General features: G+C 45.5%; 43 protein-coding genes, 4 pseudogenes and 1 riboswitch. Of the genes and pseudogenes, 14 read left to right on the top strand and 33 right to left on the bottom strand.

The genetic code is table 11. The annotated features are described in order from the left end of the window. The 3 genes and pseudogenes from QTN94_RS11045 to QTN94_RS11055 all read left to right on the top strand — a co-directional run. A pseudogene (locus tag QTN94_RS11045) lies at positions 1–140 on the top strand (IS630 family transposase); the annotation flags it as partial. A gap of 103 nt (positions 141–243) precedes the next feature. Continuing rightward, positions 244–360 (top strand): annotated as a pseudogene (locus QTN94_RS11050) (IS5/IS1182 family transposase); the annotation flags it as partial. A gap of 204 nt (positions 361–564) precedes the next feature. Further along, on the top strand, positions 565–1,584 hold the full coding sequence (locus QTN94_RS11055) for an acyltransferase (protein WP_331427670.1): 1,020 nt from the start codon (positions 565–567) through the stop codon (positions 1,582–1,584). Positions 1,585–1,732: 148 nt separating this feature from the next. Here QTN94_RS11055 and QTN94_RS11060 read toward each other — a convergent pair whose 3' ends face one another. The 9 genes from QTN94_RS11060 to thiD all read right to left on the bottom strand — a co-directional run bounded on the left by QTN94_RS11060 (position 1,733) and on the right by thiD (position 12,096). Next, on the bottom strand, positions 1,733–2,059 hold the full coding sequence (locus tag QTN94_RS11060; protein WP_331418504.1) for an ArsR/SmtB family transcription factor: 327 nt from the start codon (positions 2,057–2,059) through the stop codon (positions 1,733–1,735). Between the two features lie 247 nt (positions 2,060–2,306). After that, complete coding sequence (gene copI, locus QTN94_RS11065) at positions 2,307–2,822, bottom strand: copper-resistant cuproprotein CopI (protein WP_138973072.1); 516 nt, start codon at positions 2,820–2,822, stop codon at positions 2,307–2,309. A 66-nt stretch (positions 2,823–2,888) separates the two neighbouring features. Beyond that, positions 2,889–6,026 (bottom strand): efflux RND transporter permease subunit, encoded by a 3,138-nt coding sequence (locus QTN94_RS11070; protein WP_331427671.1) that lies wholly within the window; start codon positions 6,024–6,026, stop codon positions 2,889–2,891. Next, positions 6,023–7,735, bottom strand: coding sequence for an efflux RND transporter periplasmic adaptor subunit (locus QTN94_RS11075; RefSeq protein ID WP_331427672.1), 1,713 nt, complete (start codon positions 7,733–7,735; stop codon positions 6,023–6,025). Before QTN94_RS11075 ends, QTN94_RS11070 begins: the two co-directional genes overlap by 4 nt. Positions 7,736–7,746: 11 nt before the next feature. Beyond that, complete coding sequence (locus QTN94_RS11080) at positions 7,747–9,114, bottom strand: TolC family protein (RefSeq protein ID WP_443088790.1); 1,368 nt, start codon at positions 9,112–9,114, stop codon at positions 7,747–7,749. A 92-nt stretch (positions 9,115–9,206) separates the two neighbouring features. Then, positions 9,207–9,647 (bottom strand): hypothetical protein, encoded by a 441-nt coding sequence (locus tag QTN94_RS11085; protein WP_331418073.1) that lies wholly within the window; start codon positions 9,645–9,647, stop codon positions 9,207–9,209. A gap of 117 nt (positions 9,648–9,764) precedes the next feature. Beyond that, positions 9,765–10,250, bottom strand: a complete 486-nt coding sequence (locus QTN94_RS11090) for a VOC family protein (protein ID WP_331427673.1) — start codon at positions 10,248–10,250, stop codon at positions 9,765–9,767. A 130-nt stretch (positions 10,251–10,380) separates the two neighbouring features. Continuing rightward, on the bottom strand, positions 10,381–11,124 hold the full coding sequence (locus QTN94_RS11095) for a phosphatase PAP2 family protein (RefSeq protein WP_331427674.1): 744 nt from the start codon (positions 11,122–11,124) through the stop codon (positions 10,381–10,383). A gap of 141 nt (positions 11,125–11,265) precedes the next feature. Continuing rightward, positions 11,266–12,096 carry a bifunctional hydroxymethylpyrimidine kinase/phosphomethylpyrimidine kinase gene (gene thiD / locus QTN94_RS11100; RefSeq protein WP_331427675.1) on the bottom strand — a complete coding sequence of 277 codons (831 nt, stop codon included), beginning with the start codon at positions 12,094–12,096 and terminating at the stop codon, positions 11,266–11,268. A gap of 99 nt (positions 12,097–12,195) precedes the next feature. After that, a riboswitch (TPP riboswitch) is annotated at positions 12,196–12,305 on the bottom strand. A 112-nt stretch (positions 12,306–12,417) separates the two neighbouring features. On the opposite strand from thiD, the gene QTN94_RS11105 reads away from it, so the two are divergent. Then, positions 12,418–13,248: an HDOD domain-containing protein gene (locus QTN94_RS11105; RefSeq protein WP_331427676.1), complete on the top strand. Its 831-nt coding sequence runs from the start codon at positions 12,418–12,420 to the stop codon at positions 13,246–13,248. Between the two features lie 92 nt (positions 13,249–13,340). Beyond that, positions 13,341–14,228 (top strand): LysR family transcriptional regulator, encoded by an 888-nt coding sequence (locus QTN94_RS11110; protein WP_331418068.1) that lies wholly within the window; start codon positions 13,341–13,343, stop codon positions 14,226–14,228. 67 nt (positions 14,229–14,295) lie between these two features. On the opposite strand, the gene QTN94_RS11115 is transcribed toward QTN94_RS11110, so the two are convergent. From QTN94_RS11115 to QTN94_RS11135, 5 genes are all read right to left on the bottom strand, one after another. Further along, entirely contained in the window at positions 14,296–14,448 is a 153-nt protein-coding gene (locus QTN94_RS11115; RefSeq protein ID WP_171052237.1) for a hypothetical protein, read from the bottom strand. Between the two features lie 388 nt (positions 14,449–14,836). After that, positions 14,837–16,714: a PhoX family protein gene (locus QTN94_RS11120; protein WP_331418067.1), complete on the bottom strand. Its 1,878-nt coding sequence runs from the start codon at positions 16,712–16,714 to the stop codon at positions 14,837–14,839. Positions 16,715–17,176: 462 nt separating this feature from the next. Beyond that, complete coding sequence (locus tag QTN94_RS11125; protein ID WP_138973042.1) at positions 17,177–18,010, bottom strand: arginase; 834 nt, start codon at positions 18,008–18,010, stop codon at positions 17,177–17,179. Between the two features lie 5 nt (positions 18,011–18,015). Then, on the bottom strand, positions 18,016–18,741 hold the full coding sequence (locus tag QTN94_RS11130) for an IclR family transcriptional regulator (RefSeq protein ID WP_419723629.1): 726 nt from the start codon (positions 18,739–18,741) through the stop codon (positions 18,016–18,018). A gap of 216 nt (positions 18,742–18,957) precedes the next feature. After that, a complete protein-coding gene (locus tag QTN94_RS11135; protein WP_331427677.1) occupies positions 18,958–20,352 on the bottom strand; it encodes a glycoside hydrolase family 1 protein in 1,395 nt (464 codons plus the stop codon). 203 nt (positions 20,353–20,555) lie between these two features. On the opposite strand from QTN94_RS11135, the gene QTN94_RS11140 reads away from it, so the two are divergent. The 3 genes from QTN94_RS11140 (at position 20,556) to QTN94_RS11150 (ending at position 23,877) form a co-directional block, all read left to right on the top strand. Beyond that, positions 20,556–20,975: a universal stress protein gene (locus tag QTN94_RS11140; protein WP_138973043.1), complete on the top strand. Its 420-nt coding sequence runs from the start codon at positions 20,556–20,558 to the stop codon at positions 20,973–20,975. A 225-nt stretch (positions 20,976–21,200) separates the two neighbouring features. Beyond that, on the top strand, positions 21,201–21,860 hold the full coding sequence (locus QTN94_RS11145; protein ID WP_331427678.1) for a nitroreductase family protein: 660 nt from the start codon (positions 21,201–21,203) through the stop codon (positions 21,858–21,860). A 304-nt stretch (positions 21,861–22,164) separates the two neighbouring features. Further along, on the top strand, positions 22,165–23,877 hold the full coding sequence (locus tag QTN94_RS11150) for a methyl-accepting chemotaxis protein (protein WP_331427679.1): 1,713 nt from the start codon (positions 22,165–22,167) through the stop codon (positions 23,875–23,877). A gap of 25 nt (positions 23,878–23,902) precedes the next feature. Here the strand turns inward: QTN94_RS11150 and QTN94_RS11155 are convergent. The 17 genes and pseudogenes from QTN94_RS11155 to QTN94_RS11235 all read right to left on the bottom strand — a co-directional run bounded on the left by QTN94_RS11155 (position 23,903) and on the right by QTN94_RS11235 (position 43,060). Continuing rightward, positions 23,903–24,482 (bottom strand): annotated as a pseudogene (locus tag QTN94_RS11155) (EamA family transporter). Positions 24,483–24,576: 94 nt separating this feature from the next. Continuing rightward, positions 24,577–26,256, bottom strand: coding sequence for a DUF342 domain-containing protein (locus tag QTN94_RS11160; RefSeq protein ID WP_331427680.1), 1,680 nt, complete (start codon positions 26,254–26,256; stop codon positions 24,577–24,579). A 121-nt stretch (positions 26,257–26,377) separates the two neighbouring features. After that, complete coding sequence (locus tag QTN94_RS11165; protein WP_331427681.1) at positions 26,378–28,081, bottom strand: ATP-binding SpoIIE family protein phosphatase; 1,704 nt, start codon at positions 28,079–28,081, stop codon at positions 26,378–26,380. A gap of 17 nt (positions 28,082–28,098) precedes the next feature. After that, the gene (locus QTN94_RS11170) at positions 28,099–28,398 is read right to left on the bottom strand and encodes an STAS domain-containing protein (RefSeq protein WP_138973049.1); all 300 of its coding nucleotides are present in this window, start codon (positions 28,396–28,398) and stop codon (positions 28,099–28,101) included. 38 nt (positions 28,399–28,436) lie between these two features. Next, the gene (locus QTN94_RS11175) at positions 28,437–29,597 is read right to left on the bottom strand and encodes a methyl-accepting chemotaxis protein (protein ID WP_331427682.1); all 1,161 of its coding nucleotides are present in this window, start codon (positions 29,595–29,597) and stop codon (positions 28,437–28,439) included. A 28-nt stretch (positions 29,598–29,625) separates the two neighbouring features. Further along, the gene (locus QTN94_RS11180) at positions 29,626–30,666 is read right to left on the bottom strand and encodes a protein-glutamate methylesterase/protein-glutamine glutaminase (RefSeq protein WP_331418062.1); all 1,041 of its coding nucleotides are present in this window, start codon (positions 30,664–30,666) and stop codon (positions 29,626–29,628) included. Continuing rightward, the gene (locus QTN94_RS11185; protein ID WP_331427683.1) at positions 30,666–31,313 is read right to left on the bottom strand and encodes a chemotaxis protein CheD; all 648 of its coding nucleotides are present in this window, start codon (positions 31,311–31,313) and stop codon (positions 30,666–30,668) included. Before QTN94_RS11185 ends, QTN94_RS11180 begins: the two co-directional genes overlap by 1 nt. Positions 31,314–31,322: 9 nt before the next feature. Continuing rightward, complete coding sequence (locus tag QTN94_RS11190) at positions 31,323–32,180, bottom strand: CheR family methyltransferase (RefSeq protein WP_331427684.1); 858 nt, start codon at positions 32,178–32,180, stop codon at positions 31,323–31,325. Then, complete coding sequence (aer2, locus tag QTN94_RS11195; protein WP_331427685.1) at positions 32,165–34,561, bottom strand: aerotaxis transducer Aer2; 2,397 nt, start codon at positions 34,559–34,561, stop codon at positions 32,165–32,167. The genes QTN94_RS11190 and aer2 overlap by 16 nt, the downstream gene beginning before the upstream one ends. Positions 34,562–34,631: 70 nt before the next feature. Continuing rightward, positions 34,632–35,102 (bottom strand): chemotaxis protein CheW, encoded by a 471-nt coding sequence (locus QTN94_RS11200; RefSeq protein ID WP_138973055.1) that lies wholly within the window; start codon positions 35,100–35,102, stop codon positions 34,632–34,634. Further along, the gene (locus tag QTN94_RS11205; RefSeq protein WP_419723633.1) at positions 35,099–35,566 is read right to left on the bottom strand and encodes a chemotaxis protein CheW; all 468 of its coding nucleotides are present in this window, start codon (positions 35,564–35,566) and stop codon (positions 35,099–35,101) included. The genes QTN94_RS11200 and QTN94_RS11205 overlap by 4 nt, the downstream gene beginning before the upstream one ends. A 105-nt stretch (positions 35,567–35,671) precedes the next feature. After that, positions 35,672–37,735, bottom strand: coding sequence for a chemotaxis protein CheA (locus QTN94_RS11210; RefSeq protein WP_331427686.1), 2,064 nt, complete (start codon positions 37,733–37,735; stop codon positions 35,672–35,674). 43 nt (positions 37,736–37,778) lie between these two features. Continuing rightward, a complete protein-coding gene (locus QTN94_RS11215) occupies positions 37,779–38,138 on the bottom strand; it encodes a response regulator (protein WP_138973058.1) in 360 nt (119 codons plus the stop codon). Then, positions 38,131–38,427, bottom strand: coding sequence for an STAS domain-containing protein (locus QTN94_RS11220; protein WP_331427687.1), 297 nt, complete (start codon positions 38,425–38,427; stop codon positions 38,131–38,133). The genes QTN94_RS11215 and QTN94_RS11220 overlap by 8 nt, the downstream gene beginning before the upstream one ends. Positions 38,428–38,782: 355 nt before the next feature. Then, entirely contained in the window at positions 38,783–40,771 is a 1,989-nt protein-coding gene (locus tag QTN94_RS11225) for a tRNA(Met) cytidine acetyltransferase TmcA (protein ID WP_331427688.1), read from the bottom strand. A 92-nt stretch (positions 40,772–40,863) separates the two neighbouring features. After that, a complete protein-coding gene (locus QTN94_RS11230) occupies positions 40,864–41,835 on the bottom strand; it encodes a ParB/RepB/Spo0J family partition protein (protein WP_331427689.1) in 972 nt (323 codons plus the stop codon). A gap of 7 nt (positions 41,836–41,842) precedes the next feature. Next, on the bottom strand, positions 41,843–43,060 hold the full coding sequence (locus QTN94_RS11235; protein WP_331418604.1) for a ParA family protein: 1,218 nt from the start codon (positions 43,058–43,060) through the stop codon (positions 41,843–41,845). 1,240 nt (positions 43,061–44,300) lie between these two features. Here QTN94_RS11235 and QTN94_RS11240 point away from each other — a divergent pair. After that, positions 44,301–46,277: a replication initiator protein RctB domain-containing protein gene (locus QTN94_RS11240; RefSeq protein ID WP_331427690.1), complete on the top strand. Its 1,977-nt coding sequence runs from the start codon at positions 44,301–44,303 to the stop codon at positions 46,275–46,277. 294 nt (positions 46,278–46,571) lie between these two features. Here QTN94_RS11240 and QTN94_RS11245 read toward each other — a convergent pair whose 3' ends face one another. Beyond that, positions 46,572–47,045 carry a transcriptional regulator gene (locus tag QTN94_RS11245; protein WP_331427691.1) on the bottom strand — a complete coding sequence of 158 codons (474 nt, stop codon included), beginning with the start codon at positions 47,043–47,045 and terminating at the stop codon, positions 46,572–46,574. A gap of 391 nt (positions 47,046–47,436) precedes the next feature. On the opposite strand from QTN94_RS11245, the gene QTN94_RS11250 reads away from it, so the two are divergent. The 3 genes from QTN94_RS11250 to QTN94_RS11260 all read left to right on the top strand — a co-directional run bounded on the left by QTN94_RS11250 (position 47,437) and on the right by QTN94_RS11260 (position 48,819). Beyond that, complete coding sequence (locus tag QTN94_RS11250) at positions 47,437–47,634, top strand: PA3496 family putative envelope integrity protein (RefSeq protein ID WP_331418608.1); 198 nt, start codon at positions 47,437–47,439, stop codon at positions 47,632–47,634. 165 nt (positions 47,635–47,799) lie between these two features. Then, entirely contained in the window at positions 47,800–48,009 is a 210-nt protein-coding gene (locus QTN94_RS11255) for a DUF3283 family protein (RefSeq protein WP_138973066.1), read from the top strand. Positions 48,010–48,102: 93 nt separating this feature from the next. Then, positions 48,103–48,819: a YebC/PmpR family DNA-binding transcriptional regulator gene (locus QTN94_RS11260; RefSeq protein WP_138973067.1), complete on the top strand. Its 717-nt coding sequence runs from the start codon at positions 48,103–48,105 to the stop codon at positions 48,817–48,819. Positions 48,820–48,860: 41 nt separating this feature from the next. Here QTN94_RS11260 and QTN94_RS11265 read toward each other — a convergent pair whose 3' ends face one another. After that, positions 48,861–49,097, bottom strand: coding sequence for a DUF2798 domain-containing protein (locus QTN94_RS11265; protein ID WP_331418609.1), 237 nt, complete (start codon positions 49,095–49,097; stop codon positions 48,861–48,863). Between the two features lie 83 nt (positions 49,098–49,180). Between QTN94_RS11265 and QTN94_RS11270 the strand changes: the two genes are divergently transcribed. Continuing rightward, the gene (locus tag QTN94_RS11270; protein WP_331427692.1) at positions 49,181–50,086 is read left to right on the top strand and encodes a LysR family transcriptional regulator; all 906 of its coding nucleotides are present in this window, start codon (positions 49,181–49,183) and stop codon (positions 50,084–50,086) included. A 118-nt stretch (positions 50,087–50,204) separates the two neighbouring features. Continuing rightward, positions 50,205–50,362, top strand: a pseudogene (locus QTN94_RS11275) (SDR family oxidoreductase); the annotation flags it as partial. Positions 50,363–50,497 lie beyond the last annotated feature (135 nt).

Genomic DNA, 50,497 nt, shown 5'->3' on the forward strand with positions numbered 1-50,497 from the left:
ACGTTTACTTCAAAAATAAACGAGACTTCAAGGAAGCCATCGATCAATTTTTTACTGTGACTCTTCCAGAGATCGCAGGTTCACTGACGTCTCGAATCAATGATAATTTTCAGGTACTCAAGCCTGCATTTTCAAGTTGATTGGGTATATATAATTACTTATCGGCTAGTTTCTCTTCTAAGGTAAGTGTTCAAAAGCCCTATTGACATAAAAAATAGAAAGTTAACTCAAACACTTAGACCAATGGCCAAGCCTCGCTACACGACAACCAATTGGAAACACTATAACCAAGACTTAATCAACCGTAGTTCTCTGACCTTTTGGATTGATGAGGAAGCGATAACCGAGTGGAAACAAAACCCATCCACAGCTTCCGTACACATTACTTACCTTTCCATACGCCCTGCGCGTTACTTTGATTGAAAATCGGTGTTGCACTTATTGAGCCGCCTCGCAAATCACCGCTGAATATTGCCGTTACAGTACAACAACTTGATTTAGGTTGCGTCATTAACCCTGGTTTGCTGGTATACGTTCGCTACTTTCAGTTAATTTTTTGTCGTTATGGTAAGTAAGAAAATTCAAAGTATTGAGCTCGGTCGAGTGATCGCTATTTTGGCGATTGCCGCCATGCATTGTCAGATGTTTTTAACCTATTGGCAGTTCGATGAAAACCCTTGGATAGGATACGTGTTTAATCAGTCTACTCGTTTTGCTGTGCCACTGTTTTTCCTTATATCTGGTTACTTGATCCAACCTAAGCTAGTGGCAGCTCCGCTAGAAACATTACAACGTTATGTCTCCCCGCTTCTGCGTGTATTCATTGTCTGGAGTGTTATCACTTTAGTGATGCCTTTCAATCTAGGTACAGTGGCAGAATCTGGGTATCTGGCCGAGCGTCAAGGGTACTGGGGCTACCTGGCACAATCGCCTCTTAACTCCCTGCTTGAAGGCGGTCTCGTTCACCTGTGGTTTATTCCAGCATTAATCTGTGCTGCGGCCATTGCGGCTTTACTGGCTAAGTTCAACAAGCTGGCACTGTTTATCCCTATCGGTGCCGCTTTATACTTTTACGGTGTGCTAGCGGGCAGTTATCAAGCATTAACTGAACTACCTGCTCCCTTTTTCACTCGTAATGGGCCGTTTTTTAGTACCTTGTTGTTTGCGATCGGCTTTGAGATACGTCAGCGCGGTCTGTCGATGACAGCCAAGCAGGCTTTACTGCTCGCATTTACCGGTATGGCGTTACATTTTTTCGAGGCTTGGCAGCTCACTCGTTTCGAGCAACCCTTTAACGCGAATGACTACCTGTTCGGCACCTTCGTTTGGGGAACAGGCTGCTTTATGTGGCTATTAGCAAAACCAAACTTTGGGACGGGACGCTGGTTAACTGCTCAGTCAAACTCCGTGTTGCCACTCTATGTTGCGCACCTGCCGATGATCATTGTGATGATGAATATCGCGGGCATGCTGGCATTAACGGGGTTTGCAAAAGATATGCTGCTATTTGGCGCAACAGTCCTGACATTCTTGTTGGTGAAAGGGTTGGAGAGAACACCTCTCTACCGTTTTTTATTCAGATAACCCCCCAACAAAAAAGCGATGGTGATGACCATCGCTTTTCGTTTGCTACACCGGCGACTAAATCACTACCACATTTTGTCGAAAGGTAAGTGAATGATATTGAGCACAATCATCAGTGATGCGAGAATCGCTGCGTACAACGCTGTAATCATAAGTTCTCTCCTTGAGCTTGAAATTGAGTTGTGTATTGCTCGTCTGCACAGCATTCATCTTGGAGAAATCCAATGACATCTTCGAGACATTTGTAGTCGGTCACACAGTAAAGTGTTCGTCCTTCACGGCGTTGACTAATTAATCCTACTGACGCCAAACTTGAAATATGGTGAGACAGAGTCGACCCTGGTATCGCTAATTTCTCTTGCAATGCACCCACGGCAATGCCTTGGTAACCAGCTTTTACAACACTTTTATAGATGGATAGACGCACCGGATGACCGAGTTCTTTAAGCGCCTTCGCAGCCATTTCAAGATCCATGGAAGACTCCAATAAAAAAACAGATATTTCCAAAATAATCGAACTATTGATCAATAGCAATCATTGATCCTTCATTGCCCCTCAATTGTATAACCAAGGTCGCGATTGGTTCATTAATCTATGGATTCATCCCAACTGAGCTGAGCGCACACTACGCTGGCGCAGCTTCTTGTATAGCTTCATCTTTGGCTAGCCATCACTCCCAAAAAAGGCAGCCTTGGCTGCCTTTTTGGAATAAAGATGGAGACTAAAGCGCCATCTTCTTAACCATGCCCGCTTCAGCGTGACCGGCAATATTACAGGCTAGCTCTACATTGCTATCGCCATGGAAATGCCATAGCAGTTGCTTGGCTTTACCAGGTTCAACGGTAACTGAGTTTCCTGAGTCGTGCATATGACCTGCACTCATGGTTTTCATCATTTCACGGTGCTTCAGTTGCTCCTGTTCCGAGCCAATAGTGAACTCATGATTCATTTTACCGGTGTTTAACACAACAAACTGAACCACGTCATTTGGCTCAATTTTCACGTCTTGTTTAAAGCGAATTTTCATATCATCACTTAAAAGCACGTGAACCACTTTGTCAGGTTTTGCGCCTTTTGCTGGCATGCCGACATCCGACATCCCTTCCATATTCATCATCATAGAGTGGTCCATTTTCGAAGCGCCCATCTCACCATGATTCATATTAGCGTGATCAACATTGGCCTGTGCGCCCATCGCAGTAACGCTTAACATGATTGATAGTAGTGTCTTTTTCATTGTTCTTTCCTTAATTTCTAGTTTAGTTCGGCCTCAGAACATCCGGAGGCTGATCAAGTCGTAGGGTTATTGTTTATTTGGTTGAGCAGCCACTTCTCGCTGCTTCCACAATTTGAAAATCGCTGGTAACACCAACAGAGTAAGCAGTAGTGCTGATGCCATACCACCAATCATCGGTGCGGCAATACGTTGCATCACTTCAGACCCCGTTCCTTGGCCGTACATAATCGGTATCAAGCCAATAATGACGGTCAGTACGGTCATCATTACAGGACGGACGCGGAGTCCCGCACCTTGGCGAATTGCGTCGGTGAGATCTTCCAGTTGCAGTGGCTGCTGATTATCCGAGGCTGCTAGTTTGGTGTAATGCCATGCCTGATTGAGGTAAACCAACATGATGACCCCAATCTCGACCGCGACACCGGCCAAGGCAATAAATCCAACCCCTACTGCTATCGAGAAGTTGTAACCAAGGTAGTGCATCAGCCATAAGCCACCGACCATCGCAAGTGGCAAAGTCATCATGATGATCAGCACTTCGCCAATACGACGGAAGCTGAAGTAGAGCAGCAGCATGATGATGGCGATGGTGATGGGAACCACAACGCCCAAGCGTTCTTTAGCGCGTTCCATGTATTCGTACTGTCCCGACCAAACCAACGAGTAACCCGCAGGGAGCACAAGCTGCTCAGCCACCGCCTGTTGTGCGTCGGCAACATAAGAACCCAGATCTCGACCATCAATATCAACAAATACCCAACCATTTGGACGTGCGTTTTCGGTCTTGATCATCGGAGGGCCGTCTTCATAACGAATATCAGCAACATCCGCCAGTGCAATACGAGCGCCGTTGGGCGTCACCAGAGGCAGGTTCTGCAATTTGACCACTGAATCACGGTAGTCTTGAGGATAACGAACGTTGATTGGATAGCGCTCTAACCCTTCAATGGTTTCCCCGACATTCATGCCGCCGACTGCTGTGGAAACCACCTGCTGTACATCTTTGATACTTAGGCCATAACGGGCAGCCGCTCTGCGCTTGATATCAATCGTGACATAGCGACCACCAGCAACACGCTCAGCATAGACAGAGGCCGTCCCCGTCACCTGATTTAAGATAGGCTCTAACTGAGCACCAATTTTCTCAATTTCACTCAATTGTGGACCTGAGATCTTGATGCCAATCGGGGTCTTAATCCCGGTCGCCAGCATGTCGATACGTGTTTTGATCGGCATAACCCATGCGTTAGTCAAACCAGGGAATTGCACCAGTTGATCAAACTCCCGACGTAGCGATTCCGTTGTAACCCCTTCACGCCATTGATCGCGCGGTTTCAACTGAATCACGGTTTCAATCATGGTGAGAGGTGCTGGGTCAGTCGCCGTGTCCGCTCGACCAATCTTGCCCCATGCAGTTTCCACTTCAGGGACGGTCATGATCAGCTTGTTGGTTTGTTGCAGTAGCTCACGTGCTTTACCTATCGAGATCCCTGGGTAAGTGGTCGGCATGTACATCAAATCTCCCTCATCCAAAGGAGGAATAAACTCACTGCCTAGCTTAGCTGTCGGATAGTAGGCCGATGCCATCAATGCCATTGCCAGCAGCAAAACACTTTTAGGGTACTTTAGGCTGAAGTTAAGCATAGGTTTGTAGAGCGCGATGAGTCCCCTATTGATTGGGTTTTTATCTTCAGGCAGAACTTTGCCTCGAATGAAATAGCCCATCAATACTGGCACTAAGGTGATCGCAAGACCTGCTGCCGCTGCCATGGCGTAAGTTTTGGTAAAGGCGAGTGGCGAAAACATCTTGCCTTCCTGGCCTTCCAGTGCAAATACAGGCACAAAGCTCAAGGTAATAATTAACAATGAGAAAAACAATGGCGCACCCACTTCCTGAGCGGCATCACCAATCACCTGCCAACGGTTCTTATCCGTTAGTGGTGTGCGTTCTATATGCTTGTGCACGTTCTCGATCATGACGATCGCCCCATCAACCATGGCGCCGATGGCAATCGCAATCCCCCCCAGTGACATGATGTTGGCGTTGATGCCTTGCCAATGCATGATGATAAACGCAGATAAGATACCAACCGGTAAGCTCAAGGCGATAACAAGCGAAGAACGAATATGGAATAAGAACAGAGCGCAAACTATCGCCACGACGATGAACTCTTCCGCCAGTTTCTTCCACAAGTTTTCGACCGCCGAATCGATCAGTGTTGAACGGTCATAAGTCGCAACAATCTCAACCCCTTCCGGTAAGCTTCGCTGTAGCTCATTGAGCTTGTCTTTGACGTTCGCAATCACCTGACTGGCGTTCTCACCAAAGCGCATCACGATCACGCCACCAACCGCTTCCCCTTCACCGTTCAGTTCCGATATACCACGACGCATTTGCGGCCCGATGTTGATGTCGGCAATATCACCAAGCAGCAACGGGGTACCTTTTTGGGTCACTTTTAGTGGCAGTGCCTGGATATCTTCTATGCTCGAGAGATAACCTGTGGTGCGAACCATATGCTCAGCTTCGGCCACTTCAACCACTGATGCGCCAGTCTCTTGGTTACCATTTTGAATCGCCATATTGACTTGTTGCAGGGTGAGGTCGTAGGCACGCAGCTTGGCAGGGTCAATTTGCACCTGATACTGTTTGACCATACCACCAACGGTAGCGACTTCAGATACACCCTCTACGGTTTGCAGCTCATATTTGAGGAACCAGTCCTGCAAACTACGAAGTTGCGCTAAATCGTGCTGGCCTGTTTTATCCTGTAAAACGTAGCTGTATACCCAGCCAACCCCTGTCGCATCTGGACCTAACGTCGGCTTGGCGCTTGCGGGCAAGTTAGGAGCAACTTGACTCAAGTACTCTAAAACTCGCGAGCGTGCCCAGTACATGTCGGTATCATCGTTAAAGATGATGTAAACATACGAGTCACCAAAAAATGAGTAACCCCGTACCGTTTCAGCGCCCGGCACAGCCAGCATGGCTGTCGTTAAGGGATAGGTAACTTGGTCTTCGACCACTTGTGGAGCCTGTCCCGGATAGCTGGTCTTAATGATCACCTGCACATCAGAGAGATCTGGAATCGCATCCACTGGCGTATTTTTTACACTGTAAAGACCCGCCAAGATCAGTGCGGCAGTCGCCAGCAATACCAGTAAACGATTACTGATTGACCAACGGATAATGGCACCAATCATAATGCCTCCTTAGCGCGAACCAGTTGCTTCAATTGATAATCGGTGCCTTCTTTAGCCACTAGAAATCGAACTTTCTCACCTTCCTCAAAACCAGAAAGATCCACTTCATCTCCAACAGAAAAGTTCATTTCACCCGCTTGCCAGCTCCACTCGGCGACAGGCAGATGCTTTAAAGTGATCATATTGAAATCGGCCATCAGCATCGATATATCACCACTCATCCATACTTCAGCCGCAACAAGGCCATCGCCAACCTTGTAGTCGACGATCTGATATTTGCCTTCTGGCGTCTTCTGCATTGCAAACTCCAACGCCAGCCCTTGAGCCAGCGCATCAATGTCAACACCTTCCGCGAGATCAAAGTTCATCACCATGCCTGGCCAATTCCATTCAGGAACTGGCTGATGGCTGATCGTTAACATTCGGTGCTGTGCCATAACATCCGTTATTTCACCTTGCGCCCAAACCGTTTCAGCGGGTGCTTCTACACCGTTGATTCTTGACAGATCTGCACTTTGACTTGATTCAGAATCAAGCAGGAAGTGAGCCGAGGTGACGATCGCTTGCCCTTGTTCAAGCCCTTTAAGCACTTCGACTTTATCGCCAGCTTCACGACCGACTTCGATACGTGCAGAGCGATAATTTCCTTCACCTTCAGCCAGTACCACACGAGCCATGCCTCCAGAACGGATTACCGATGAGCGAGGAATGGTCAGCACTTTTTCGCTACTTACAGGTTTAAGAGCAACATTGGCAAACATATTCGGTTTCAGTTCCCCGTGAGGATTTGGGAACTTCAGACGCACGCGTAACGTTCGCGTATTAGGGTCAAGGATCGGATAGACATAGTCGACCTCACCCTGCCACTCACCACCTGGGATGGCATCAAGTGTCATCGACGCACTGCTGCCCTGTTTTATCCAATGAGCCTGTCGCTCAAACACTTCAGCATCGACCCAAACCTCTTTCAGCGGTCCAGCACTAATGACTGCTTGAGCCGGAGATAGGTAGCCACCTTCACGAATATTCAGGCTAGCAATGACACCATCCGCTGGCGCTTTAATTTCGATGGTCTGCTGAGCCTGACCACGGCGCACGATGTCACTGATTTGCGCCCTATCGACACCAAGGGTGACTAATCGCTCAGTCGCCCCTTTAATCATGCCCTTACGTTGGGTCTGATGGGCACTGAGTAACTCTTCTTGTGCTTTGATCAGTTCAGGAGAGTAAAGAGAAAACAGCACACTGCCTTTTTCAACTTTTTCACCGACCGCGTTGATATAGAGTTTTTCAACCCAACCAGACACGCGTACGTTGGTCTGCCATAGGTTACTTTCATCAAAGGCGATATAACCAACCGTTTCAATACGAGGCGCAAGTTCTGCAAGCTCTACCTGTGCGGTTTTCACGCCTAGATTGTTCTCCACCGAGGGATCGATAGTAACGGTACCAGGCTGGCTGGCTCCGTTATTTTGGTCTTCTGCATAAACGGGGATAAGATCCATCCCCATCGGTGACTTACCCGGTTTATCACGCTTGTAGTTTGGATCCATCGGCGCAACCCAGTACAGAGGCTCACTGTTAGAGACAGATTCTGAAGCTTGCGCCATACTCATATCATGGTTTGCACTCGGCAAATACATGCTGGCCGCAAAGCCCAATACGCCACCCACTACTAAAGCCACGCTGGCTACTTTAAATGTCGTCATCTTCTGTTCCTTTAATTTTTCATGCGCTGAGCCGGAGGCGTAATCTGATATTCAAACCCTCCCAATAAGGCGGCCAACTGGCTGCTCACCCTATTCCAATCTGTCATTAGCCGTTCTAGTTCAAGCTGCAATGCCAACTCATCGGTCGTCGCAGAGATAACATCACTGAACTGTGCGGTATTATTTTGATAGCCACGTTCAACCGCCTCGGTACGAGAAGAAGCTTGAGGAATTAAGCTGGATTGGTATCGTTCGATCCGTTCGTTTAAGTTAGAACGGTCATTGAGCAAGGCATTCGCTTGTGCATTCATTTGCGCTAACAGGGTATCTTTCTGGGATAACGCCGCCCCAACCTGATACTGAGCCGCGGCGAGGTTGTTGTCCTGACGGTTGCCAGTAAACAGAGGAATATCCATCGTCAGGTAAGCACTGACAAGATCCGAAGCTGGCTGTCCATTCATACCGTTGGCCTGTCGATAGGCGTACATCACTTCAACGCCAAACTGTGGCGTATAAGCCTGCTCTGCCATCTCTACCTGAGTCTGATTAACTGACACATTCAGTTCAGCCATCTTGATCATCGGGTGCTGATTGAGCAGCGGATACAGATGGTTTGACTGACCAGCCTGAGCGAGTTTGCTATCTAACACCGCCCAGTTGAGTTGATTACTTGCCTTGAGGGTAGAAGCACTATCGAGCCATTGAGACCCGAGCCACTCCGAAAGCTGAGCCACAATTCGACGTTGTTGCTGGCGGTTGGCCTGTAGTTTTTCATCGAGCTTATTGACTTGAAGTTGTGCATTGAGCAAGTCTTGAGCTTCGCTTTTGCCAATTGAATAATTGGTCTGAAGATATTGCTCCATCTCGACCATCAGACGACGATTTTCATCCAATAATCGCTGTGCGTGTTGCAAATAGCCCAATTCTAGCCATAGCTGAGTCATCTGATTGGCGACTTCACGTTCTCTGACTTCTATTTGCGCCGTCAGACCATCCGCTTGCTGGTTAGCTTGCTTTTGCTTGAGCTCTAGCGTTGACCCGCGCTCAAACTGCTGCATCAAACCAACAGAGATATTGGTCATAGGATCTTTATCGAACTGAAAGCTATCTACGGGTAAGCCACCCACGCCGACTTTCAGCTTGGGATCCATCAAAGTGGCACTGGCTATGCCATTTGCACGCATTGCTTGTGCCTTGGCGGAAAACTCGGTTCGGTTGCCATCGTGGGATAACGCCGCCTCAATCAGAGACGTCAGTTGTTTAGTTGCGACCTCTCTTTGACCCGCTTCATTTCCTTTTTGATGAGCGAAAGCAAACGCAGGCAAAGTCGCCAAACTCGCACTGACTACCAGTGCGACGAATCTTGGTTCTAAATTCACAATAATTACTCATTGTTTGAAGACACAATTGAAACTCCTGAACAGGCTGAAAATACAGTCAGTACCAAGAGAAAAGAGTTGTAATTTAAGAACTAAGCGGAAGGTGGACGCAGGAAGCTTTGTGGACGCATGATCTTGTTACCAATGGTAAGCGGATAATGCAAAGCAAGCGAATAGGTAATATCACTCAGAGACTGAGTATGTTGGATAGGGTAGAAGGTCGTCGAACAAGCTGAAACACAACAGCGATGCGGGCCATCATCTGAACTAGAACAACTCACCGTATTTGTTGATGGTTGCTTATCCATTGAGTGTGAACTTCGAAGTTCTTCAACGAAAGAGTGGCAATCCGTTTTGGTTGTCTGTAAAGATTCAGGCTGGTCAGAGGCATGTTGCTGATGCGACATCTGCACACTGGAGTCCATAGCGAACATCATCGAAACCATCGACGGAGAACTGGCGGCATAACTCGACATCAACATTGCAACAATGCTGAAAATCACAATCATTAATGATTTAAGTGGATGAGTCATGGCGTACCTTTATCTATGAACTATGGATGTTAATCCTTACCCCTAGGTAAAGGTCAAGAGTATATGACAAGAAAAAAGGATTGGTGCAGCACCAATCCTCTCTAAAATCGTCGATAATTACTCGTAATCTGAAGCGTATGTCTCTTCGTAAGTATGTGAGTAAAGCTCGAACAAGTTACCAAACGGGTCTTCTAGGTAGACCATTTTTGCTGGCTTGCTGTCGTCTTCTGGATGGTAGCGCATCACATCCATACGTACCTTACCGCCAAACTTCTCAACTTTTTCCATCACAGCTTCGAAGTCATCTGTTTGTAGACAGAAGTGGAAGATACCCAAGCGCGAGAAATCAACCTCATGACGTTCCTGACGCTCTTTCATTTCAAATAATTCCACGCCGATGCCATCAGTTGTCACTAAGTGGGCGATGTTGAAACCTTTAAATCCTTCACCGAATACTGCGATACACATGCGACCAATCGCCGTCTCGCGTTCTTCAACAACTTTAGTATTGTTCATCACAATGCTAAGACCTAGAGCTTGAGTGTAGAACTCAACCGCTTGATCCATATCGCCAACCATGATGCCCACGTGATTCATTTTCATAATCTGCTCCAAATACATTTCATTTGTTTGTTTCGATGAGCAGAGTATATGGCGTGCAGAGAATTACTTGAAATTATCATTAATTATAAAAATAATAACAAAACTTTATAATCAATTCTCCACTACTTGGCTAGTGAGTCGTACTCATCCGCCTAGAAAGCAGCTTATTGACTGCCCAGTCAAATCGGGGAACAGCAGCATAAACCGCCGCAACGAATGCAATAGAGCCGACTAAATCGATAGGCCTATGCATACCTAACCACAATCGACTATAGGCAACAGCCACAGCCCAACAACCGAGTAAAGCCGCAAGTGTGTAGCGTTTATTGCTAACAAAGATACCACCAAAAAACGCTAAACAAATCGCCGCAAAAATCGTGTGTCCTGATGGAAATGAGTAGTCTTTTTCGCCCTGCCAGTGACGGGTTCTCCACTCGGTGACTTGTTGCGAAATCTCATCTATCACTTGAGATTTTTGCAAGGAGTCTAGTTTGTAGAAGTGTTCTGGTTTGGGGATGAGTAACTGATACGCGAGCAACTCGGTGTATGGGCGTGGGCTTTCGGTCAAATGCTTTAAGCCCGCTTTAGCAGCAAAACCGATCACCAGAATAATCGCTAGTTGCACCATTTTATTAGTGAATTCAGGATGGTTGCCTATTATTCGCCAAGTGATAAACACCAAAAGCGATAGTGAAAACAAAAAACCTGAAGAACCCGCAGAATCAGTCAGTACGGAGAAAACTATCCCAGTAAAGTCATTCACTTCACTGAGTAGATCAATATGACTCACAATTAACGACATCGGCACGATAACCAGCAAAAATGCCACAAGCAGCACCAGACCATCACGCTTATTTTTCAACAGATTTTTCACGATATAGATTCACAGTAGCACAAGAGGAGAAGGAATAGTAGTTTACTTCACTGGCAGAAATTATCAGTTCAATGTCAAATTGGTGAAAGTTAACTCACCTCCACCAATCCAATACGCTTTGGGGCTTTATCACTCATGCGACTAGCGAACATTGACATGACCACAGAAGAAATGGTTTACAGGGCCATGCCCTTGCCCCACTTTAAGCTGATCTGCGTGAGAGATGGCTTGAGAGATATATTGTTTGCCGAGATACACCGCCTTATGTAGGCGATGACCCTGAGCTAAATAAGAGGCAATCGCTGATGAGAGAGTACACCCCGTGCCATGAGTATTTTTGGTTTCAATTCGTTTGGCGCTCAACACTTCGCTGCTGTTTTGCTCAATCAACAGATCGCTACTCTTATCCGTTTTCTTCAAGTGGCCACCTTTGAGTAATACCGCTTTAGCGCCTAGCGCTTTGAGTGCATCGATCGTCTCCGTCATCTGGCTTTCATTGTGAGGAATATCCCTCCCAGTCAAAGCGGCACATTCAGGCAAGTTCGGGGTAATCAAGTCCGCTAAAGGAAGAAGCTGCTGTTTCAATGTTTCGACCGCCGATTGGGCTAACAACGGGTCACCACTGGTTGCAACCATGACCGGATCCACCACTAAATACTTGGGTTGATAGTGACGAATTTTTCTCGCGACCATCGCGATGATATCAGCGTCCGCGAGCATTCCAACTTTGACAGCAACCACATTAAGATCGGAGAAAACAGCGTCGAGTTGGCTCTCAATATGTTCGACAGGGATAGGGTGAATGGCACTAACACCGAGTGTATTTTGCGAGGTAACCGCCGTAATGACTGAACAGGCATAACTGCCCGTCGCGGATATCGCCTTAATGTCGGCTTGGATACCAGCACCACCACCGCTATCTGAGCCGGCAATAGTGAGTACAATAGGTGGTGTGTCTTGAGAGTGTGGCATTTTGGCTCCTACAACAAGACGTACAAGAACCTATGGCGATAAGCAGAGAGAGCTCAATGAGCCGATTTCTCCATCGAATGCCAGTATGACGACCGAACGGTCGATATACATATAGTTCCCTACGCCAGTGCTAACTGAATCAGGTTCAACGGGTCTCGCTTTGCGATCTCAGCCTTAATCCTATTGGGCAGGCTCCCCGACTATTGGTCACAAATCATAACAATAAACTTTCACCGATTACATCAATTATTTATCCGTCAGATGGAGGGGGCGTCCATTGTGAACTATAGTAGTTTAGCTCACGGGAATAAGGAGAGAATTATGAGCCATGAGGCACTACTATCTCGTTTGAACGAGCTACCAAGGATTCAAAAAATTCTTCAAGAACTGCTAGACATGGTGACCAAAGACGACGTTGACTTCAGACTTCTTGCCAATAAAATTGCCACCGATCAGGTCTTGAGCGCACGCTTACTCAGATTAGCCAACTCTGCGCATTTTGGCGGTAACAAAACGATATCCTCAGTCAACGAGGCACTGGTTCGCGTTGGTACTGCACCGGTGAGAGCGTTAGTTGTGGTTTCAGTGCTGTCAGGGGTATTTCCTAAGCTACCAACCTTAGATATCAGTAAATACTGGGAAGAGACGTTTGAAGTTTCCATTATTGCCAGTAAGATCGCCAATGTGACCGATATGGATGGAGACGAAGCTTTTACCACAGGTATCTTGCACAATATCGGTGAACTGATGATCCATGCGCTGGTTCCAGAACAGGCCAAAATCATCACCGCTCGGGTAGAAGCAGGAGAAAATGCCATCGCAGTTCAGGAAGAGATTCTTGATATCACTGCGCCAACATTAGGAGCTAAGTTAGCCAAGAGCTGGCACTTCCCAGATGTCATGATTGACGCCATCGCCAATTTTGACCAACCACGCGACGCAGAGATTTCACCTAAAATGGCCACCACCTTACACTTTGCCCGTTCGATTCATCGCGATTGGGACAAGTTAGAAAGTGATGAGGGAAAGAGCCGATATCTGGCCGAGCATCCCGACTCACGCTTACTGAATATCTCCACGTCATTTGCCTCGACCATAGATCAATTTCGCGGCAATGGAAAAGCGTTAGCGATAGAGCTCAACGCAGCGTAAATCGTACAGCGAGCCTAGGCTCGCTTCCCCTACCAAAACAATGTGTTATCACCTAAACTAGGTTAGATAATTTTTTGTTATGGACCGTATTGATGCTAAACCCTTCTTGGCTAAAAACATTTGTCACTTTGGTTGATACCGGCCACTTCACCAAAACCGCAGAAAAACTGTTTATGACGCAACCCGGTGTCAGTCAGCATATCAAAAAACTAGAACACATCTGCGGACATGCGTTAATCGAAAGACACAACAAAACATTTGTCGTCACAGAAGCGGGAAGAACAGTCTATGACTACGCCAACCAACTAGAATCTGAACAAAAAAAGATGTTGAGTTCACTTAGCCAAGACGATCCGTACAGTGGTCTGGTGTCTGTCTCTTGTTCGGGTTCACTGGCGTTACTGCTCTACCCTCATCTGCTCAATTTACAATGTAAACACCCAGAGCTGATTCCTCTACTGGAAGCGGCTCCTCACCACAAAATCCTTGCCGACGTCATCAAGGGCGAGGTCGACTTGGGGATTGTGGCAAACGAGCCTACTGATCCACGTATTGATTCACATAAGTTTGGTTCTGAGCCGTTATGCCTGATGCTACCTAAAGAAAAGATGGCCAAAAAACTCGATGAAAAAGCGCTTAAAGAGCTCGGACTGATCAGACACCCTGATGCCGAACACTACTTGTCGCTCTATTTTTCACGCTGCGGGGAAAGCCAACTTGCCGCGATCAATATCAATCAAATCCCGACGACGGGATACATCAATCAACTGAGTCAGATTTTATTGCCCGTCGCGCAAGGACATGGGTTTACTATCTTGCCTAAAAGCGCTCTAGAGGCTTTTCCACTCAAAGAGCAAATCGCCGTCTATCAGCCCAAAAGTGAAGTGATTGAAACTCTCTATCTGCTGACTAAACGACACCGACAAATTCCGGCTCGCTTTGACACCATTAGGCAAGTCATGAAAAATCAGTTGAATTAGTTGAGAGGGATAAAACGCAAAAAGGAGCCACTGGCTCCTTTTTCACGTGTTTTGTACTTTTCATCATTTACGCTTCGAGAACATCTTCACCAGACATCTCGGAGATCAGCAACAAATCGTCTTCATCGAGTTTCATTCCCAACACAGGGACACCATGTTGAACTATCCAACTGCAGAAGAATACGAATACGCCTAAAGCGACAAGACCAAGTGATAGCATAACCAAACCTCCTCCGTGGTTATCAACAAAGTATCGATAACTTGAAGATGTGACTTTTTGAGAAAGATAAAGCAAAAGGCCTACGGAAATACTTAGTTCTATTACGTTTGTCGATTCACTCTTAACGATGGGTTCGTTAAGAGTGAATCGATTTGGGTTCAGTTTATTCGTATTTACTTTGGGAGTTTACTCGATTCTCTACACCTTTAAGTTACTGAGATACCTTTTCAATATAGTGATACCGTACACATGAAGCAACTATATTTAGTGGTGAATGAATAGAAGATCACAAATTTTATGCCTACACATGCATAATTATCGCAAATTCGCCTGTAGCAACACAAAAACGGGGCACAAAGCCCCGTTTTAAAACCCAGTTTATGAGTGTTTATGCGCCAATCACGCCACCATCTTCTCGGGTAATCGCCATAATGGTTGAACGCGGTTTAGTGCTACCCCCACCAGGGAAGTGCGAAGGTGCCCCGTCTTCACCTGGGTGCTGAACACCAACAAACATGGTTTTATAGTCTGCTGAAAAAGTAAGGCCGGTAATCTCACAAGCAACTGGGCCAGTAAGGAAACGACGCACTTCGCCCGTCATAGGATCACCACACAACATTTGGTTGTTACCTTGACCCGCAAAATTTCCTTTGTTCGAGTAATTGCCGTCGGTTTGAATCCACAAGCGACCCGCGCTATCAAAACCAATACCATCAGGGCTGTTGAACATGTTATCTGCATTAATGTTGTCACTGCCTGCATACAGACTACCCTGATGCACTTGTGGGTTACCGGCAATCAAGTAGAGATCCCATTCAAAATTGTCACTGATGTGAGATCCGTTCTTCGGCATCCAACGCACAATCTGACCATAGTGGTTTTCTTTACGCGGGTTAGGACCACCTACAGGCTGTCCCTCTTTAACACCACGATTTTTGTTGTTGGTTAAGGTGCAGAATACATGCTTGTTATCTGGGTGAACCGCGACCCACTCAGGACGATCCATAGTTGTTGCCCCCACTTGCGTTGCCGCACGACGGGCAAAGATCATCACTTCAGCCTGATCCATAAAACCATTCTGCTTTGTTAGCCCATTTTTACCATGCGTAAGCTCGATCCACTGACCTTTACCGCGCAGTTCTTTATCATCCATCTCGAATTTCGCCACATACAATGTGCCTTCTTCAAGTAGGTTGCGATTCGCTTGGTCATTACCCGGCTGGTATGTGTTCTTAGAGACAAATTTGTACAGGTGCTCACCACGCTCATCATCGCCTAGGTACACCACAACATGACCACTGTCATCCACCAATAATGCGGCATTTTCATGTTTAAATCGGCCTAAAGCCGTGCGCTTAAGTGGGGTTGATGTGGGGTCATTCGGGTCAATTTCTACTACCCAACCAAAACGGTGAGGTTCATTTGGGTGCTTGGCAACATCAAAACGCTCATCACTATCGTGCCATTGATACTTACTTGGTGCGGCTTTTACTCCGTAGCGTTTATGGTCAGCGCTAAGATCGGCACTCGCTCTAGTACCAAAGTAGCCATTGAAGTTCTCTTCACAAGTTAGGTATGTTCCCCAAGGCGTTTGACCATTCGCGCAGTTATTAAACGTGCCCAGCGGCTTCATTCCTGAAGGATCCAGCTCAGTTTTCATTAAATCATGACCAGCCGCAGGCCCGGTGAGTTTCATTTCAGTGTTGGCTGTAATTCTGCGGTTTCGCATGCCATTTTTATCCAGCTTCCACTCACCGCCTTTTCGAATGATTTCAAATACCGTAACACCGTGTGCAGCCTGAGCTTTTAACACATCGTCGGCAGTCATGGCTTTACCACCATGATCAAACAGTAGATCGTAATTGGTGTATTCATTATTTACCGCGATAACCGCTCGGTCTTCGCTAATAGGAAATAGGCTCATCCCATCCGTGTTATCACCAAACTGACGCAATTGAGCCTTAGAACCTTGCTTACCACTCGGGTCAAACTCAGGGACATCTGGGAAAATAGGGTCTCCCCACGACAGCAGCGGCGTTGCTTTGTACCCTTTAGGTACAATAAACGCATCGGCCGTCGAAGCAGGAACCGCTTCAAAGTTGAGCAGTGAACTGTCGTTGTTAGCGGCAAAAGCCTTAGTAATTGGGTTTAGTGAAAGAAATGCACTTGCACTAACGGCTGCGGTACCAGCTAAAAAACGACGACGTGATAAACGCGCGTCGATCATTTGGCTGAATTGAGAATCCTGACTGTCACGATCCCACATTGCTGACTCCTTGCTTAAGTAGTTTTTATCTCTTTGGCGCAGATCGTAGATAGTTAGCATGACAAACAAGTTAAGCTATTGTTTCATATTGATTAATAAAAATAGACAGAAAGAGTGAATTTACATTTCAACTTCATTAAAGTGCGCTATGGTTCACTTTTGACTGATAAATAGTGTAATACGTACAAAAAAATGTGATCAAAAACCTAGATCTTTTCAGATTTGGTAGCTACATTGTTGATTGTTCATGAGGAACTACATCCACATAAGCTCATTGAGGAGCATGTTTGTTTTTTAAGTGAGGGATTATCATGAAGAAAATGAGAAAAGCACAATTGCATCGCGTACGCATTCAATACTGGAAAGAGTCGAACAAAAACGCGAGCAAATCATCTTAATGTGCTAACCCACCGTACTAAGCTGGCTTAACCGCCAGCTTTTGTGTTTTTATCGCAATGAAAATTAGGCGGCTCTATGGCTGAAAGGAAACAGCTGAGTTAACTCATGCATGATGCTTTGCGTCTGTTTTGAGTAAAGATGTTTATCTTTATAACCCACCAATTGTACCTGACGCACCTTTCCGGAAATCAGTAACTGACGAATCATACGATTGACCATCTGCACATCCAATGCCGTGCCTTGCTCCAATCTCGAGACTGGGTAGAGGCAAGATAAGTCGATGTTTACTACCACATCATTACAGTGCGCTAAAAAGCTCGCCAACTGATTCTTGACTTGAAAACGATGACTGAAGCTGCATTCTTCACCCGTCATCCAATCACAACCTAAGTCTTCAGCGTATTCTAACAAACGCTCTGTATGCTGGTTAATATCAACCCCTAGGCAGAACAGACGACACTCATTGTAGCGAGCAAGAGCAAAATGGTATGCGCTGCCTTGAACGGGTTCTAGTGACGCCTTGAGTTCAAAGTCTCGACCAATATGAACAATGCCAAGCTCTTGTCTAGAGGAATGCAACAGAGGCAACGAGTGGAGCAAGGTTTCACTGTTATTAGTAAACACAACTGGCAATGTCTCAGTACCAAGGTAACGGCTCAACTGATGCTGGTATTTGGTCACTGGCTGAGCAGTAAGGTTGTAGTGCCCACCATTTAACCAGCTAAAACCATCCAGCTCTTCAATCCACTGATAAATCTCTTCCAAGCTTTGATCGGCCATTTCGAAATCCACCAGCTTCATCGGCTTGAGCTTTTCACTAACCGTGAGAAGAGCTAAACGATGAGACAACATCCCTGTGAGATTTTGATCTTTATTACGTCGAAATAGGCCAAACATATGAATTACCTTTCTGGGGGCAATGCCCTCGCTGCTTGAAGTACGTGAAGAATGATCCTCTGTTGATTTAATTGAACTCGATGAGCAGGAGCCATTACTGAAATTGCACCGATCAGTTTGGAGCCTTTCATTACCGGTGCGCTGATACCAGAAACACCAGAGTCAATTTCTGAGGTGCTAACGGCATATCCCTGATTGCGGATTTGCTCCAGTTCCAGCTTCCACTGTTCGTGGCGTTCTTGTTCCCCAAAATAGCGCAAGATTTTTTCACATCGCGTTGCTGGCATATAAGCCAACATAACTTTGGATGAGGCGCCTCGTAACAGGGGTTGACTTTGACCCTGGACGTAGCTGCAACGAAGCGCCTGCATGCTCTCTTTGCGACTCACACACAATGCTCTGTAACCAACAGGCACCATATAAGCCGCCATCTCACCCGTCTGTTTCTGTAAGCGGTTCAACACTGCGTCAACGACATCTAAGTCGTGTTGACTCGTTTCATAACTGCGCATCAATAGCAGTGCTGCTGGACCGATGATCAAGGTTTTGTCATTTGGACTTTCCTCGATCAGATTCCACTCTTTTAGCAACTTCAAATGACGGTAAAGACTACTGATCGGTGTGCCTAATTGTTCACTCAACTGTTTGGCTGTGATCGGCTCATCATTGACCGCCACCTGCATTAATAGTTGAAGAACTTTTTCGTTAACCTGTCCGCTATTCTGTTTCATAGAGTTCACGCTATTGTTGTAGCGTTTTCGATTGATAGTGATCAAATTGTATTCTTACTTGGTAGGAATTTATAAACAAAATAATGCTACATTTCTTACTATGTGAGAATACAAAAAACTAAAGGCGATCATTTTCTCAGTGCATTTGTCGAACGTCGGTGTGAATAAAAAGGAGCCTCATAACGGCTCCTTTTACTTGTATGGAATAATATTTGGCTATTTCTGCGTAAGGCTAGCACCATGAGTGGCAATCACCTGTTGGTACCAGAAAAAACTCTTTTTGCGTTTTCGTTCTAAACTACCGTGTCCATCATCATGCCTATCAACGTAGATAAATCCGTATCGCTTGCTCATCTCGGCGGTTGAGTTGGCCACCAAATCAATGGGCCCCCAACTGGTGAATCCCATCAGCTCAACGCCATCTAACATCGCTTCGTGAGCCTGAACCAAATGATCATTGAGATAAGCGATTCGATAATCGTCATTGATTTGGCCGTTGTCATCGATTTCATCGCGAGCTCCAAGACCATTCTCCACCACAAATAATGGCTTTTGGTAGCGGTCGTACAAAAAGTTAAGCAGTATACGTAGCCCTTTAGGGTCGATGAGCCACCCCCACTGACTTTTTTCAAGGTAAGGATTCGGAACACTGTCAACGATATTTCCCACCTCTTTGTGCTTAGGATCCGCACTCGCGCATCCGCTGGCGTAATAACTAAATGAGATAAAATCGACACTCGCACTGGCTAACAACTCAAGATCTCCAGGTTGCATCTCAATCTCGATGCCTTGTTCACGGAAATATCTCAACATATAACCTGGGTACTTACCTCGCGTTTGGACATCACCAAAGAATAACCACTTGTTGTTCTCATGCATCGCTGCAATCACATCATCAGGATGACAGGTGAATGGGTAGTTAATCGCACCAAGCAGCATATTGCCTATCTTGCCATCTGGAATCACCTTGTGACACAGATTAACGGCTTTCGCGTTAGCCAGTAGTTGGTGGTGTATAGCTTGGTAAATCTGCTGTTGATTAGCCTCTTCAGCCAAGCCAACACCAGTAAATGGCGCGTGAAGCGACATGTTAATCTCGTTGAACGTCAACCAAAGTTTGACTTTGTCTTTGTAACGTTCAAATACCGTGTGCGCATAACGCTCAAAAAAGGTGATCAATTCGCGGTTAGCCCAACCGCCATAGTTTTCGACTAACGCATAGGGCATCTCATAATGAGATAAGGTCACAAACGGCTGAATATTATGCTTAGCCAGTTGATCGAAAATCTTGTCGTAGTATGCCAGCCCCTGCTCATTTGGCTCTAGTTCATCGCCATTTGGAAAGATACGCGTCCACGCAATAGAAAGCCGTAAGCAGTTGAATCCCATCTCATCGAATAGTTCAATATCCTGCGGATAACGATGGTAAAAATCGATCGCAACATCCTTGATTCCTTCACCACGTTGTTCACGACTTTGATGCGGGCTTAAAATGCCATTTGGCAACATATCAGAAGTTGATAACCCCTTGTTATCAGAGTTAAAAGCGCCTTCTACCTGATTGGCAGCGATCGCGCCACCCCAAAGAAAATTGGTCGGGAATGTGGTCATGTTCAGTTCCTAGTCCGTCGTTTATCTGCCCACCATTGTAGACCTAGCCTAGCCAAACAAATGAGGTCGGGATAATTAATTTATATTTCCTATTTTGTTGGCCTTTTTATGTAAGCTTTTGGCATTTTCGAGATCTTGACGGCACCTTTATCCAACCTCAAGGTTTATGCTTAGATTAGGATATTCACTAGAAGGTCATGTTTATGAACTACAAACATATTCTTGTTGCGCTTGAGCTTACTGACGAAAGTAAAGTGTTAGTCGATAAAGCGGTCTACTTGGCAAAACTGACGAATGCCGAGGTTTCATTTATCCATATTGATGGCTCTCACGGGGAGATTTACCCAGAAGTTGTCGACCTTCAAACCGAGACGAATCATCCGCCGTTTGGTGAGCACACCATTGAACAAATCCGCTCATTTGAATCGTACAGCGCATTCCCTATTAAGCACATCCTGCTTGGCTCGGGAGACCTAGCCGATAAATTAGCGAATACGATCGAAAATAATAACGTCGATCTCTTGCTCTGTGGTCACCACCACGATTTTTGGAGCAAAATTGTCTCTTACTCCAAACATTTAGTCGATGCATCTCCCGTTGATATCCTTGTGGTACCTATCTAGTCCTTTGTTGCTCCGCTTAACGTTGACAACGGGTCTCATAGCGAGGCCCGTTTTTAATTTTTATGCGTTTCTAACCGCCTCCTTGCCACGCTGCATTATGGACAAAAAGTTCCATAGTGATTGGCAAATATCGCTATTTTTCCGTTAGTTATCATGACGTAAATTACCCTCATCAAGAGACGCTGACGGCAATTGGCGCCAATATAGAGAAAGTTAGGAGCCCATATGACTCATCCAATTATCAAAGATTTAGAAACTCGCTACACCGCTAAAAAATATGACGCGACCAAACGCATTTCAGCGCAGGATATCGAAACCATCAAGCAAGCGATCCACCTATCTGCTTCATCAATTAACTCGCAACCATGGAAATTTATCGTGCTAGAGAGTAATGAAGCAAAACAAAGATTTCACGACACGTTTGCCAATAAGTTTGCGTTTAATCAACCACACGCAAAAGAAGCATCACATACGATTTTGTTTGCCCATAACCCACGTTATACCAAAGAGCAGTACAAAAAAGTTGTCGATGCTGAAGTGACATCAGGTCATTTACCAGCAGAGCGATACAACGACATGCTAAATGGCGCATTCGGTTTTGCTGAACTGAATACCGATGAGGCAGGCTACAACGGAAATTGGACGAAAGCTCAAACTTACATTGCCCTAGGTAATACCTTACACACACTGGCACGCTTGGGGATTGCTTCGACACCAATGGAAGGGGTTGATGCCGAGCTAATCGGTGACGTATTCAAAGAAGAGCTAGACGGATACGTATGTGATTTTGCACTTGCAATGGGCTACCACAAAGAAGGTGAAGACTATAACCACGGTCTGCCAAAAGCTCGTTTGCCTATTGAAGACGTTATCACAACACTTTAAAGCATCGGAGCGGATACTATGGCGAAACGCACGATCGTTGCCAATATCACCGCTAAACCGCATGACTCACATTCAGTGAGCCACACAAAATCACAAGGCTTCCTTTAAGGAAGCCTTTTTGCTTCCATTCATCACGCTAATGACTATTTCATCTTGGACTCTAAAAACATGCGCGACCTAACATTTTAGGGCTAGCTCATAACAAGAAAATTATTTTGATGATCTGAGTCAATTTGAAGAGAGGATTAGTTTATCCAATTTATCTAATATTAGGAAAAATAAATATACTAATTGAGGATACGTCATGACATCAGTTTCGCGAGAGCAGAGTCCGGAAAACACACAACTCACCCGCAAAGGTTTCTCCTCGCTGTTCGCTAAAGTAAGTACCAAACTAAAATTGGCGATCTTACTGACCTTCATTGCCTTCTTGTTCTTAGGCTATAAAGGCATATCCGGTATGCAGACATCTGCCAGTTTTATTGAAGAACTGTATAGCCAAGGGATGCAACATACTATAAGAACCAGTCGAGTCATTGACGAACTAAGTAATGCCCGAAGCGCATTGCTACTCTCATTTCAACATGATCCTTCATCGGACACGGCAGCAATGCATGACCACCCTTTGCAGTTCCATATTGATCAGATTCAGACCTCACTGAAAACCTTGCATCATATTATTGATAACGAACTATTAAAGTCCGAGCTTGGCGCAGAAGAAAAAACCGTTGTCACTAATCTAGCAAAAGTCATTGACGATATTACCAACCAAGGTTTTGAACCCGCCATCGCCAAATTGAATTCTGGTGACTTTAACGGCTCCAACCTCATCCTTCTGAATGAGATAAATCCGTTGTTTAACGAGGCTTACAAATTCGCAGAAACCTTTTTCACAATGCAGGTAAACGAAGGTAAAAACAGTTTTAATCAGGCCAATGAAAACACCCGTCACTTTATCGTTGCGGTAAGCGGTATCACACTGATTTCTCTGGTCGTGATCATTGGCCTTTCCACCGTAGTAGTAAAACGCATTAACGCTGCCGTGACCCAACTAGAGACCTCTTCAGGGCAAATTGCCCAAGGGGATCTGACCCAGCGTTTATCTCTGAGTGGAAACGATGAGTTTGCTCGTATTGCTGACTCAGTCAACAATATTGTGAGCAGTTTTCAGCATGTTGTGCAGACCAACCGTGATTCCATCAGTCAATTAGCACGCTCTGCCGAAGAGAGCTCAGCCGTCGCAGTACAGACCAAACAAAACATCCTGACGCAGCAAGCGCAAACCGAGCAAATCGCAACGGCCATCAATGAGTTTACCGCTACGGTTCATGAAGTCGCGCAAAGCGCCTCATCAGCGGCACAAGCTTCTGAACAGGCGGATCAGGCCGCTGAAAGCGGTCAGAAAGTGGTGACGGAAAGTATCGACTTGATTGAAAAACTATCGAGAGAAATGCAAGACTCTGTCAACGCGATGCACCAGTTGGCGAAGCACTCAGAAGAGATCGGCAGTGTGGTCGATGTGATTCAGGGGATTTCAGAACAGACTAACTTGCTGGCACTCAACGCCGCTATCGAAGCGGCGCGGGCAGGAGAACAAGGACGAGGTTTTGCGGTGGTGGCTGACGAAGTACGAACACTCGCCAGTCGAACTCAACAGTCAACGCAAGAGATACTCGAGACCATTCAGCGTTTGCAAAATGGCAGCCGTGAATCGACCCAACGTTTAGAAATCGGCGCACAAAATGCGTTGTCTACGGTTGAAAAAGCTCGTGAAGCAGGCGATGCACTCAATTTGATTAAGTCGAGTGTCGATCAAATCACGGCGATGAATGTCCAAATTGCGACTGCCGCAGAACAACAAAGTCTAGTGACTGAAGAGATAAACACTAACATATCGAGTATCAGCGAAATTTCCAATCAAACAGCGGTGGGAGCGGAGCAAAGCAGTGCGGCGACGCAAGAGTTAGCCGAGCTCACAGAACTGCTTCACCATGAAATCGAACATTATCGCGTTTAATCAAAAGCTGCTGACCCAGATCATCTCACTCTGGGTCAGCGTTTTCTTTTGCAACAAAAATCACAGCAATACCACTTAACACAAGTAACGCTGCGATTACGGAACTCGTTGTAATCGTCTCGCCAAGGCCAATACTACCCGCTGCAAACGCAATAACGGGCACACTAAGTTGAGCGACAGAGGCCTGCAACATCGATATCTGTTTCACTACTCGATACCAAAGAATATAACCAAATCCAGATGCGAAAATTCCCGACAACAATGCCCATCCCACCCCGCTCAGCGTGAGGGTTGCGGTATGAACAAGCCATGGACTCAGCACTAAAGCAATGACGCTCGCCAGTACAAAACCATGCGTAATTGAGAGTGAAGGTGCCGCCGCCGTGCGTCCCAACAACGTAAAAGCAGCCCAACAAATACCGGACAACATCATCAAGATCGCGGCGTATCACCAAAATCACCGCTAAAGTAATTGCACCTGATAACAATCGGATGAAGGTAAAAGACCCCGGATCTATCGCCTCTTCAGCCAGAGCAAAACGACAAAAAAACGAGTTCGCAGCAAAAGCGATCAAAGCCAAAATCAGATTGATTGAATTAGACATGTGCCATCCCATTTAAGTCCAACTAAAGTATATCGGCAAACCATAGGGGCGATAGCAGCATTGATTATGATTAATAGCGTCTAAGTCTAAAGAATCAATCGTCTTGCTCTAGGTCTTCTTCCTCAAACATCGATGAACGTTTGATTTCATATTGATTGAAACTAAAAATACTCGCGCCTCGGACGCGTTTGGTGATCACCTTTTCATCGCCAAACTGAACCGTTACGTGAGTAAACACTTTGTTCTTAGCCTCTAAGGTACACTCAGCCAACGCGACTTCTAACTCTTGATCATTAGTGTCTCGAGCATGTTTCACCTTCTCGAGATGAGCATTGGCTTCCTGCTTGTCTGCCTCTAACTTCTGTTCTTGTTCGGGAGTACGCTCTGACTTGGGCGTTTTTTTGAATTCCAGCTCTTTGCGGATAATACCCATAGTCCCTTCTTGAGCTTGAGTATATTGTTCTTTGAGCTTAGCTTGACGCTCTTTATACATTTGAAAGCGAGCAAAAGCATGCACGTAGGTAGCGGTATCGCCTTCTACACCGAGATTTACGCACGTCACCTTGCCGCCCACTTTAGCAGAGCCACCACTTAAAGTGCCCTGCTTTTCGTTGGCGTCACAAACCACGAGATTGTGTCCACAACGAACTTCATTACCCATACAGTGGACACTAAGGTGAATGTCATTTGCAGCCTGTAGTTCGGCGAACTGCGCATAGTTGGCGGTAATAGAACCACCCGATTTTACGATACAGCTTTTCTTCTCACCTTCAGAAACGTTATGGCCAATGATCCCTTTAGCCACTTCGATATCACCTTGAACTTGGATATCGGCTGATTCAATAAAGCCACCAACCGTGAGATTCCCTGTCGCCCTCACGACCATATCTGACTCGACATTGCCGAGGACGACAACATTGCCCTTGAATTTAACATGCCCCGTCGCCACACCAATGGTAGGGAGGCATAGTGCATCTTCAACCTCAACACCACGCTCTTTGAGAATCGGCATGCCCGAAACGGAGGCAATTAACAGATTGGGATTATCAGGGGAGATCATCGTGCCCTTGCCGACCTTAAACACCGCATCTTTACCCGGCTTAGGTGGAATGACTTTGCCAAGCACCGTCATCCCAGGCAACCCCTTAGTAGCAGGAACCCGTTTCATTAAAGGGTCATTTTGTGAAACATTGATCGTCTCGCCCAAGTTAAGCATATCGACTTTACCATCAACGGAAGATTCTTTAGGCGCGAGAACTTGTTTGGTGGGATCTTTGACCAAAGGAACAAATTTGGCGTCTACACCCTGTTTAGGTTGCTTGCCTTGTGCGACGGCTTGAGTGAACGTCTCTCCAGGTTTCAACTGATGGCTCATGACCAGTACTTTTTTCAAGGCGAGCTTATTGATCCCTTTAGTCACATGCATTTGAGCCAAAGCGTGAACAATTTGTGGGCCTCTGAGTGGTTGCCCACGATAGGCACCAGTGACAACCATACTAGCAAGCATGTCATGATCAGAAAGAACGACTTCGACACAAGCATTGCGTACCTCAGCAACCGTGATGCCAACATAGGCTTCGCTTTTCATCTCTTTTGCGCAATGAATAAAACGAGTGACTTCGTCTTCAAGCACAAATAAGTCTCCAGCGCCAATTGCTGACAACGCTTCACTCAAACCGCGACTGTCAAAATTCTTATCAACCGTGATATCGGGTAACAACTTCGCGATAACTTGTTTGTTATCATCAGAAAAAGCAACAAACTTATCCCACATGCCATTCTGCCTTTAAGTTCCTTCTAGGCCGAGTGTATAAAATTAATCCTCATCACTGTATCAAAATAGTGACAATTTCAGGCATATATCACTACATGATGTTTTTACACTGTAAATAACGTTAGCTAGAGCTCGGAAAGTGATGAGTCGCTTTTAACGAATATACTGCGGTGACACTGCGCCCCTGCTTTGAATACTCTAGTGAATCACACAATTCCGAAGCAAGAACAATACCGCGTCCGTGGGTGAGCGGCTGTTTTTCCTGACTTGAACCATAATTTTTCTGATAATCAAACCCTTCTCCATTATGCTCAAGTTCCATGATCAACTTTTCTTCTTTAGGTAAAAAATTGATGCTGAGTTCTGTCCAAGCACTGTCTTCCAACTCTTTTAGCTTTTCCTCTCGCAGTTGATAGAACAAGAAAAAACCATCAGGCTCTTCTTTTATCGCAGAATCAAGTCTTAACAGCCCGTGCTCAATCGCGTTGGCAAACAGCTCTGAGAGCACAGAACATACCAAGTCCAAATGCCCTCCTCCATGCAGTATGCCTGCCACGAACTTACGCACTTCAATCATCACGGAAACATTGCGCAATACTTCTCCATCTAAGCGTAGCTTAGATTGGCTGGGAATCTGATTGATCATCGTGCTATTTGGCGGTGGTTCTTGAACATTGCCGTTGGAGATAGGAAACCGCATGGCAAGAATGGATAAGTCATCCCCAACAGGCTTGTTCGCAAACTGACGAACGGAATCATACAAGGTTGGGATAATGGCTCGATTTGACAAAAATGCCTTCTCTAAACGCTGCTGACCAAATTGTTCACCTTCCTCATTCATCGCTTCGATAACACCGTCGGTATAGCAGATGATCTGTTGGTCTGGTTCCAATTTGAAATGCACCAAGTCCGATTCAAACTCATGAGGTTGTAGAACCCCCAATGGCATGTGAGTGGAAGTCAGTCGACGGACTATTGAACCATCTCGCTCAATCAAGTAACCATCAGGAAGCCCTCCCCCCCACCAAGAGACTTCAAACCCATTGGCACGTACCTCAAAGATACTTGCCGCCAACATCATGCCCATAGGTAAGAAACGGACTAAAACTTCATTAATCTCCCGAGCAATCTCTCCTAAAGAAAGCCCCTTTGGTGCCATGGAAAAGAACGCACGTGTAGCCGGTATGGCAGAGATTGCGGCAGGTAAGCCATGGCCGGTCGCATCAGCGATCATGACATAAACACCCCCATGAGGACGATTTGCCACAACGATTAAGTCACCGTTAAATACGGTAGATGGGGTTGAGAGGTAATTAATGCCAAAGATACTTTTTACCTGAGAACTCATTTCTATCATAAGATTAGAGAAAATGGACTCAGCGATCGCGTAATCATATCGTACCTGTTCATGGAACTGGCTGAGTTCATCACGATGTTCCATTACTTCATTATGCATCTTAACAATGCGATAGTGCGCTTGAACTTTTGCCAGCAAAACACTCCGTTCGACGGGCTTGAGAATAAAATCATCGCCATATTTCAGGCAACGTTCAAAAGATGCATGATCGTCTAATACTGTGAGGAAAATGATCGGTATATGGACATCAGGAAAAGCCTGCCGAATCTCGCTTGCAGTCGTGATGCCGTCTTTGACAGGCATCATCACGTCAAGCAAGATGACATCAGGCAAGTCATCCATTTCCAACATCGCCTGAACCACGCCTTCGCCATTTTCAAATGTGCTTACAACATCAGAGAGATCGCTAAGCATAAAGCGGCATAGCTCTCTGTTCGTAGCATGATCATCAACAATCATTACATGCATACGACCTCCTCAGCTTTTCATTCAATGACAAACTTCTTGTCGAATCGAGAAATGGTCAAAATCTTTCTAACTTGTGGCAAGGTGTTGGTTATTTTGATCATGCCATCGTCTTGGCCTAAGTAATTATGCATATTGAGCAACATGCCTAATCCAGCACTATCGATGTAATCAACTTTTCTTAGATCTATCGTAAAACGAAACTCTTGTCGGTCGTTATAACAGCGCCTAAAGTCCTGCACCAAATTGAACCCAAAAGCGCCCTCAATCAGTATTGTTATATGTTTCGCCGCAGCGTCTACCTGTGCTTCAACTGACATGTTTATCTCCTTGTGAAATAGTTAGACAACTCAAGAGTTCAGAACAGTTCAACCTCTCCTTCGTCAATGCTTTCTTGAGAAGCCGCTGGAGCACCACGATTGTCAACTTGCTCCTGTAATTCGACTAACGCCAATGTGAAATCATTAAAATCGATACCATTGGTTGTCCACTGTTGGCAGAGCTCAGCAAACTGCTGTAGATAGCCCACGGTTTGCTTGGCGTAATCACCTTGCTGGACAATGATATCGGCAAACTGTAAAGCACGAATTCCGTTATCAACTTGGGCGTGCAACAACTCGCCACTGGAACGGATTTTCTGTACCTCCTGCTCTACAGATATATTTACCTGCTGTACGCCTCGCAACATGTCATCGACTTTTTCCTTCGACTCAATGGCCTCGGTCATATCAATAGAGGCCATTTCACCAACGGTTTTGTTCGCCTCTTTAACCGTTTTTTGAGCCACACTGATCTCAGCTTCAATCTGGGTATTTAATTCTTCTGCTTTCACCGATAAGTTGCGTACCTCCTGAGCCACAACAGCGAATCCGCGTCCAGCGTCACCAGCCCGAGCTGCTTCTATTGCTGCGTTTAACGCCAACAAATTTGTCTGCTCAGACAGGCCTCTCACTTGCTCCAGCAAGCGGAATACGGCATCCAATTTATCCGACATATCATGAATACTATGTACCGCCGAGATACTTTTCTCTGAGACATCCACAAGAGTATCGACAAACTGACGAATGATTGCCTCAGTTTTAGGCAGTACCTGACTAATGTCGCTATCGCTATCACGGCTGCCAAGCAGATTGTCGACCAATTCAGCGGTGATCTGATTTTGCCCCTCCGCAAGTTTTTGTAGTTCAAAGTAGCTTTCGTTGAGAGTCTCCACTGACTCATCCACCACACTTCTCTGATGATCTAAAGGCTCTTTTAGTTGCTGAGAAAGCACCGTAAGTAACGGATAGACTTCCTTAGGTGTGGTATTCACTTGGCTTGGCGTTGCCACCGCTTGAGCACTCGATTCACTGTTATTCATTTGCTTTGGCATGACCAGCCATGGGATTGCCGCAGCCAACACCATCAAAGCAACATGGGCGATAGAGGAGGACATACTCACAGCAATCGACAAGAGCAATACTTGTAAGCCAACAGCGATGAAGTAGCGGGTTTTGATTTTGCTTATTTTTGTTTTCATCGTTCTTCCTTGATGTTGTAAGCCCAAACTATGAATCGCTAGATAAGTAGTGGCATATCTGCTCAGCAACGCTGTTGAGGTCAACCACTGACATTGCTGCATCCATTTCTACCGCGACACGAGGCATTCCCCAAACGACGGAAGAGGCTTGGTCCTGAGCGATGGTTTTCGCCCCCTGCTCTTTCATCCGAAGCATGCCTCTGGCTCCATCTTGTCCCATCCCCGTCAAGATCACACCTATGGCTTTTTTGCCTACCGTTTCTGCCACCGCATCAAACATGACATCAACGGAAGGCTTGTGTCGGTTGACGGCGGGACGATCATCGAGCTGACAGTAGAGGTGAGTACCACGTCGAACAACAACGATATGTTTGTCACCCGGAGCAAGATAGGCGCAGCCATTGGTCAATGGGGCTCGATTAGCGGTGAGCTCCTTAACCTCAATATCACTATGTTCATTGAGACGTTCAGCAAAAGAAGAGGAGAACATAGCACTGATATGTTGGGTAATAATGATCGGGGGTAACCCAGACGGCAACGTAGATAGCACTTGTTTTACCGCTTCAGTTCCACCGGTTGATGCGCCGATTGCAATCACTTCTACTTTGTGATTATGCTTAGGGGCCGCGAGCTTAACGGCCGAATTGTGTGCTGAAGACGTTGCAACATTCGCTCCCGCCGCCATCTTGATTTTTTCGTTAACCAACGCTTTATAGTTCACCATATCAGCCGTACTTTCTACCGCTGGTTTAGGGAAATAATCTACCGCGCCAAGCTCTAATGCCGCCAGTGTCGGCCCTGCCCCATGTTGAGTAAGAGTGGAAATCATCACCACAGGCATCGGTCTTAGACGCATCAAGTTTTTTAAGAACTGGACACCATTCATTTTTGGCATTTCGATGTCGAGTGTCAGCACATCGGGATTATGTTGCTTGATCAACTCTCGTGCTTGAAAGGGGTCTTCTGCCATGGCAACCACTTCTAAATCAGGATCTGAGTTGATCAGTTGTTGTAGTAAAGCTCTGAAGACTGGCGAATCATCAACAATAAGTACTTTAATTTTTCTCATTAAAACAGCTCCACGTCATCGTCATGTGGGCGATGACTTTCCCTATCCAACTGACTGGCATATTTTTCTTCTTGGTGCTGTAGGAGGTGCACTTCTGTAAACGGAATTCTCTTTAACCACGCCCTACCACTTATCGGGTCAAAAATGACTTTCCGAGGTTCAAGACCTCCTAGATCTTGTGCTGTCACATTCATTCCTTCTTGTTGAATGTAATTAAGAATAAATGCGACGTTCTTTTCCCCTATCATCGAGTTGCGCCCTAACATTTGCGCCCCTCCAAAGACCTTCACCTGCAAGGAAGATCGCTTAGCGCCTCTAGCGAGCATGGCATTAAGCAACATTTCCATCGCATAGCTCCCATAACGAGAAGCAGTAGAGACGACCTCCTCTGGATTCCATGATTTGAGCTGAGACTTGCTGTCAAATGGCAACAAAAAGTGATTCATTCCACCAATCCCTTCATTGGCATCCCACATACAAGCCGCGACACACGACCCTAGCCCTGTCGCGATCAACTCGTCTTGCGCTTTTGTGCTATATATCCCTCCTGGTAACAACTTCACTATGTGCTTTTCTTGGGTTGGATGGTAAAAGCGATTGAAGTGACTGTTTTCATATTTTGGTGTTACTAGCCTCGAACTGATCATTGTTATTGCCTATTTTTTTACGTAAATGGTGTGCCCAACATGGTGAAACAGATCAAGGTTCGCAGGGACACTCTCTGAATGACCAATAAAGAGCACGCCATTTGGTTTGAGTTGTTGATAAAAACGTTTGATCAATTTTGCTTGGGTCTGTCTGTCGAAATAGATCATCACATTCCGACATGAGATCAGATCAAAGGGCTCTGAAAAATCCCAACTCTCCAGTAAGTTCAACTGACGAAACTGAATGTATTTTTGCAATCCAATGCGACACTTAATGTTGCCCTGCTGTGCCCCAGTACCACGGACAAAACTCGGTTTAAGATACTTACTCGGTATCGTTTTAATCGCGTCATCGCTATAGATTCCACGCTGCGCATGTTGCAATACTTTGGTATCCAAATCCGTCGCAGTCAGTCTGATATCTTCAAACTGGTCGAACGCCTGTGCCCAATGGAGAGAAGCCACAAAGCTGTACGGCTCCTCTCCGGTTGAACAACCTGCGGACCAAATTCTGAGTTTGCTCAGTCCTTGTTCTCGCCACTCTTTAACAAGTACCTTTTCAAGAAACTCAAAGTGGTGATACTCGCGAAAGAACTGAGTTTTATTGGTTGTCAGGCAATTGATAAAGTTGGCTTGCTCCGACGGGTCCTGCTCAATCATGGGTCGGTAATCGCGAAAACGACGTAGGCCTAGTCGCCGTAGCTGGCGACTAATCCGGCCATAAACCATGGTTCTCTTTCGATCTGAAAAGAAGATGCCGACGTTTTTATGCATGAACCATTGAATAAACTTGAAGTCTTTATCCGTCAGTTCAAACTCACTCTTATCAGCCACCGAGTTTTCAGCCTGAACTAGAACTCTTCCCATTCGTCCCCATCCTCTTCAAGCTTGAAGCTAGAATTGGCAACCTTTGGTGTTCTAATTTCGCGAACATTGTTGTCTCTCACTTTGTCCAACGACTTAGATTCAAAGGTGGTCACATTGTTGTCCGTCGCAAAGAAGTTCATCAGATGCAGCAGTTGCTTGCCTTCGTCTTTGAGTGATTGACTCGCCGCGGAGGTTTCTTCAACCAATGACGCATTCTGCTGTGTCATCTCATCCATTGTTGCTATCGCTCGATTGATTTCATCAATACCCGTAGACTGCTCCTGACTTGAAGAGGCAATCTGTGCAATCAGCTCTGTCACTTTCTCTACGGCTTCTACAATCTCATTGAGCGTTTCTCCCGATTCATCAACCAGACGTGAACCTTCGTCGACTTTTTCAACACTGTCTTTGATTAGGCCTTTGATCTCTTTCGCCGCCGCCGCACTGCGCTGTGCGAGATTACGGACTTCACCAGCAACAACAGCAAAACCACGACCCTGTTCACCAGCACGAGCGGCTTCCACGGCGGCATTGAGTGCCAATAAGTTCGTTTGGAAAGCAATCTCATCTATCACGCCAATGATGTCGGCAATTTTCTTACTCGCGGTATTGATCTCGGCCATTGCAGACACCGCCTGACCAACCACTTCACCCCCTTTACTGGCTTTTTTAGCCGCATCATCCGATAGCTCGTTGGCTCCTTTGGCGTTATCCGCATTTTGGCGCACTGTTGCGGTCATTTGCTCCATACTCGCCGCTGTCTCTTCTAAGTTAGAGGCTTGAGCTTCGACGCGCTGACTCAAGTCATTGTTGCCTTCTGCAATCTCCGTAGAGGCAGTCGCAACGCGAGCCGATGACTGAGTAATTTTGTCAACCATATTGCGTAGGTTAAGAATGGAGGTGTTCACGGCATTGGACAGACGAGCAAACTCACCCGTGTTATCTTCGGGCATAGTGGTGTTGAGATTACCTTCCGCCACCTGACTCATGACATCAATACACTGGCCTAACGGAACAACCATGGTATCGAGTAAGTTGTTGATGCCATCGCCCAACTCTTTCATAAAGCCGTTATAAACGCTGGTATCAATACGTTCACTCAAGTCACCGGCAATGGCTTTTTGAATCAAGGATTCGACCTGACGCTGACCATCTTGCTGTTCAGTGATATCAACCCATTGCAATGCTGGCCCTATGTAGTTGCCCTGCCCATCTCGCATCGCAATACAGGTGAGGTTAAATTCCAATCCGCCGACCGCAATATTGGAGGAGAAAGGGAGGCGATCAGGATTGGTAATGATGTTGCGCTGGTGGCCTGGATTCTTATGGAAGATGTCGATGTTTTTTCCAACCAGATTACTGGCATCAAATCCTGGTAGAACTTTCTGAAGATCACTTTCTCGGCTGCGGAGCAAATTGTGTAATGCAGGATTGAGATACGTAATGATGCCCTCTTTGTTAGCCATCATAATATTGGTTGTCATGCCAGCAACCGCAGAGGCCAATCGACCAATCTCTTCTTCTTTTGCTCGCTCTTCAGTCACATCACGCCACTCAAGCGTATTACCAATATAGTTGCCCTGAGCGTCATTAATCGCAGCAACATTTAACTCAATCTTTAGATCTTTGATGCTAATGTCAGTGCTGTACGGCAAGTTATTCGGATCAGCCAGCAGTTGTCTTTGGTGAGCCGGATTGCGATGGAACTCGTCAATACAACGCCCCACTAACCACTCTTCACTGGCCGTAAATCCTGCCCATACTGAACGCATGGTTGCTTCATGCTTGCTAAACAGATTAATGGTTTCTTGGTTGGCGTAAGTGATTAACAGGTCTCTGTCTATCATGACCATCGCGGTTTGTGCCTGATTCACCGCGGCTTGTAAGCGGGCAATATCATTCTTCTGCTTAAGCGCTTCCGTTACGTCAGACCATTCTAACGTGTTACCTACATACGTACCGGTTGCATCTATAATCGCCCCTACATTCAGTTCAATCTTAACGTCTTTGACCGTGATGGTCGTGGTGTAAGGTAAGTTAGATGGATTGGATAGCATCTGTCGTTGATGACTCGGATTGGTGTGAAACAAGTCTATGCAATAGCCCAGTAAGAACTCTTCGGTTGCTTTAAAGTTTGGCCAAATCGATTGAAACAGAGCCTCATGCATCTTGAGCAGATCAACGGACTTCTGATTGAGATATGTGATATTGAAATCACGGTCAATCATCATCAGAGCGGTTTGAGCTGTGTTGAGTGCCGAGAGTAGTTGCTCCTTCGATATTCCTTGCTCTTCTTCAGGCAGGAACTCGTCGGTTAGCGTGTCCTGCGTTGGTACTACGAATTGAGCCGCAGGCCCTAGTTGTTTATTCCAAAATGCCATGAGTTACCTCTCACTGGTTGCTTCTTCTGACGTGTACTACCAAAACGAATAAACCGCATTCAGATTGGCATTAAGCCCAACTCTCTTCCGCTTGGTTGGGTACTGCTAGCTCTGCCGGATCGAACAAAGCGTCTAAATTAATAAGTACTAAATGACCATTGCTCACCGAGGCGATGCCACGGACATAGCTATGATCAACATCCGAGGATACGTGTGGTGATGGTTTTATCTGTTCTTCAGTCAACGGGTACACTTCTGAAACACCGTCGACAATAATGCCAAGTGGGTGTTTTTGGGTATCATTCAGAACAATCACAACCGTTGTGACACCTATTGTTGCGGGCGTTAAACCAAAGCGCATTCGTAAATCAACAATCGGCACATACTCTCCTCGGATCTCAAGCACACCTTTCATGTACGCCGGGGAATTTGGCACCTCTCTGACGGGGTTCCAACCGCGAACTTCTCGCACATCCAAAATCGGTACGCCGTACTCTTCACCTTCAAGTACAAAACTAAGAAACTCTTGCGTCGCGATCATGATTCGGCCCTCAGTATGCGTTCAATATTGAGTAACTCTTCCGTGTTGAGCAGTGACATCACCTGCTCGCCAACATTGATTAAACCTTGTAGGTAGGGCGTGACCATTGACTCACCGACTGCCGGATAGAGTTCATTGTGTCCGCGACTGACGACATCGCTCACGGCATCAACAACCAACCCCATCAAACGATCTCTTTCACTGTCACTGTAACGAAGTACAATCACAACTGTGGTTGGTAGATATTCACATTTGCCAACCGAGAAGCGAGAGCGTAAATCGATAACAGGAACAATCATTCCACGTAGGTTGATCACACCAAGAACAAACTTGGGAGCTCTGGGGATAGGCGTTGGTCTTTCCCAAACACGGATCTCTTCAACATCTTTGATTTCAACGCCATACAGTTCATGCGCCAGTTCGAAACTCAAAAAATCCGCGCTTTCACTTACTTCATCACCCATGCTGTCGAGTAGCGCTTCCGCTTGTTCAGCAATATTTTTTTTCGCGACATCATTCATTCCAACGGAACTGTCCATGTCTGTGATTACTGCATCCATATCGTCTCCTTACGCCGCAATACCGTTGTGAGTGACTTCGGAAGAACGATTGAGGAAGTTCGTGATTAACCCTTGGATATCGAGAATCAAAGAGACCGAGCCATCTCCTAAAATCGTTGCACCTGAGATACCAGCTACCTTGCTGTAGTTTGATTCAAGGCTCTTGATCACCACTTGCTGTTGGTCATGCAATTCATCAAGCAACAAACCCACTCGATTTCCAGCGGCCTCTACAAAGCAGAGAATGCGTTGCTCTAGTGCTCCACTCTCCCCCATCTCCAACTCATCTTGGAGACGTAAAATAGGAATGTTTTCTTCGCGTAATCGATAAAGTTCAATGCCACCAGAAGCAATCTTGATACAGGCAGGATCGATTTGAATTGATTCGACAATCGTCAGCAAAGGTATGACATACACCTCTCCCGCCACTTTGACTAACTGGCCATCAAGAATGGCTAATGTGAGAGGTAAACTAATCGTGAAACAACTTCCTTCACCCAGCTTAGATTCAACCTCGATATGTCCGCCGAGCTCCTCAATGTTGCGGCGAACAACATCCATTCCGACTCCTCGTCCAGAAATATCGGAAACTTGTTCTGCGGTTGAAAAACCCGGCGCAAAAATCAGATTCATCAGCTGTTTATCGGAATATTCGTCGCGGCGAGAATCCGCAGCCAATACACCTTTTTCTAATGCTTTATCCCATAACTTGTCACAGTTCAGCCCTGCACCATCATCTTTAATCTCAATCACTATTGAGCCACCCTGATGGTAAGCATTCAACTCAATGACACCGACCTCCGGCTTTCCGCTTGCAAGTCGCGTCGATGGTTGTTCGATTCCATGATCAATACCATTTCGAACAAGGTGGACTAATGGATCGACAATGCGCTCGAGGACGGTTTTATCGAGTTCGGTTTGCTCACCTTTTATTTGTAGATCCACCTGTTTCTCAAGACGACTCGATAGATCCCGCACCAAACGCGGGAAACGGCTGAATGCAAAACTCATCGGTAACATACGAATATTGAGTACGTTTTCTTGCAAGTCTTTGCTATTTTGCAGCAGTTGATCTAGGCCTGTTTTGAGCTTCTCTAATTTCTCAATCGTAAAGTCATTGCCAATTTCAGTGAGCATGGACTGGGTAATCACCAATTCGCCAACTAAGTTAATCAGGCTGTCGACTTTGTCTATGTCGACACGGATAGAGCTCACACTGGAATCCGATTTTGCCGCCTTTGTCGATTTCGCTTCAGTTTCTGTTTTCTTTTCGACGGCCTCAACTTGAGGTGCTGTTTGAACAACATCGCACAACGCACCACTAGCATCACTCAATTCATTGCTACCAATGCGTTCGACGGTTAAGTCACATTCATCTTCAACCCACTCGAAAATCTCTCGAATAAGCTCCTCTTCAACCAATCCGCTGATAGTGGCATGCCAAGAGAGATAGCAAAGTTCGGACTCCAAGGCTTCAATATCAGGTAGTTTTGACGTGTCGACATCTATCACACAAGACGCATCCAGTTCAGTCAGCTCACGGAGAATCCTTAATGGATCGTTACCACTAAAGAACATCTCCTGATGCGGAGTGAATACGATTCGCCAAGGCTGGTTACTTTCGTTGGCAGGTGAGCTTTGCGTTTCGGCTAGCTCAGCATTTGATGACTGAGGCTCTATTGAGTTCTCATTCAATAAGGCAACTAACTTGAGACTTATTTCTTGCTTGAGAGCGTCATTCACTTCACTCCCCTGTTCATGACCTTCAAGCATGCTGTGGATACAATCACCGCTTTTCAGTAACAGGTCGATCGTTTCGGCACTGAGACTACGTTGATGATTGCGGACGAGATCGAGGTAAGCTTCAACGCTATGAGTGAACTCGCTGATGTCGAGCAGATTAAACGTTCCTGCTCCCCCTTTGATTGAGTGAGCAGCACGAAAAATCGTATTGATTGACTCATCTTCTACATGGGTAGGATCCAAATTGAGCAACACATCTTCAAGCACTTCAAGATTTTCACGACATTCCTCGTAAAACATCTTGCGTAACTGTTCCATGTCTAAAGCCATAATAACCTCACCAATTGACGTTGCTATGTGAGAGAAGCGTCGTTTAAATCACACGTTTTAATGTTTTTAGGAGTGTGTCTGGATTAAACGGTTTTACTAACCAACCTGTCGCTCCAGCCGACTTACCTTCTTGTTTCTTGTCGGCACTGGTTTCCGTGGTCAGCATTAAAATTGGAATAAACTTGTATTGCGGTTTTTCGCGTAACGCTTTAACCAGCTCAAATCCACCCATATTTGGCATATTGACATCCGAAATGACCACATCGAATTTCGCTGAAGTCACTTTGCTTAGAGCGTCTCGCCCATCGTTTGCAGTCTCTACGTCATAGCCAGCGTCACGTAATGTGTGACTGACCATTTGGCGAATAGACACAGAATCATCCACAGCTAGTATTTTAGTCATGTTGCGGTTCTCCAACTTCACTATTGATATCAAACTGATCGTGCAGTCCTAATGTATTAATACCCTCGATTAGTAATGGAGTAGGTTTTACTAGTCGAATATCGATCTTATGGGATTTAGCGGATAAGAATAACGCGGTCAATGCCTGTAACCCCGCAGCATCAACGCGATTGACCTGTGAAGCATCGATATGAAGTTGATTGGTATCTTGAGCAAGCCAAGCCTTATAGTCATTGGCGCTATCGAGCACTGTCGAGATGTCCAATGACGCAGGTAATAAACAGTCCATGTTTTCAACCTTCACTTTATTATTATTCCTAGCCGATATTATCCATATTGCTTAAGATGAGTGTAGGAAGGAATAATTAATGCGCAAGCAAGTAAAACTAGATAGTTTGGGTGAGAGTTTGATGCAGAGAGGCGATATAAGAACTTTTCTCTTTAAGAATTAATCAATTACATAAGTTTGCACAGTTGGATAAATTTTCACAATTTTATCCAATGCCGTTCGAAAAACGACATGCAAAACTCTGAAACGTTTTCGATTTACAGTGTAAACACCAACGCGGTTTACACTGTAAATGGCTCCACACAGAACCGCTTTTACAGTGTAAATTTTGTAGATTTAGTGCGAGTAGAGAGAGTTAAGTGAGTAACTCGCCTAACTGCTGACGAAAAACTTGCTCTGCCTGCTTCCTGCCAGCAAAACCAAATTCAGCGATACAAGATGACCAAGTGTTTCGTTGTACCACGAGGCGTATGAAAAAGTTGCTGACTTTGCCTGCCAATGAAGGGGTATCTTGCCACCAAGAATAGAGATGGGGAGCGACGCTTTCGTAACTTGCCCCGCCTAAGCAATACCGCTCGATCAGTGGGTTGAAGCTAGGTTTATCAACGGAAGCATCTTTATTTGCGATTAAACTACGGACGAGTTCAATCTCAAGTTGAGCAAACAGAGTACTCAATGAATAATCGAAGCCATGAAAAAACTGCGTCCTCGCACTATTAAGCCAATCGACATTCCCTTTCACCATCACAAGAGAGTGCGTTCCACTCGCTTGATCACGTTGGCTGCCCAGCCGAACTGACGCAAAACCGCAGCGATGCCAAAATTGAACCAATTCACTCGTCGCCCCAAAGCTGGTGGAGTAAAAGTCATAGTCGCTATTGTGTATCAACTGACGAATCAATTGCTGTCCAATCCTTTTTCTTTGACCTTGAGGATGAACAGCAATCCGCATGATACGTAAGCTCGATTGTTGCGCCGCTTCAGTGATGCCAAGCTGGTTTGCTAAAGTTGTCGCAACCAAATGCCCTTTTGGTCGACGCTTACCCATGCAAATCTGCTCAAGCAGATCACTCGTCAACTTACCCTCTTCAATCGCTAGAATACATCCAAGGCAGATATCACCATCGAATGCGGTATAAAGGTGAATCGCATCGTCAGCGAGTAACAACATCAGGTCATTCGGTGAAGTTTGGTAGTGAGCGTTGACCAACAAAGCGAAACAGTTGTTAAGAATCTCAGGAGAAGAAATCAGTTGACGCTTGTCTACCCGCTGCAAGATAGGGTCTTGAGCATGACTGGAAAGATCCATCAACTCACTATTGAGCAGAAAACTATCGAACAACCACTTTTCTAACGGGTCATCAGTCGCCCATCTTATAGGCTGTTGCAGATGATAAAAGGACGTTCCTGGGCGTTGCTGTTTAAGCCAAGTTTGAAACTTTAAGCTAAAGCCACGACCACAACCTTCATAGCCATGAATCGTCGTTGAAAAGACGGCTCGATGGTATTGTTCTACCATACTTTGCAGCATAGGAATTGGAATCGCCGAGGCTTCATCAACCAATAGACAATCAAGCTCAGTTTGGTTGCGTAATAACTCATCCGGCGCAACAAACTCAAGAATCGACTGCTGAAAGCACAGCTGGTTGTTGTCCATCTTGACGCCATTCAATAAACGACTGGCATGCTCAAAAACAGGTTGAACGGTTGCGATACTTGGCGCGGTAACAACGATGCGTAGAGTGCGAGATTGCATCAGTTGAGCCGCAGCTATGCCTAGGGCACTACTTTTTCCGCGCCCACGATCAGCGGTCATCACTAATGGTCTCTTTCGGTGACCTTCCACCACTTTGATAATTTTCTCTATCGCTTGTTGTTGGTCTTGATATGGCTCGAAATCACTGACCTTAGTGCTAGGTAGTTGGGGCAACGATTGATCTTGATGGAGCTGAATCAGTCCATCCAATGCGTTCGCCAACCACATTTGGTCAAGACGCTCTCTGTCTTCTTTGGCGGTGACGATAACAATCAGACCGCCTCCTCGAACACAGCCTGTTGCGGCGGTAAAACTGTTGGCATCAAAGCCAGCACGAAAATCACAGATCAGCAGTTGGCACTCTTGCCCCAACAACTGCTGACCCTTATTGAACTTAGCGAACCGACTGACTTCTACTGAAGCATCGCCACCCAATTGATAGATAGCCGATGGATCAACTTGGCTAGCAACCTCGACAAGACATTGCTGTTGCCACTCATCGCTTCCACGAACAACGACACCAAAACGGTGATTACGCTGAGTGGCAATAACGAGAAGCTGAGAAAAGTAGTCGTGTATGGTTTTCATGCAATAGGTACTGTTTCAATCGTATTTATCTGCCGACATTATGACATAAAAAAAGCCGCCCAGAGGCGGCTTTATTTGACCAAACATTGTCATCAATTCAGTTTGCTTGCAACAAGATCCAGGATCTCTTTCATCAACGCGTCATCAACTTTCTTTAAGTTGAGCGTTAAGTTGCTGCCTTTACGACTGTAACTTGCACGACCTTTTACTAGATCGGTTTTACTTACCGCCGATTTCTTACTTGGCGCAAGCTCTTCAATCCAAGCTTCAATGGTTTCAGTCACCTCTTTGGTAATACGAGCCACACCTTGAGACTGGCTTCTCTGCCATACAAAACCGTCCTTAGAGCGACACTTGTCTAGCAGCTTACTCTGTTGGCTCTGCTCCAAACCATTAAATTGCTTGTGCAGTTTCACGATAGTCGGACGACCAAGTTCGGCAACGTTAGGGTAAGCTTGCAGCAATTCTAACGGCAAATCGGCAGCCTTAAGAGCACCACTGACTAACGCTTCACTGCACTGGAACATTTTTGCCAGTGCTTTCTGATCGTCTGCTTCACCTTTTTCCAGTTTAGCGAGCATCTCCTTGCCTTTTTCATACAAGGAAAGTGGCTTGTGCGCGTTCGCAACGTCAGACAGGAACTTAGCATGCTCGGTACTGATGTTTTCGCCAACGTAAATAAGGAACTCTTGCCCAGCTAAGATACAAGACATGCGACGACGACTACCATCGAGCACTTCGATTTTTCCGTCTTCGCGCTTGCGCCCAACAGCAGGATATTGCTGGCCACGTTCTTTAAGTGTGACTAGTACATCTGATAGCGCGTGTTCATTTAAGAACGCTTGCTCGCGCGCGTTTTCTGCAAAAACAACGGTCTTATCGCTCACCTGCTCTGCCGGGATACGAACTAACTCAAACTCGACCTTCTCTTCACCCGCAACCGACAACTCAATGATTTGAGCTTTCTCTTTCGCCGCTTGCTGCGCTTCTTGTGGAGTCGTCACATGGCGCTTATTCGCTTTACCAAATAATCTCGCGTTTAAATCTGAAGTCTTAATTGCCATTTTCTACTTACCCCTGATTTAGTGATGACCAATGACCATGAAGCACACGCTCCAGTTCTAATGCACTCTTCTGAACCGCATCTTGCGCCGTCGCTAGTGTCTTCTTACCGCCTTCAAAATCACTGGTTGTGAGATCGAAAACTGTGCTGTAGGTATCAGCACACGTTTCAAATGCGCGGCTACGCGGAATCGTTGCCATCATCACCTGATCACCAAGTAAATAGTTCATCTCGGTAAGAACTGCGACTTGCTTCTTGTTGTCATCTTCGAACATGGTCGGCATCAGACGAACAAATTCTAGCCCCTGCCAATCTTCTGGGAACATTTCATAAACGGTCGGCAAATGCTGGAAAAAGTTAACTGTCGATGCCCAGTCTAGTCGTTTCGCAGCACATGGGATCAATAGAGCATTTGACGCGTACATCGCATTCCATACTAATGGATCCACATGTGGCCCGGTATCAATCATGATCACATCAAAATCGTCGGCAATTTTATCAATCAACTTTTCTTTCAGCAGCCTAACAATATCCAGTGATTGATTTTGTGATAGGTGCTGCCACGCTTCCGCGTTAAACATGGCATCTTCAGGGAACGCCGAAACCGTTTTTAAGTTAGGATACTGAGTCGGCAACAACACGTTTTTGTGTAAGAACTCATTGTCGACTTCTACCCCCTCAGGCACGTTATCAAGCATGATATCGACAGCTGAGTAAATGTTGTCATGATCAGTCAGGCTAATCTGTGGATTTAAAAACAGACGTAGTGAACCCTGTGGATCTAAGTCGATAAGACAAATGCGGTAACGCTTGTCTAAGTTAAGCGCCAAGCAAGCAGCAAGATGAACCGCAGTCATCGACTTACCGGTACCACCCTTCTGGTTCTGAACATTAATGATCCACGGTTTATTTTCGTTATTTTTCTTACGTTCATGAAACTTCGGGATCCCCGCCGCATCCATCAACATATGTGCTTCTTGCAAAGAAATAGAGTAATGGTTGGCGTTGTTCTTAGTGAATTGGTGACCAGACTCTTCCAACTTGCTGATAGCATCATCAAGCTTACGGCGAGTTAAACCCGAGCGAGTTTCCATCAATGCTTTTGACATTGGTGGGAAATGCTCATCGCTACGCTCTTCCAACACAATTTCTATACGATCAGCTTGAACCTGAGCGGTTTTCTCAGCGAGCTGTATGAGATTCTCAATCGTATGTTCTCGTTTCATTTGCCAAATTCCGTTATTAGTGACTGAAAATTATTGTACAGCATTTACAACAATAAACAATAAAAAGGTGAACGTGCAATTATGGATGCGAATCACATTAAATAGAAATATGACATTCTATTTAATGCCAATCAGCAAAAATAGGTCAATTTGTTGTCAATTTTTGTCTCTATACGACATCACAAAGCAACACAGATTAAAAGTGTTACAGCATCACTTATTTACAATGTAAAAATGTAGGCACTAAAACACAGATGACATTCACTCGGAACGATTAAGATCGCTGTCTAATTTACGGTAGGTGCAATTTTGACTTTCAAAGTGATAACAAACGAGAAACTTTCATTAGGCAAGGGCGACAGATATATGGAGCTAACCATTCGCTAGACGAGTTCCGTTTCGAAACCATGATCAAGGAATATCTGGTGATCATGCTTTCAGGATATTTTTCCTACCTAGGAACAATGATCAAGGCGTTGAGTTGCTAAAAGCATGATCGACATTTTTGATAAACGATTGATCTAAGATCGGAACAATGATCAAGTAGTAGGAGTCTTCGGAAGCATGTAAATTTGTCACCAATTTACGGACAAATGCAGATGGACTAAGACTTGGGCTAATATAACGAGGTGAAAATCGCAATATTGACCGACAACTCAATAATTGGACGAACTCGCCTTCATTTCATGATCATGCTTTCGCAACCCTATTTACTCATAACCCAATGTGGATAAGACAGTAAACATGAAGCTCGACTTTCAAGATTGGCGTTAAAGTGTTCAATTTAACGATTTCAAGATTGTTTCCTTGATCATCGTTTCGCTAAATTGGACAATTATTAGCACTCGATGAGCAGAGGCAAATGTCTTTGTTTACTTCAGCTTGTGGATAAGGTGTGCAATTATGATGATCATGCTTTCCTCATTGTATTGATCATTTATTCGATGCTGTGATGATCATCGTTCTAAGCATTTTTGATCATGCTTTCAAACACTTAATGATCATGCTTTCGCTATTTACATGATCATGCTTTCAGCCGACAAAAAAAATAGTTCTTATAACACAATTACTTACAAGCAAATTATCGGCCAGATCAATAGATCATATAATCAATTAAGATCATATTAATCAAAAAGATCAGTTATTTAAGAGCAACAAGTTTTTCTTTATTTATGATCTTTTTTTCTTTATTCTTTCGGAACTATAGCGATATTACGGCTAGTGTGATACGGATCTAATAATGAGCTCAGAAGAAAAACTACTGATCAAAGCGCCAAGAAGCCACAAAGATGGGCACCTATTTGAAGTGTCGGAAGTCGCGGTTAACTGGATTGAACAATACCAACACTTTAAAGGCGTTACGAAAAGTATCGTTGAACTTCTTAACTTAATCTCTTTACGAGGCTTTAGCAGTAAAGATGGTTTAGTCTCGACTACTGAGCTTATTGATGCCACAGACGGACAAGTCACGCGAGCCGCAATTCAGCAGCGTCTGCGTGCAGCCGTCAATATTGGCCTATTTCAACAAGTTCCAGTTCGGTTCGAAGAAGGACTAGCTGGTAAAACAATGCTGCACCGCTTTGTTAATCCAAACCAATTGATCTCTGTACTCGGCGCCACAAGTCTAGTGACTGAATCCGTCAAGCTGAGTGAAAAGCAGAAACGATCAAAAGCGTTAGCTCAAACGCAAGTCAATAAGCGCTTGCTCAATGAGCATGGTTTGAATACGCCACCAGCAATGAAAGATGAAGCGGATCAGTTTGTTGTTTCTCCCACTAACTGGGCTGGCATTATTGACCAGGCGCTAGCGCCACCACGTACGCGAAAAAGTTACCAAAAGAGCATGGTGTCGATCTCTGGTACACGTGCTGTGATCGAAACACGATCTTCTAAGAGCATCATGACCGTTGATGATCTGATGACTTTGTTTGCACTTTTCACGTTAACCGTGCAGTACCATGAGCATCATCAACATCAACATCAATACCAGCTAGATGGCACTCATGTACCGAATAAAACGCCGTTGTACATTACCGATATTCTCTCACTACGTGGCAAGAAAGATAGCGGACCGGCACGCGACTCAATTCGCGATAGTATTGATCGCATCGAGTTTACCGACTTTCAGCTACATGAGCTTACAGGTCGATGGCTAAGCGAGAACATGCCTGAAGGCTTTAAGAGCGATCGTTTTAGATTTTTGGCCCGTACCATCACTGCATCGGAAGAAGCCCCTACAGAGGGCGCTGACGGCGAAATACGCATTAAACCGAACCTATACATTCTTGTCTGGGAACCGTCGTTCTACGAAGAGCTGCTTACTCGCGATTATTTTTTCTTGTTCCCGCCTGAGATTCTTAAGCAGCACACGCTGGTTTTCCAGTTGTACAGCTACTTCCGAAGCCGTATGTCACGTCGTCATTCTGACGTGATGCTATTGAGTGAGTTAAATCAAAAACTGGCGCGTAACATCGAGTGGCGTCGCTTCTCAATGGATCTGATCCGCGAACTCAAAAAACTGTCAAAAGAGAAGGGGAGTGACGAGCTATTTGTCGTCAACCTTTGGGGTTATCATCTGACGATCTCGGCGATGATCGACAACGACAAAGTCAAAGATTATCAGTTCGATATTAAATGTGATGCCGAAGAAGTGCTCCGCTACTCTCGTGCTCGAACGACGAATGCTGGCAAACGTAATATGGCGCCGACGCTGCCGAACCCACTGCGCAATGAGATGGTGTCTAAACAGCAGCTCGAAGAGATGTCGCAGATTATTGATGGCGAGTTCGAGCCTATCCAGCGCAAAGAGCGTGCACCACGAGGAAAACTTGGTCGTCGAGTGAAGCAACGCAAGCACCTGGTAGAGATCAATGCTGATGAAATTACCATTACTCTATCTAAATATACCTCATCAGAGGCTCTAGAACGCTCTATAACAGCTTTAGCGGCGATGACAGGGCATTCCCATAGCTCAATCCAAGAAGAGTGTCTGGAGCTGATTGACAAGCTTGATTTCTTACGCGTAGGTGATCAGGCCGTTCCATACGAAACGTTGAGTAAGATGGTCGAGCTCTACAACAGCCAGAGCGAGAACAAGCATTTATCCATAGAGCGATTAATTGCTGGATTGGCTGTGCGCAGAAAAGTGTGTAAGCAAGTCTTCGAAGGTCATCTGGATGAAACAGTATTTAGAGCCTTGGATGAAGTCGCCGTTTGAGCCAACGACCATCAATGAAAACACCTTGTTACACACTCGACTAACATTAAGACAAAGCTACTACATTCCTTTGACAGAGCACTGACAATGTATCTCTTCGAGTTGGATAGTATTTATCCCGAATAGACAACCTTTTGTCCTTTCTGATGAATGAGGGACAGAATTATCCCTGATAGATTGGCTCATATTGTTACATTCATTCTGAATATTTTGCGAGTTCTCTGGACTCGCTTTTTTTTGCCTGAATTTCCACTGTGGCACCTTGATCATTGATCCGCGTTTTTTCGCTCAATCCTAATGAAACGATGATTTACCTTGATCATAGTTCCGATCTTCATTCCATTGTTGTTGTGCCATAAAGCGAACATGGTTTTCGATCAACTGGTGTGATTCTATTTGCCAGCGTCGACTTATCTGTTGTGTACAGAACTCAAGACTTACCACGACCAGATTTTGCATTCTTTTCATACACCAATCTTTAAGCTCAAGTTCACTTTGATAGTGGACGACGACTTGCTGAAACTTACTGTAAGCAAATTGTAGGTACTGATAGGCTTTATCGGGTGAACGCTCTCGTTCTTGTTGAAAAAGGCGTAAGCATCCGTCGAGCCAGCACGCGATGGCTTTACTTTGCTGCACGGAAATGAATGGTCCCCAGATTTGATCAGGAGGAGAGAGGATCAGGGATTCTAGCTGGTTACCTTGATCATGCTTTCGATTTTGATACCAGTATTCGATCTGTGTAAGCCAGTTATCTAATGGATTCATCGAATTTTCACCTAATCATGTACCGTGAAATCTCTAGGTGTGATTAGTTTGGTTCATGATGAGGTCATTTGGCAAATCACCACCGAGGTCATTCGATGCGAAAACAGACGTCAACGTGCCAAAAATGGAGTGCTATTTTTGTAAGCAGTAGGAGGCGAAGGTTGGGAGCATAGGCAGTAAAAAATGAGACCGAGATCGCCCAACTTTCGTTAGGGGTAATCTTTTAAATGTACTGTGAGACTTTTGGTGGAGCAAAAACTATTTATCGAATTAACAGTAAGAATGTAGGAACTATTAGCATAATCACATTCTGAAGCTAAAATTCTTAACAAGGGGTGAGAGGTTTTGCTACAGATTAGCTGTCCCTTACATGGTTTGTTCGGAGGTTATTATGTCCATTAATTCTATTGACCATGATGATATGAGTAAAATTGCTGACAAGTGGGACTTCACGGAAGAAGTTGAGTCACAGAAGCCTGTGAAGGGCGTTAAATCCGCAGAAGCTCGTCGTCGTATTGAAGCATTAAGAGAGATTCGAGAAAGCGGTTTAACAATCGAAGAAGCCAAAGAGCTTGGCATCTTGCACTAGTCAGAAACTCTATCTCGAATACTTAAGGGTGGCGTAGGAAAGCCACCCTTTATTTTTTTCGCTAATTTTTGAGCGATTCCTCTCGCCATAGTGCGATTCCCTCTCTACATTCGCTTTTGGTGTGGTATATTCCCCCTCCATATTTTTACAGATTTGAGCTTTAATATGTCGATCAACCTGTCTAACCTCTCGGCTAGCGAAAAAAACAAGATAGAGCTTGATAAGCAAGCATCGTTTTTGGTTTGGAAACTCCGTGAAGCTAAAGCTGGTCCAGATGAAATCGACCAGACAGCAGCAAAGATCACTGATGACGAAGAACAAGCCTCATTTTTAGAGTCTGTAGCCAAATATAAACGAGTAATGGGTGTGGCATAATCCACTCATTTCCTCAGCAAGTGTCAGAAATTGAAAAGCTCACACGTTTTGCTAAAATCCTTCGCAATAAATTGAACTAGAGAGAACATCCCGATGGGAAGAAGTTTTGAAGTGCGCAAAGCCTCAATGGCAAAAACTGCAGGCGCAAAAATTAAAGTTTATTCCAAATACGGTAAAGAAATTTACATGTGCGCGAAAAACGGTGGCGGAGACCCAGACATGAACTTGTCTCTGAAACACCTAATCGCAAAAGCGAAGAAAGACCAAGTTCCTGCACACGTTATCGAAAAAGCGATCGATAAAGCGAATGGTGGTGGCGGTGAAGACTACGCTCCAGCGCGTTACGAAGGCTTTGGCCCTGGCGGCACTAGCGTAATCGTTGACTGTCTGACAGACAACGGCAACCGTACTTTCCAAGATGTTCGCCAATGTTTCGTTAAAACAGGTGCTAAGATCGGCGTTGAAGGTTCTGTTTCTCACATGTTTGATCACCAAGCTGTATTCCAGTTCAAAGGCGATGACGATGAAGTTATTCTTGAAACGCTAATGATGGAAGACGTAGACGTGACGGATGTTGAGCTTGAAGACGGTGTAATCACTGTATTCGCTCCTCATACAGAGTTCTTTAAGACTAAGACGGCGCTTAACAGTGCATTCCCTGATCTGACAATCGATGTCGAAGAGATCACTTTCGTTCCTCAAACTCACACTCCAGTAGCGGGTGAAGACGCTGAGAAATTCCAGAAGTTCCTTGACCTTCTAGACGATTGTGATGATGTTCAGCAGGTTTACCACAACGCTGAACTGTAATCTTTACCGTTGAAAAAACCGAGCCTTAGTGCTCGGTTTTTTTATGCCTGAGAGGTGGATGCTTGACCCGTGAGCCAACTAGAAAGTCGGCGAACTTGTGGCAGGACAGTCAGGTTGAGCGTTAACGCTACTGGCCACGCAATAATAAAACTATCGAGCCATATAGCAGGCCATTGGTGATTGAAGCCGAGTTTATACCCAGATAGTAGTCCTGACATAATGACCGCCATTGTCAGCGACGATAATAGCGCCGAAACCCAAAATTGTTTGCGATTCATAATTTATGCTCCTGTGCTTGTTGTTTTGCTGTAAATGAGGATATAACTATCCAATAGTGAAAAATATAAGCAGGTTTAGAAGTATGAATTCCATATTTGGAAATATTGATGATCTCTATCTGTTTTGCAGTGTGGTTGAGCAAGGCTCGTTACTCGGTGCTTCCAAGACTTTACACATCCCCGTCTCGACCATGTCACGCCGCTTATCCGCGCTTGAGCAGCGATTAGGGATGCGTTTACTAGAGAAGAAGGGCAGAGAACTGGTTGCGACACAAAGTGGCTTAGAAGCCTTTGAGTCGCTTCGTAGCGGTATGGAGTCGATCGAAAGTGGCTTTAGCCAGATGCTGAGTGAAACTCAAGAAGTCTCTGGCACGATTAAACTGGCCATTCCGCACAATTTCTATCGTGCTTTTGTTGGCGAAGTCGTCGAACAGTTTTTGGTTGATTATCCTAAGGTGATGTTAGATCTGGTGCTCAGTCAGGAACAGGCCGTCCCCCAAACGGATCGCGATCTCCTCATCACTTTCGATTTAGCGGATATGGATGACATGATCGCTAGGCCTTTGTTTACTGCTCATCATGGCTTTTTCGCTAGTCCAGAATATTTGGCGAAAGTAGGGCGAGTGGAAAGCCTCAGTCAGTTAAACCAACTGAATTGGGTCAGTGTTGATCATGTCGTAGATATATCCGTCTACCAGCAGCAGAGTTTGGTCGATGTTCTTCACATCAAGCCCAAGTTGATCGTCAATGACATACTTGCGGTATGCGGTGCAGTTGAAAAAGGGTTAGGTGTTGCCTCGCTGCCGTTTCGACATGTCCACGAGGGAATGAATATGGTGCGAGTGTTACCTCAATACCAGCGCAGCGCTAGGCAAGCGTACTTGGTCTATAAACAGCGACGTTATCAGCCCAAGGCATTGAGTTTGTTAGTGGAAAGATTGATCGCTGGTGTCGATAAGATGCAATCGCGAGCGCATTTTACACTGTAAACTACCCTGCGTAAGTCGGGAGAGAAGGACATTAGATGGATAGGATTGTCATCGCTACAGGGGATCGCTTGAACTGGCGCAGCAAGGTATTTGGTTTTATAGAGTAAGGCTAGGTTAAATGTACACGGATGGCAGTGGATCAGATCGCGTGACTGTCTTGCTGCTAACCTTCCTGTTAAACGTGGCGGTACGCCTGAGGAGGTGGTGCAGGCTATTGCAGGGTTGCTTTCTGACCAAGCTTGGTATGTCACGGGGAGATGTATTGCCTGCCGTTAATATTAACCACAGGTGGTTTCCAATGAACCTCAGCGTCAATGGTCCCTCCTGCTTCAACGCCTGCGAATACATCCACTTTTGCGCCTGCTTGTGCAGCAGCAACTGGGGATCTCACTCCTGTATCCGCAACTACCC

The sequence above is a fragment of the Vibrio sp. M250220 genome (assembly GCF_036533795.1).
GTDB lineage: Bacteria > Pseudomonadota > Gammaproteobacteria > Enterobacterales > Vibrionaceae > Vibrio.

Coding starts and splice junctions, on each gene's coding strand:
- copI (WP_138973072.1), bottom strand. CDS start 2,822: ATGAAAAAGACACTACTATCAATCATGTTAAGCGTTACTGCGATGGGC.
- QTN94_RS11120 (WP_331418067.1), bottom strand. CDS start 16,714: ATGTGGGATCGTGACAGTCAGGATTCTCAATTCAGCCAAATGATCGAC.
- QTN94_RS11260 (WP_138973067.1), top strand. CDS start 48,103: ATGGGAAGAAGTTTTGAAGTGCGCAAAGCCTCAATGGCAAAAACTGCA.
- QTN94_RS11140 (WP_138973043.1), top strand. CDS start 20,556: ATGAACTACAAACATATTCTTGTTGCGCTTGAGCTTACTGACGAAAGT.
- QTN94_RS11205 (WP_419723633.1), bottom strand. CDS start 35,566: ATGGGTGATGAAGTAAGTGAAAGCGCGGATTTTTTGAGTTTCGAACTG.
- QTN94_RS11085 (WP_331418073.1), bottom strand. CDS start 9,647: ATGACTCATCCACTTAAATCATTAATGATTGTGATTTTCAGCATTGTT.
- QTN94_RS11175 (WP_331427682.1), bottom strand. CDS start 29,597: ATGAAAACAAAAATAAGCAAAATCAAAACCCGCTACTTCATCGCTGTT.
- QTN94_RS11145 (WP_331427678.1), top strand. CDS start 21,201: ATGACTCATCCAATTATCAAAGATTTAGAAACTCGCTACACCGCTAAA.
- aer2 (WP_331427685.1), bottom strand. CDS start 34,561: ATGGCATTTTGGAATAAACAACTAGGGCCTGCGGCTCAATTCGTAGTA.
- QTN94_RS11265 (WP_331418609.1), bottom strand. CDS start 49,097: ATGAATCGCAAACAATTTTGGGTTTCGGCGCTATTATCGTCGCTGACA.
- QTN94_RS11130 (WP_419723629.1), bottom strand. CDS start 18,741: ATGAAACAGAATAGCGGACAGGTTAACGAAAAAGTTCTTCAACTATTA.
- QTN94_RS11070 (WP_331427671.1), bottom strand. CDS start 6,026: ATGATTGGTGCCATTATCCGTTGGTCAATCAGTAATCGTTTACTGGTA.
- QTN94_RS11090 (WP_331427673.1), bottom strand. CDS start 10,250: ATGAAAATGAATCACGTGGGCATCATGGTTGGCGATATGGATCAAGCG.
- QTN94_RS11180 (WP_331418062.1), bottom strand. CDS start 30,666: ATGAGAAAAATTAAAGTACTTATTGTTGATGATTCGCCAGTCTTCAGA.
- QTN94_RS11200 (WP_138973055.1), bottom strand. CDS start 35,102: ATGATCGCGACGCAAGAGTTTCTTAGTTTTGTACTTGAAGGTGAAGAG.
- QTN94_RS11255 (WP_138973066.1), top strand. CDS start 47,800: ATGTCGATCAACCTGTCTAACCTCTCGGCTAGCGAAAAAAACAAGATA.
- QTN94_RS11165 (WP_331427681.1), bottom strand. CDS start 28,081: ATGCATGTAATGATTGTTGATGATCATGCTACGAACAGAGAGCTATGC.
- QTN94_RS11185 (WP_331427683.1), bottom strand. CDS start 31,313: ATGATCAGTTCGAGGCTAGTAACACCAAAATATGAAAACAGTCACTTC.
- QTN94_RS11125 (WP_138973042.1), bottom strand. CDS start 18,010: ATGTTTGGCCTATTTCGACGTAATAAAGATCAAAATCTCACAGGGATG.
- QTN94_RS11215 (WP_138973058.1), bottom strand. CDS start 38,138: ATGACTAAAATACTAGCTGTGGATGATTCTGTGTCTATTCGCCAAATG.
- QTN94_RS11160 (WP_331427680.1), bottom strand. CDS start 26,256: ATGTGGGATAAGTTTGTTGCTTTTTCTGATGATAACAAACAAGTTATC.
- QTN94_RS11110 (WP_331418068.1), top strand. CDS start 13,341: ATGCTAAACCCTTCTTGGCTAAAAACATTTGTCACTTTGGTTGATACC.
- QTN94_RS11270 (WP_331427692.1), top strand. CDS start 49,181: ATGAATTCCATATTTGGAAATATTGATGATCTCTATCTGTTTTGCAGT.
- QTN94_RS11150 (WP_331427679.1), top strand. CDS start 22,165: ATGACATCAGTTTCGCGAGAGCAGAGTCCGGAAAACACACAACTCACC.
- QTN94_RS11055 (WP_331427670.1), top strand. CDS start 565: ATGGTAAGTAAGAAAATTCAAAGTATTGAGCTCGGTCGAGTGATCGCT.
- QTN94_RS11250 (WP_331418608.1), top strand. CDS start 47,437: ATGTCCATTAATTCTATTGACCATGATGATATGAGTAAAATTGCTGAC.
- QTN94_RS11235 (WP_331418604.1), bottom strand. CDS start 43,060: ATGAAACGAGAACATACGATTGAGAATCTCATACAGCTCGCTGAGAAA.
- QTN94_RS11210 (WP_331427686.1), bottom strand. CDS start 37,735: ATGGCTTTAGACATGGAACAGTTACGCAAGATGTTTTACGAGGAATGT.
- QTN94_RS11075 (WP_331427672.1), bottom strand. CDS start 7,735: ATGACGACATTTAAAGTAGCCAGCGTGGCTTTAGTAGTGGGTGGCGTA.
- QTN94_RS11245 (WP_331427691.1), bottom strand. CDS start 47,045: ATGAATCCATTAGATAACTGGCTTACACAGATCGAATACTGGTATCAA.
- QTN94_RS11190 (WP_331427684.1), bottom strand. CDS start 32,180: ATGGGAAGAGTTCTAGTTCAGGCTGAAAACTCGGTGGCTGATAAGAGT.
- QTN94_RS11220 (WP_331427687.1), bottom strand. CDS start 38,427: ATGGACTGTTTATTACCTGCGTCATTGGACATCTCGACAGTGCTCGAT.
- QTN94_RS11225 (WP_331427688.1), bottom strand. CDS start 40,771: ATGAAAACCATACACGACTACTTTTCTCAGCTTCTCGTTATTGCCACT.
- QTN94_RS11060 (WP_331418504.1), bottom strand. CDS start 2,059: ATGGATCTTGAAATGGCTGCGAAGGCGCTTAAAGAACTCGGTCATCCG.
- QTN94_RS11170 (WP_138973049.1), bottom strand. CDS start 28,398: ATGTCAGTTGAAGCACAGGTAGACGCTGCGGCGAAACATATAACAATA.
- QTN94_RS11105 (WP_331427676.1), top strand. CDS start 12,418: ATGAGCCATGAGGCACTACTATCTCGTTTGAACGAGCTACCAAGGATT.
- QTN94_RS11115 (WP_171052237.1), bottom strand. CDS start 14,448: ATGCTATCACTTGGTCTTGTCGCTTTAGGCGTATTCGTATTCTTCTGC.
- QTN94_RS11230 (WP_331427689.1), bottom strand. CDS start 41,835: ATGGCAATTAAGACTTCAGATTTAAACGCGAGATTATTTGGTAAAGCG.
- thiD (WP_331427675.1), bottom strand. CDS start 12,096: ATGCCACACTCTCAAGACACACCACCTATTGTACTCACTATTGCCGGC.
- QTN94_RS11135 (WP_331427677.1), bottom strand. CDS start 20,352: ATGACCACATTCCCGACCAATTTTCTTTGGGGTGGCGCGATCGCTGCC.
- QTN94_RS11240 (WP_331427690.1), top strand. CDS start 44,301: ATGAGCTCAGAAGAAAAACTACTGATCAAAGCGCCAAGAAGCCACAAA.